Annotated in this window: 55 protein-coding genes (1 of these 55 only partly in view); 24 read left to right on the forward strand and 31 right to left on the reverse strand. The window is 67.1% G+C overall.

Translation table 11 applies throughout. From position 1 onward, the window contains the following. Nucleotides 1-1967: DNA translocase FtsK (locus GY40_RS28115; protein WP_248311048.1), on the reverse strand; the 1967-nt coding region annotated here is incomplete at its 3' end. A 167-nt stretch (nt 1968-2134) separates the two neighbouring features. Then, nucleotides 2135-3043, reverse strand: coding sequence for a LysR substrate-binding domain-containing protein (locus GY40_RS00010; protein ID WP_038357619.1), 909 nt, complete (start codon nt 3041-3043; stop codon nt 2135-2137). 106 nt (nt 3044-3149) lie between these two features. On the opposite strand from GY40_RS00010, the gene GY40_RS00015 reads away from it, so the two are divergent. Both GY40_RS00015 and GY40_RS00020 read left to right on the forward strand, forming a co-directional pair. After that, nucleotides 3150-4430, forward strand: a complete 1281-nt coding sequence (locus tag GY40_RS00015) for an MFS transporter (RefSeq protein WP_081925026.1) — start codon at nt 3150-3152, stop codon at nt 4428-4430. Between the two features lie 119 nt (nt 4431-4549). Continuing rightward, nucleotides 4550-4738, forward strand: coding sequence for a DUF3008 family protein (locus GY40_RS00020; protein WP_038357776.1), 189 nt, complete (start codon nt 4550-4552; stop codon nt 4736-4738). A gap of 55 nt (nt 4739-4793) precedes the next feature. On the opposite strand, the gene GY40_RS00025 is transcribed toward GY40_RS00020, so the two are convergent. Next, nucleotides 4794-5372 carry a cupin domain-containing protein gene (locus tag GY40_RS00025; RefSeq protein ID WP_038357621.1) on the reverse strand — a complete coding sequence of 193 codons (579 nt, stop codon included), beginning with the start codon at nt 5370-5372 and terminating at the stop codon, nt 4794-4796. Between the two features lie 322 nt (nt 5373-5694). Here GY40_RS00025 and GY40_RS00030 point away from each other — a divergent pair, with 322 nt between their 5' ends. The 5 genes from GY40_RS00030 to GY40_RS00050 all read left to right on the forward strand — a co-directional run bounded on the left by GY40_RS00030 (nt 5695) and on the right by GY40_RS00050 (nt 12458). Further along, nucleotides 5695-7341, forward strand: a complete 1647-nt coding sequence (locus tag GY40_RS00030; protein ID WP_038357623.1) for an amidohydrolase — start codon at nt 5695-5697, stop codon at nt 7339-7341. A gap of 16 nt (nt 7342-7357) precedes the next feature. Then, nucleotides 7358-8299, forward strand: a complete 942-nt coding sequence (locus GY40_RS00035) for an ABC transporter permease (RefSeq protein WP_038357624.1) — start codon at nt 7358-7360, stop codon at nt 8297-8299. Further along, a complete protein-coding gene (locus tag GY40_RS00040; RefSeq protein ID WP_038357626.1) occupies nt 8299-9210 on the forward strand; it encodes an ABC transporter permease in 912 nt (303 codons plus the stop codon). Before GY40_RS00035 ends, GY40_RS00040 begins: the two co-directional genes overlap by 1 nt. Before the next feature lie 34 nt (nt 9211-9244). Further along, nucleotides 9245-10834, forward strand: coding sequence for an ABC transporter substrate-binding protein (locus GY40_RS00045; protein WP_038357628.1), 1590 nt, complete (start codon nt 9245-9247; stop codon nt 10832-10834). Between the two features lie 190 nt (nt 10835-11024). Continuing rightward, nucleotides 11025-12458: an amidohydrolase family protein gene (locus GY40_RS00050; RefSeq protein WP_038357630.1), complete on the forward strand. Its 1434-nt coding sequence runs from the start codon at nt 11025-11027 to the stop codon at nt 12456-12458. A gap of 181 nt (nt 12459-12639) precedes the next feature. On the opposite strand, the gene ppk2 is transcribed toward GY40_RS00050, so the two are convergent. Further along, complete coding sequence (gene ppk2 / locus GY40_RS00055) at nt 12640-13545, reverse strand: polyphosphate kinase 2 (RefSeq protein WP_038357632.1); 906 nt, start codon at nt 13543-13545, stop codon at nt 12640-12642. Between the two features lie 305 nt (nt 13546-13850). On the opposite strand from ppk2, the gene GY40_RS00060 reads away from it, so the two are divergent. Further along, the gene (locus tag GY40_RS00060; RefSeq protein ID WP_038357634.1) at nt 13851-15098 is read left to right on the forward strand and encodes a flavin-dependent oxidoreductase; all 1248 of its coding nucleotides are present in this window, start codon (nt 13851-13853) and stop codon (nt 15096-15098) included. Here GY40_RS00060 and GY40_RS00065 read toward each other — a convergent pair whose 3' ends face one another. The 8 genes from GY40_RS00065 to katG all read right to left on the reverse strand — a co-directional run bounded on the left by GY40_RS00065 (nt 15099) and on the right by katG (nt 23378). Beyond that, entirely contained in the window at nt 15099-15452 is a 354-nt protein-coding gene (locus GY40_RS00065; protein WP_038357636.1) for a PilZ domain-containing protein, read from the reverse strand. 163 nt (nt 15453-15615) lie between these two features. Continuing rightward, nucleotides 15616-16074 carry a cupin domain-containing protein gene (locus tag GY40_RS00070; RefSeq protein WP_038357638.1) on the reverse strand — a complete coding sequence of 153 codons (459 nt, stop codon included), beginning with the start codon at nt 16072-16074 and terminating at the stop codon, nt 15616-15618. A gap of 60 nt (nt 16075-16134) precedes the next feature. After that, nucleotides 16135-16833 carry an ABC transporter ATP-binding protein gene (locus GY40_RS00075; protein ID WP_038357640.1) on the reverse strand — a complete coding sequence of 233 codons (699 nt, stop codon included), beginning with the start codon at nt 16831-16833 and terminating at the stop codon, nt 16135-16137. A 2-nt stretch (nt 16834-16835) separates the two neighbouring features. After that, nucleotides 16836-17585: an ABC transporter ATP-binding protein gene (locus tag GY40_RS00080; RefSeq protein ID WP_038357642.1), complete on the reverse strand. Its 750-nt coding sequence runs from the start codon at nt 17583-17585 to the stop codon at nt 16836-16838. Continuing rightward, a complete protein-coding gene (locus GY40_RS00085; protein WP_038357644.1) occupies nt 17578-18567 on the reverse strand; it encodes a branched-chain amino acid ABC transporter permease in 990 nt (329 codons plus the stop codon). The genes GY40_RS00080 and GY40_RS00085 overlap by 8 nt, the downstream gene beginning before the upstream one ends. Further along, complete coding sequence (locus GY40_RS00090) at nt 18564-19490, reverse strand: branched-chain amino acid ABC transporter permease (protein WP_038357778.1); 927 nt, start codon at nt 19488-19490, stop codon at nt 18564-18566. Before GY40_RS00090 ends, GY40_RS00085 begins: the two co-directional genes overlap by 4 nt. Before the next feature lie 185 nt (nt 19491-19675). After that, nucleotides 19676-20848 carry an ABC transporter substrate-binding protein gene (locus GY40_RS00095; protein ID WP_038357646.1) on the reverse strand — a complete coding sequence of 391 codons (1173 nt, stop codon included), beginning with the start codon at nt 20846-20848 and terminating at the stop codon, nt 19676-19678. 352 nt (nt 20849-21200) lie between these two features. After that, on the reverse strand, nt 21201-23378 hold the full coding sequence (katG, locus tag GY40_RS00100; protein WP_038357648.1) for a catalase/peroxidase HPI: 2178 nt from the start codon (nt 23376-23378) through the stop codon (nt 21201-21203). 323 nt (nt 23379-23701) lie between these two features. Here katG and GY40_RS00105 point away from each other — a divergent pair, with 323 nt between their 5' ends. Continuing rightward, nucleotides 23702-24610, forward strand: a complete 909-nt coding sequence (locus tag GY40_RS00105) for a hydrogen peroxide-inducible genes activator (RefSeq protein ID WP_038357650.1) — start codon at nt 23702-23704, stop codon at nt 24608-24610. Here the strand turns inward: GY40_RS00105 and GY40_RS00110 are convergent. From GY40_RS00110 to GY40_RS00135, 6 genes are read right to left on the reverse strand one after another with little or no spacing between them, the layout of a single operon-like run. Continuing rightward, a complete protein-coding gene (locus GY40_RS00110; RefSeq protein ID WP_038357651.1) occupies nt 24602-25471 on the reverse strand; it encodes an ABC transporter permease in 870 nt (289 codons plus the stop codon). The two genes, GY40_RS00105 and GY40_RS00110, sit on opposite strands and share 9 nt — an antisense overlap. Continuing rightward, entirely contained in the window at nt 25468-26412 is a 945-nt protein-coding gene (locus GY40_RS00115) for an ABC transporter permease (protein WP_038357652.1), read from the reverse strand. Before GY40_RS00115 ends, GY40_RS00110 begins: the two co-directional genes overlap by 4 nt. After that, nucleotides 26409-27539 carry an NAD(P)/FAD-dependent oxidoreductase gene (locus GY40_RS00120; protein WP_038357654.1) on the reverse strand — a complete coding sequence of 377 codons (1131 nt, stop codon included), beginning with the start codon at nt 27537-27539 and terminating at the stop codon, nt 26409-26411. The genes GY40_RS00115 and GY40_RS00120 overlap by 4 nt, the downstream gene beginning before the upstream one ends. Beyond that, nucleotides 27536-28939 carry an FAD/NAD(P)-dependent oxidoreductase gene (locus GY40_RS00125; protein WP_038357656.1) on the reverse strand — a complete coding sequence of 468 codons (1404 nt, stop codon included), beginning with the start codon at nt 28937-28939 and terminating at the stop codon, nt 27536-27538. Before GY40_RS00125 ends, GY40_RS00120 begins: the two co-directional genes overlap by 4 nt. Continuing rightward, complete coding sequence (locus tag GY40_RS00130; RefSeq protein ID WP_038357658.1) at nt 28936-29232, reverse strand: (2Fe-2S)-binding protein; 297 nt, start codon at nt 29230-29232, stop codon at nt 28936-28938. The genes GY40_RS00125 and GY40_RS00130 overlap by 4 nt, the downstream gene beginning before the upstream one ends. Beyond that, nucleotides 29213-30331 (reverse strand): NAD(P)/FAD-dependent oxidoreductase, encoded by a 1119-nt coding sequence (locus GY40_RS00135; RefSeq protein ID WP_038357660.1) that lies wholly within the window; start codon nt 30329-30331, stop codon nt 29213-29215. The genes GY40_RS00130 and GY40_RS00135 overlap by 20 nt, the downstream gene beginning before the upstream one ends. 92 nt (nt 30332-30423) lie before the next feature. Here GY40_RS00135 and GY40_RS00140 point away from each other — a divergent pair, with 92 nt between their 5' ends. Continuing rightward, a complete protein-coding gene (locus tag GY40_RS00140) occupies nt 30424-31341 on the forward strand; it encodes a LysR substrate-binding domain-containing protein (RefSeq protein ID WP_038357662.1) in 918 nt (305 codons plus the stop codon). Here GY40_RS00140 and GY40_RS00145 read toward each other — a convergent pair. The 11 genes from GY40_RS00145 to GY40_RS00195 all read right to left on the reverse strand — a co-directional run bounded on the left by GY40_RS00145 (nt 31328) and on the right by GY40_RS00195 (nt 41777). Beyond that, the gene (locus tag GY40_RS00145) at nt 31328-32671 is read right to left on the reverse strand and encodes an MmgE/PrpD family protein (protein WP_038357664.1); all 1344 of its coding nucleotides are present in this window, start codon (nt 32669-32671) and stop codon (nt 31328-31330) included. The two genes, GY40_RS00140 and GY40_RS00145, sit on opposite strands and share 14 nt — an antisense overlap. 24 nt (nt 32672-32695) lie before the next feature. Continuing rightward, complete coding sequence (locus GY40_RS00150) at nt 32696-34246, reverse strand: ABC transporter substrate-binding protein (protein WP_038357665.1); 1551 nt, start codon at nt 34244-34246, stop codon at nt 32696-32698. Nucleotides 34247-34451: 205 nt separating this feature from the next. Further along, entirely contained in the window at nt 34452-35396 is a 945-nt protein-coding gene (gene hemC, locus GY40_RS00155) for a hydroxymethylbilane synthase (protein ID WP_038357667.1), read from the reverse strand. Between the two features lie 139 nt (nt 35397-35535). Beyond that, entirely contained in the window at nt 35536-36267 is a 732-nt protein-coding gene (locus GY40_RS00160) for an amino acid ABC transporter ATP-binding protein (RefSeq protein WP_038357780.1), read from the reverse strand. A 65-nt stretch (nt 36268-36332) separates the two neighbouring features. Then, nucleotides 36333-36977, reverse strand: a complete 645-nt coding sequence (locus tag GY40_RS00165) for an amino acid ABC transporter permease (RefSeq protein WP_038357668.1) — start codon at nt 36975-36977, stop codon at nt 36333-36335. An 11-nt stretch (nt 36978-36988) separates the two neighbouring features. Further along, nucleotides 36989-37651 carry an amino acid ABC transporter permease gene (locus GY40_RS00170; protein WP_038357669.1) on the reverse strand — a complete coding sequence of 221 codons (663 nt, stop codon included), beginning with the start codon at nt 37649-37651 and terminating at the stop codon, nt 36989-36991. Between the two features lie 27 nt (nt 37652-37678). Then, nucleotides 37679-38518: an aldo/keto reductase gene (locus GY40_RS00175; RefSeq protein WP_051987366.1), complete on the reverse strand. Its 840-nt coding sequence runs from the start codon at nt 38516-38518 to the stop codon at nt 37679-37681. Then, nucleotides 38515-39573, reverse strand: coding sequence for a Gfo/Idh/MocA family protein (locus tag GY40_RS00180; protein WP_038357671.1), 1059 nt, complete (start codon nt 39571-39573; stop codon nt 38515-38517). The genes GY40_RS00175 and GY40_RS00180 overlap by 4 nt, the downstream gene beginning before the upstream one ends. Continuing rightward, nucleotides 39570-40004: a type II 3-dehydroquinate dehydratase gene (gene aroQ / locus GY40_RS00185; protein WP_038357673.1), complete on the reverse strand. Its 435-nt coding sequence runs from the start codon at nt 40002-40004 to the stop codon at nt 39570-39572. Before aroQ ends, GY40_RS00180 begins: the two co-directional genes overlap by 4 nt. 93 nt (nt 40005-40097) lie before the next feature. Further along, complete coding sequence (locus tag GY40_RS00190; RefSeq protein ID WP_038357674.1) at nt 40098-40928, reverse strand: transporter substrate-binding domain-containing protein; 831 nt, start codon at nt 40926-40928, stop codon at nt 40098-40100. A gap of 153 nt (nt 40929-41081) precedes the next feature. Continuing rightward, nucleotides 41082-41777, reverse strand: a complete 696-nt coding sequence (locus GY40_RS00195) for a hypothetical protein (protein ID WP_051987367.1) — start codon at nt 41775-41777, stop codon at nt 41082-41084. A gap of 153 nt (nt 41778-41930) precedes the next feature. On the opposite strand from GY40_RS00195, the gene GY40_RS00200 reads away from it, so the two are divergent. The 7 genes from GY40_RS00200 to GY40_RS00230 all read left to right on the forward strand — a co-directional run bounded on the left by GY40_RS00200 (nt 41931) and on the right by GY40_RS00230 (nt 48295). After that, nucleotides 41931-42671, forward strand: a complete 741-nt coding sequence (locus GY40_RS00200) for an SDR family NAD(P)-dependent oxidoreductase (RefSeq protein ID WP_038357675.1) — start codon at nt 41931-41933, stop codon at nt 42669-42671. 7 nt (nt 42672-42678) lie between these two features. Beyond that, on the forward strand, nt 42679-43488 hold the full coding sequence (locus GY40_RS00205; protein WP_051987368.1) for a sugar phosphate isomerase/epimerase family protein: 810 nt from the start codon (nt 42679-42681) through the stop codon (nt 43486-43488). 254 nt (nt 43489-43742) lie between these two features. Continuing rightward, a complete protein-coding gene (locus GY40_RS00210) occupies nt 43743-44420 on the forward strand; it encodes a GntR family transcriptional regulator (RefSeq protein WP_248311052.1) in 678 nt (225 codons plus the stop codon). An 88-nt stretch (nt 44421-44508) separates the two neighbouring features. Further along, nucleotides 44509-45171, forward strand: coding sequence for a PAQR family membrane homeostasis protein TrhA (locus GY40_RS00215; RefSeq protein ID WP_038357677.1), 663 nt, complete (start codon nt 44509-44511; stop codon nt 45169-45171). A 159-nt stretch (nt 45172-45330) separates the two neighbouring features. Continuing rightward, a complete protein-coding gene (locus GY40_RS00220; RefSeq protein ID WP_038357679.1) occupies nt 45331-46719 on the forward strand; it encodes an ethanolamine ammonia-lyase subunit EutB in 1389 nt (462 codons plus the stop codon). After that, a complete protein-coding gene (eutC, locus tag GY40_RS00225) occupies nt 46716-47534 on the forward strand; it encodes an ethanolamine ammonia-lyase subunit EutC (protein ID WP_081925029.1) in 819 nt (272 codons plus the stop codon). Before GY40_RS00220 ends, eutC begins: the two co-directional genes overlap by 4 nt. Nucleotides 47535-47662: 128 nt before the next feature. Continuing rightward, the gene (locus GY40_RS00230) at nt 47663-48295 is read left to right on the forward strand and encodes an HAD-IA family hydrolase (protein ID WP_038357681.1); all 633 of its coding nucleotides are present in this window, start codon (nt 47663-47665) and stop codon (nt 48293-48295) included. Between the two features lie 85 nt (nt 48296-48380). On the opposite strand, the gene GY40_RS00235 is transcribed toward GY40_RS00230, so the two are convergent. Continuing rightward, nucleotides 48381-49319 (reverse strand): LysR substrate-binding domain-containing protein, encoded by a 939-nt coding sequence (locus GY40_RS00235; RefSeq protein ID WP_038357683.1) that lies wholly within the window; start codon nt 49317-49319, stop codon nt 48381-48383. 159 nt (nt 49320-49478) lie between these two features. On the opposite strand from GY40_RS00235, the gene GY40_RS27365 reads away from it, so the two are divergent. From GY40_RS27365 to GY40_RS00270, 7 genes are all read left to right on the forward strand, one after another. Next, entirely contained in the window at nt 49479-50060 is a 582-nt protein-coding gene (locus GY40_RS27365; protein WP_038357685.1) for a VOC family protein, read from the forward strand. A 23-nt stretch (nt 50061-50083) separates the two neighbouring features. Continuing rightward, nucleotides 50084-50506: a nuclear transport factor 2 family protein gene (locus tag GY40_RS26325; RefSeq protein WP_051987371.1), complete on the forward strand. Its 423-nt coding sequence runs from the start codon at nt 50084-50086 to the stop codon at nt 50504-50506. A gap of 68 nt (nt 50507-50574) precedes the next feature. Then, complete coding sequence (locus GY40_RS00250; protein WP_038357687.1) at nt 50575-51459, forward strand: fumarylacetoacetate hydrolase family protein; 885 nt, start codon at nt 50575-50577, stop codon at nt 51457-51459. A gap of 39 nt (nt 51460-51498) precedes the next feature. Beyond that, nucleotides 51499-53160 (forward strand): FAD-dependent monooxygenase, encoded by a 1662-nt coding sequence (locus GY40_RS00255; protein WP_038357689.1) that lies wholly within the window; start codon nt 51499-51501, stop codon nt 53158-53160. Nucleotides 53161-53193: 33 nt separating this feature from the next. Continuing rightward, complete coding sequence (locus tag GY40_RS00260) at nt 53194-54231, forward strand: TRAP transporter substrate-binding protein (protein WP_081925031.1); 1038 nt, start codon at nt 53194-53196, stop codon at nt 54229-54231. After that, nucleotides 54228-54770 (forward strand): TRAP transporter small permease, encoded by a 543-nt coding sequence (locus GY40_RS00265; RefSeq protein ID WP_038357691.1) that lies wholly within the window; start codon nt 54228-54230, stop codon nt 54768-54770. Before GY40_RS00260 ends, GY40_RS00265 begins: the two co-directional genes overlap by 4 nt. Then, nucleotides 54767-56074: a TRAP transporter large permease gene (locus GY40_RS00270; RefSeq protein WP_038357693.1), complete on the forward strand. Its 1308-nt coding sequence runs from the start codon at nt 54767-54769 to the stop codon at nt 56072-56074. Before GY40_RS00265 ends, GY40_RS00270 begins: the two co-directional genes overlap by 4 nt. 10 nt (nt 56075-56084) lie before the next feature. On the opposite strand, the gene GY40_RS00275 is transcribed toward GY40_RS00270, so the two are convergent. Further along, nucleotides 56085-56448 carry the end of a M24 family metallopeptidase gene (locus GY40_RS00275; protein WP_038357695.1) on the reverse strand. The gene runs 773 nt beyond the window's last position, so the window shows 364 of its 1137 coding nt (coding positions 774-1137); the start codon falls outside the window, past its right edge — the gene reads right to left on this strand; it ends in the stop codon at nt 56085-56087.

Here is a 56448-nt window from a genome sequence, read left to right on the forward strand (position 1 = left end):
GCCTTGATCGTGCCGGTGATGACGTCGACCGAGGGGCGCTGGGTGGCGAGCACGACATGGATGCCGGCGGCACGCGCCATCTGGGCGAGGCGCTGGATCGTGCCCTCGATCTCCTTGCCGGCGACCATCATCAGGTCGGCCATCTCGTCGACGATGACGACGATATAGGGCAGAGGCTCGAGGTCCATGACCTCCTCCTCATAGATCGCCTCGCCACTGTGCTTGTCGAAGCCGGTCTGGACGGTCCGGGTGATGACCTCGCCGGCCGCCTTGGCCTCGCCGACCCGGGCATTGAAGCCGTCGATGTTGCGCACCGAGAGCTTCGACATCTTCTTGTAGCGCTCCTCCATCTCGCGCACCGCCCATTTGAGGGCGACGACCGCCTTCTTGGGGTCGGTGACGACGGGGGTGAGCAGATGCGGGATGCCGTCATAGACGGAGAGCTCGAGCATCTTGGGATCGACCATGATCAGCCGGCACTCCTCCGGCTTCAGCCGGTAGAGGATCGACAGGATCATGGTGTTGATCGCGACGGACTTGCCCGAGCCGGTGGTGCCGGCGACGAGCAGATGCGGCATGCGGGCGAGATCGGCGATCACCGGCTCGCCGCCGATGGTCTTGCCGAGGCAGAGCGCCAGCTTGTGCTTGGTCGCCTCGAAATCCTGGCTGGCGAGGAGCTCGCGCAGGAAGACGGTCTCGCGCTTGGCGTTGGGCAGCTCGATGCCGATGGCGTTCTTGCCCTGCACCACCGCGACGCGCGCCGAGACCGCGCTCATCGAACGCGCGATGTCGTCCGCCAGCGAAATCACCCGCGACGACTTCGTGCCAGGCGCAGGCTCAAGCTCGTAAAGCGTCACCACAGGGCCGGGGCAGGCCTGGACGATCTCGCCCCTGACGTTGAAGTCTTCGAGCACGCCTTCGAGGAGGCCGGCATTCTGCTGCAGCACCTCGACCGGCATGGTTTCTTCCGGCGTCTGCGGGGGCTCGGCCAGGAATTCGATCGGCGGAAGCTGGAAGCCGATCGGCTGCTCCGCTTGGCGGGCGGGCGCCTTCCGCACCCGAGCGGCCGGGGCGACGGGCCGAACGGGGGCTTCGACGGCTTCGGTCGTCATGGGGTCGGTCGCGGCTTTCGCAGGCGCCTCGGGCGCTTTCGCGACGACCGGTGGCGAGAATGGCAGCACGGCCGGTTGAGGCGCCATCGAGATGCGCAGATTCACCGAATAGCCCGACCAGAGCGAGCGGACGCCCGGATTGGCCATCGCTTGAACCGGTGCAGCGGCTTCGACCACCGGCAAGATCGGTTCCTCCGCCTCCCACGGTTCATCGGCGATGGAATCGTCTTCCCACGCCATCGTCTCCATGGTCCTGGGAACGGGAGCGGTCACCTCGCTCTCGTCGCGGCCGATCTCGGGCACGAGATCCCAGAAGGCGTGGTCCGAGAGGAAGGCGAAGGGCGTCGAGCGCGGCTCCGCCGGGATCTCCGTCGACTGGCGCGCGTTCGCGAAGGCGGCCTCGCCGCGTTCCGGGGCATCATCCTCGGGCCAGATTTCGGGCGCGATATCCTCGATCGATGCGAGATCGGGCTCGGGCATTGTCTCGACCGGCGCTGCGGCCTGCAGATAGGTCTCGCTGTCGGGCGTGCCCCAGATCTCTCGCATCAGATGCTTGGGCGTGCGCCAGAAGCGGACACGCGTCGAATCGGCCAGGGTCACGGCGTGGGGGTGGCCGCCGCTGAACATCAGCGGAGGGCTCTGCCTCTCGGTCGCCTGCTCCGTCGGCGCCTGCCGCGCCTTGCGCGTCGAGCGGACATAGACCGGTGCGGACGGCTCGGCGGCGGGGCCGCGATTCGTCGCGACGCCGGGCGTGTGAGGCGCGCCTGAACTTCGCAGGGATTCGTCTGCAGGATCAGCCTGATAATCGCCGGGTGCGAAGCTGTTGGTTCGCTGATGACGGTCGCGTTTATACATCGGAGACAGCGAACACTACTACTGGCCAACTCGGTCTTCTGGCCTAACCGGGCAGGGTTAACGGCGCATAAACGGGTGCAGGGCGAGGCCGGATAAATCGGCAGCAAACCTGCCTGGACATTCGCGCGGGCCTCCTCGGGATGAGGGCTCGGCTTTCCAAACGGATTTCACGCCGGCCGCGTCGCCGCGCCGAGCGCGAGGAACGCCTCGATGGCGGGAGAGGCTTGGTCGGGGCGATGCGCGAGCCAGGTGGCGAGCGAGGGCGCCGGCTCCGTCAGCCGCCGCGTCACGACATTGTCGAAGCGGATATTGGCGAAGGAGGAGGCCATCACCGTCAGCCCGACGCCGGCCGCGACGAGGCCGATGATGGTGGCCGGCTCCCGTGCCTCCTGCACGATACGCGGCCGGAAGCCGGCCTGGCGGCACAGCTCGATGAACTGGTCGTAGGTGCTGGTCGCCGCTTCCCGCGAGAAATGCACGAAGGCATCGCGCTCGAGCTCGGCAAGCGCGACGCGCTGCCGGGCAGGGGAACGGCCGAGGCGGTGGCTGCGTGGCAGGAAGAGCAGGAGTTCCTCGCGCTGCATCTCCAGCGTCGCAAGCCGCGGATCGGCGAGCGCCGGATCGTCCGGCATGCGCAGGAAGGCGAGGTCGAGCCCGCCGTCCAGAAGCTCCTGCATCTGCACATGGCTGTTCATTTCCCGCAGCGTCAGATGCACGTCCGGCCGCTGCTCGCGGAAGCTGTGGATCAGCGTCGGCATGATCGTCGCGAGCGGCGCGGACGCAGTGAAGCCGATGCGCAATTCCCCGATCTCGCCGCGCCCGGCCCGGCGGCCGATGGTCAATGCCAGTTCCGCCCGCGCCAGCACGGCGCGCGCCTCGGGCAGGAAGATCCGGCCGGCCGCGGTGAGCTCGACCCGGCGGCTGGTGCGGGCGAAGAGCTCGGCGTCGAGCTCCCGTTCGAGCGCGTGAATCTGCTGGCTCAGCGGTGGCTGCGAGATGCCGAGACGCTGCGCGGCACGGCCGAAATGCAGCTCTTCCGCGAGCACGGCGAAATAGCGGAGATGGCGGAGATCCATTCGCAAAACCTATCGATCGGAACCAAATCGATATTGGACAATATCGGGCCCAACTTCCATCTCAACCAACGCGCGCAGCGTGACCTGCGCTGCGGAACTGACAATCATGACCGAAATGACCTCCCCTCAGTCGCTGCGCATCGAGACGCCTGTCGCGCTCGACATCGCGGAGCCCGAGGCCGACAGCCGGATTCGCCGGGGCACACGCGGTTTCCGCCTGACCAACCTTGCCTTGTTCTCCGCCGGCTTCTCCACCTTCGCCCTGGTCTATTGCGTGCAGCCGCTGATGCCGGTGTTCTCGCAGGAATTCGGCATCACCCCGGCCCAGAGCAGCCTGGCGCTGTCGGCGACCACCGGCACGCTCGCTTTTGCGATGCTGGTCGCGAGCTCGCTCTCGGAGATCGTCGGGCGCAAGCCCGTGATGGTGGCCTCGCTCCTGGCCTCGGCCGTGCTGATGATGCTGAGCGCCTTCGCGCGCAACTGGCACGACCTCGTGCTGCTGCGCGCGCTGGCGGGCATCACCTTCAGCGGCTTGCCGGCGGTGGCCATGGCCTATGTCAGCGAGGAGATGCATGCCGAGTCGGCCGGCCTCGCCATGGGGCTCTATATCGGCGGCAGCGGCCTCGGCGGGCTTGGCGGCCGCGCCATCACCGGCGTCATCGCGGATTTTTCGTCCTGGCGCATCGGGCTTTTCGCCGTCGGCCTCGTCGGCGTCGTCTGCGGGCTCGTGCTCTGGCGCACCTTGCCGGCCTCGCGGCATTTCCGGCGCGTTGCGCCCTCCGTCAGGGCACTCGCCGGCTCCTTCGCGGTGCATCTGCGCGACGGGCGCCTGCGCCTTCTGTTCCTGGAAGGCTTCCTCCTGCTCGGCAGCTTCGTCTGCGTCTACAACTACACCGGCTACCGGCTGATGCAGCCGCCCTTCTCGCTGAGCCAGGTGGCCGTCAGCTTCATCTTCGCGGTCTATCTCGTCGGCATCCTGTCTTCGGCCTGGATCGGCGATCTGGCGGGGCGGCTCGGCCGGGGACCGATGTTGTGCCTGTCGCTCGGCCTGATGCTGCTCGGCGTGCTGGCCACGTTGTCTTCCTCCCTCCCGGTGATCGTGCTCGGCATGGCCGTGCTGACCGGCGGCTTCTTCGGGGCGCACGCCACCGCATCGGGCTGGGTCGGCGCGAAGGCTCAGCACGCCAGGGCCCAGGCCTCCTCGCTCTATCTCTTCGCCTACTATCTCGGTTCGAGTGCGGTCGGCACGCTCGGCGGTGTCTTCTGGGCGCAGGCGGGCTGGGGCGGCGTGGTCGGGTTGATCAGCGCGCTCCTTCTCGTGGGCTTTGTCTGCGCCGCCTGGCTGACGATGCGGCCCGGGCCGGCGGGAACGGGCGCTCGCGCCTGAGTTTGCGAGGCTGCGTCGACCAAGTCTTGCCCTCTGGAGAGCGGCTCGAAGCGAGTCCTTCGCGGAACTCCTGGCCGGATCAGCGGGTTCATCCGCTGTTCCCGATGGAGGAGGACGAGATGCCGGCCAAATCCGCTGCCCAGCAGAAGGCCGCCGGAGCCGCGCTTGCGGCCAAGCGCGGCGACATGAGGAAGAGCAAGCTCCAGGGCGCCTCGAAGTCGATGGAGAAATCGATGAGCGAGAGCGAGCTGGAGAAGATGGCTTCCACCAAGCGCAAGGGCAAGCCCGAGCACGTCTCCAAGCACTGACGGTGGCCGAGGCGTCGGCCGCGTACCGGCACGGCGTCGGCCGGCGCCGGGGCGCCTACAGATAGGGCGGCGTGCAGGCGCTGACCACGACGCAGCGTTCCGTGCCGATATTGCGGAAGCGATGGGGGACGCGGCTGTCGAAGAGGTAGGCTTCGCCCGGGCTCAGCACCTTGATCTGGTCGCCGACGGTGATCTCGAGTTCGCCCGAGAGGATGACGCCGCCCTCATGCGAGTTGTGCTTGAGCATGGCGACGCCGGTATCGGCGCCGGGCTCGTAATATTCGTGCAGGATCTGGAGATTGTGGGCCTTGGCGTCTCCGACCTGGCGGAACGACATCCTGCCCCGGCTCTCCCCGCCATTGACCTGATGCAGGCGCGAGGTCAGGTCGATGAGGTCGTCGGCCTCGAAGAAGACCTTGTCGCGCGGCGTGCGCGCTTCGTCGAAAAAATTGACCATGCTCATCGGGATGCCGTCGAGGATCTTCCGCAGCGATGCGACCGACGGGCTGTTCCGATTCTGCTCGATCAGCGAGATCAGGCTATGCGTCACGCCGGAGCGGCCGGCCAGTTCCCGCTGGGAAAGCCCGGCAGCCAGTCGGATTTCGCGCAGTCTGCCCCCGACATCGAAGCTCATTTCTGCCTTTCCTCCCCATGCCGCCCGTATTCGTTAAACCCGCGCGCCATGCAGTGGGCGTCTGCCCGGCGCCTCTTGCGTTGCTCAATATTCTGAGCAATGCTGACGGAAAGCCAACAAGAAAATCATGTCGCGGGGAACAGGCGTAGCGGAATAGTTTTTTCGATCGAAGCGACCGTTTAGATCAGGATGCCCAATTTTGTCCAATAGGGCCGCGCGGAGGCGAATACTCTCTTCGCGTATCGGTTGTTGTTTTTCGAATGCTATCGTCCCGTTCTGTGCCCTGCGGGAAACCGGGTTGAAAGCAGGGTGAGCGCGCATCATGACTAAGGCCGATACCGTATTATTGAACGGCCGCATCTTTTGCGGCCTGGCGGACGGCTTCGCCGAGGCGCTGGCAATCGCGGATGGAAAGGTTCTGGCGGCGGGGTCTGCCACCGAGATTGCCGCGCTGCAAGGCCCAGGCACGAAGGTCGTCGACCTTGCCGGGCGGGTCGCCATCCCCGGCCTCAACGACGCGCATATGCATCTGCTGCCGCTCGGCCTCGGCATGAGCGAGGTCAATCTGCGGCCCGAGGAAGGGGTCAATAGCATTGACGAGGCGCTGCGCCGCATCGCGGTGGCCGCCAGGGGCAAGAAGCCGGGCGAATGGGTGCTGGGCCGCGGCTATGATCACAATGAGTTCGCAGAGCTGCGTCATCCGACCGCCGAGGAACTCGATCGCATCGCGCCCGACAACCCCGTCTACATCAAGCGCACCTGCGGCCATGTCGGCGTCGTCAACAGCCGGGCCATGGCCGCGGCCGGCATCGGCCACAACACGCCGAGCCCGGCCGGCGGCTTGATCGAGCGACGCGACAACAAGCTCACCGGTTTGCTGGCCGAAAGCGCGATGCGCCTGATCGTCGAGGCGATGCCGCAGCCGAGCGTCGCCGAACTCAAGGCCGCGATCGAGAAGGCCGGGCATTATATGCTGTCGCAGGGCTTCACCAGCGTGATGGATGCCGGTGTCGGCATGACTGCCGGCATGGCCGAGATCGCGGCCTATGAGGAGGTCGCCCGCACTGGGACGCTACCGGTCCGTACATGGGTCTGCATCTACGGCAATGCCGACGGCATCGGCGACGAGGCCCATCGTGCCGGCTACCGTTTCGGCCGCGAGGTCGGGCTGCTGCGCTACGGCGCGATGAAGGTCTTCGGCGACGGCAGCGCCGGCGGGCTGACCGCCGCGATGAGCGAGCCCTACCTTGTCGGCGATCCCGATAATCGCGGAATCTTCATCTATTCCGATGCCGACATGCACCGCTATCTCCGGCATTATCACGAGCTCGGCTACCAGCTCGCGATCCACGCGATCGGCGATGCGGCGATCGAGCAGGTGCTGTCGGGCATGGAGAAGGCCGACAGTCCCGAGCATCCGATCAAGGGCCGCCGCCACCGCATCGAGCATTGCGGCTTCCTGACCGACGGCCAGCTCGCCCGCATGGCCGCTGCCGGCATCGACCCCTTGCCGCAGCCGATCTTCATCTACGAGTTCGGCGATCTCTACGTCACCAATCTCGGCCAGGAACGGGCAGACGCCTCCTATCCGATGCGCAAATGGCTGGATGCCGGCCTGCACGCCGCCGCGAGTTCCGATGCGCCGGTCTGCGCCACCGATCCGTTCAAGAACCTCTTCAGCATGGTGACGCGCCAGACCAAGCGCGGCACCGTGATCGGCGGGGCCGAGCGCTTGACGATGGAGGAGGCCGTGCACGCCTATACCGCGCTCGGCGCCTACACTCAGTTTGCCGAGGATCGGATGGGCCGGCTCGTTGCGGGCCAGTTCGCCGATATCGCCGTGCTCTCCCAGGACATCTTCTCGATCCCGGTGGAAGCGCTCGAGAACGAGGTGCGCTGCGATCTGACCCTGCTGGGCGGTGAGGTCGTCTTCGATCGTCACGGTCAGCTCGCCGCCGCCGCGCAATAGGGCGGGATAGGTCTTCATGCTGCGCCATACGCTGCAACGGCTTCTGCTGGTTCTGCCCGTCCTGCTCGGTGTGCTGCTCGTTGGCTTCCTGCTGATGCAGGTCGTGCCGACCGATCCCGCCCAGGTGCGCGCCGGGCCGACCGCGACGCAGGACGTGGTCGAGGCCATCCGTCAGGAGCTCGGCCTCAATCAGCCGCTCTGGAAGCAGTTTGCGATCTATATCGGCCGTCTCGCGCAGGGCGATCTCGGCGTCTCGATCATCAACAATGTCCCGGTTTCACAGGAACTCGGCAACACCATCGGCCCGACGCTGGAGCTGATGTTCGCCTCGCTCGTCTGGGCGATCCCGCTCGGGATGCTGCTCGGCACGGTCGGCGCCTATTTCCGCGGTTCCCTGCTCGACCGCGCCATCATGGCGGTCTCGGTCGCCGGCGTCTCGCTGCCGGTCTTCTTCCTTGGACTGGGGCTGATCTGGCTCTTCGGCTTCAAATATCCGATCCTGCCCTTCACCGGCCGCACCGGCCCGCTCTGGACCTGGGAAGGGTTGCAGGGGATCATCCTGCCGGCCATCACGCTCGGCGGCGTCTTCGTCGGCCCGGTCGCGCGGATGACGCGAACCTCTGTGCTCGATGAGCTCGGCGCCGACCATGTCCGCACCGCCCGCGCCAAGGGGCTCGGCGAGCGCACGGTCCTGCTGCGTCACACGCTGCGTAACGCGCTGGTGCCGGTGGTCACGCTGATCGGCCTGCAGATCGGCTTCCTCCTCGGCGGCGCGGTCGTCACCGAGACGGTGTTTTCCTGGCCCGGCATCGGCCGGCTCGCGGTCGGCGCCATCCTGTCGAGCGATTTGCCGATGGCGCAGGGCACGATCATCGTGCTCTCGCTCGGCTTCATCCTGGTCAATCTTGCCGTGGACGTCCTCTATGCCGTGCTCGACCCGCGTGTGAGGGGCGCCTGATGAGTTCCTCGACCAGTCCGCTCCAGCCGGGCACCAAGGCGGTGGAAGCCGCCATCGGCGTAGCCGCCGCCGCGCCCGTCCGCCGGAAGACGGTGCTCAGGATGCTGCTGTCGGATGTCGGAGCCTGCATCGCGCTGGCTCTGGTCGTGCTGTCGATCCTCGGTGCCGTCTTCGCGCCCTGGCTCGCCCCCACCGATCCCTATGGCAATGATCTCGCCAACACGCTGAAGGCCCCGGGCGAGCTCGGCCTCCTCGGGACCGACGGGCAGGGGCGCGACATGATCACGCGTTTGCTCTTCGGCCTCAGGACGACGCTGGTGATGGGGCTCGCCTCCGTCATCATCGGCGGCTCCATTGGCGGCGTCATCGGCTTTGCGGCCGCCTATTACCCGAAGATTTCCGGCGTGCTGATGCGGCTGATGGATGTGCTCCTGTCCTTCCCGGCCATCCTGTTCGGCCTCGCCATCGCCGCGATCTTCGGGCCGGGCCTGCCCTCGGTCATCATCGCGCTCGCCATCGCCACGGTGCCGCTGATGGCGCGCGTCGTGCGCGGCTCGGCGCTGGTCGTGCTGCAGCAGGGCTATATCGAGGCCGCGCGCTCGCTCGGCTTGCGGGATCTGCACATCATCCTGCGCTACGTGCTGCCCAACTGCCTCTCGGCGATCTTCGTCTTCGTCACGCTGCGCTTCGGGCAGGTGATCCTGCTCGGCGCGGCGCTCTCCTTCCTCGGGCTCGGCGCCCAGCCGCCGACGGCGGAGCTCGGCGCAATGGCCGCCGACGGGCGCAACTTCCTGTTCTTCGCGCCGCATGTCTCGGTGCTGCCGAGCCTGGCGATCTTCGTGGTCGTGCTCGCCTTCAACGTGCTCGGCGATGCGCTGCGCGACGCCCTCGACCCGAAGCTGCGCAAATAGAATCCGACACCATCAAAAAAAGGGGACCTGCTCGATGATCAAGTTTTCCGCTCTGTTTCTCGCCGGCGCCGCCGGCGCGATTCTGGCCGCCGCGCCCGCCATCGCCCAGCAGAAGGCGCCGCTCTCGATCCTGCGCGTGATCGACGCCGACAATTACGACCCGATCCGCACCACGGCGACGGCGGCGGCCGAGGTCATCTACATGATGGCCGACACGCTGGTGACGGTCGATTTCGACATGAAGACGATCAAGCCCGGCCTCGCCGAGAGCTGGACGGTGTCGCCGGACGGCAAGACCTACACCTTTAAGATCCGCAAGGACGTCAAGTTCTGCGACGGCCGGCCGATGACCATCGACGACGTGGTCTATTCGCTGAAGCGCTGGGTCGATCCGGCCAACAAGTCGCCGGTCTCCTTCCGCGGCGGCCCGGTTCAGGACATCCGTGCCGAGGGCGATTCCACGCTGATCTATGAGCTCAAGGAGCCCTATAGCGACCTGCTCTTCCAGATGGCGCTGTCCTTCGCCTCGGTCGTCGACAAGAACGCGGTCGAGAAGCTCGGGGCGAATTTCGGCGTGCAGGGCTTCAACGCCACCGGCCCCTATTGCTGGGTGAAGTGGACGCCGCGCCAGGAAATCGTGCTGAAGAAGAACCCCTATTACAATTGGGGTCCGTCGATCTACAAGGACCCGAAGCCACAGATCGAGGACATCGTCTGGAAGGTCATTCCCGAGCCGAATACGCTGATGGCCGCGATCCAGGCCAAGCAGGCCGACGTGACCTACTACATGCCCTATATCGCGCTCGACACGATGCAGCGCATCCCCGGCATGACCGTGCAACGCCAGGAAAACTACATCTACGACGTCTTCATGGGCTTCAAGGTCGACAAGCCCGTCTCGAAGGACAAGGCGATCCGCGAGGCCGTCAACATGGCCACCGACAAGCAGGCCATCGCCAAGGCGATCTTCTTCGGCAAGGGCACCGCGCTGCCATCGCTGCTGAATCCGGCCGTGCTTGACTACGACAAGGACACGGCCGCGAAGATGCCGAAGCACGATCCGGCGGCGGCGGCGAAGCTTCTCGACGAAGCCGGCTGGAAGCCGGGCGCCGATGGCATCCGCGAGAAGGACGGCCAGAAGGCCACCTTCATCGTCTACGGCATCCGCAACGACGTGAACCCGCGCATCTCCGAGGCGATGCAGGCCGATCTGCGCAAGATCGGCATCGACCTCAAGATCCAGCTCTGGGACGCCACCGTCGCCTGGGGCAAGCTGGCGACGCAGGAGTTTGACGCCTTCTACATGTCCTACCCCTATGTCACGGCGACGGAGGCGCTGAACCTCTACTTCGCCAGCCGGCAGGTGCCGACGCCGAACCGCATGAACTGGAAGGACCCGAAGACGGACGAGCTGCTCAAGGCAGCCGCGACCGCCGTCGATCCGGCCAAGCGCAAGGAGGCGATCGGCGCCGTCCAGATGCAGCTCACCGACGCCAATGTCTGGGTGCCGCTGGCCTCGCAGCCGCTCTGGGTCGTGGCGGGTGATCGCGTCGAGGGCGTGCGCGCCCACGGCATCTACGGTGCCGGGCTCTACAAGGGCCTCGACATCAAGCTGAAGCGCTGAGTTTTTTCGAGCGCAGGCTGATTCTCCGCGGAAACGAGCCGTCATTCCGGGCTTGACCCGGAATCCATCGAAGGGCGCTGCGCTCGACGATGGATTCCGGATCGGCGCCGCTGTCGCGGCTTGTCCGGAATGACGGCGCCGTCCCGTAAAATCAGCCTTCGCCATGCCTTTGGGAGCGGAGGAGAACACCATGACGATCACGGTCATCAAGAACGCCGACATCGTTGTCGCCTGGGATGCGGAAGCGTCCCGCCACGTCTATCTGCACGATGCCGACGTCGCCTTCGCGGATGGCGCGATCAGCTTCGTCGGCAAGCGCTATGAGGGGCAGGCCGACGAGACGGTCGATGGGCGCGGGCGTATGGTCATGCCGGGCCTCGTCAACATCCATTCGCATCCGTCGAGCGAGCCGCTCAACAAGGGCTTCCTCGACGAGCTCGGCTCGCCCGCCCTCTACAACTCCTCGCTCTACGAGTTCATGCCGATCCTGCGGCCGGATGCCGAGGCGGTGCCGGCCTGCGTCGAGGTCGCCTATTCGGAATTGCTGCTGTCGGGCGTCACCACGGTCGCGGACCTGTCGGTCGCCCATCCCGGCTGGCTCGACCTCGCGGCCAATAGCGGCCTGCGCGTCTGCCTCTCGCCGATGTTCCGCTCGGCCCGCTGGTTCACCAGGAACGGCCATGTCGTCGAATACGAATGGGACGAGAAGGCCGGGCAGGCGGCCATGGCCCAGGCCCTCGACGTGATCGAGCAGGCGCAGAACCACCCCTCCGGCCGGCTCTTTGGCATGGTCTGCCCCGCCCAGATCGACACCTGCAGCGAGGGGCTGATCAAGGAAAGCCATGCCGAAGCCGGGCGCCGCGGGCTGCGCTGGCAGATCCATGCCGCGCAATCGACGGTGGAGTTCCACGAGATCACCCGCCGCCACGGCGTCTCGCCGATCCAGTGGCTGGAGAAGCTCGGCGTGCTCGGCGAGACCAGCATCGTCGGCCACGCCATCTTCCTCGACGACTATCCGCGCGTCGCCTGGCACAGCCGGCGCGATCTCGCACTGCTCGCCGAGACCGGCACGACCGTCGCCCATTGCCCCACGGTCTTCATGCGCCGCGGCATCGCGCTCGACGATTTCGGGCGCTACCGCCGGGCCGGCGTCCGCATCGGGCTCGGCACCGACACCTATCCGCACAACATGCTCGAGGAGATGCGCCATGCCGGCTATGTCGCCCGGCTGATGGCGGAGAGCCCGCGCACGCTCACCACAACCGATATCTTCGAGGCTGCGACCACGGCCGGCGCCGCCGCGCTCGGCCGCGACGACATCGGGCGGTTGGAAGCCGGCTGCAAGGCGGACCTCGTGATGGTCGATCTCGCCCATCCGATGATGCAGCCGCGCCGCGACCCCGTGCGCAGCATGGTCTATGCGGCCGCTGAGCGTGCCGTGGATCGCGTCTATGTCGATGGTCGGCTGGTCGTGGCCGACGGCATGGTGCTGACGATGGACTATCCCGATGCCGCCCGCCGCCTGCACGAGGCGCAGAAGCGCACCGAGGCCGCCGCGCCGGAATATGATTGGGCCAAGCGCCCCGTCACCGACTATTCGCCGCTGACCTTCCCGAAGGGCTGAGGCGGCTCTCAGCGAGTAGAGGCGTCGCGAGCTTACACGCCCGTCATTGCGAGCGGAGCGAAGCAATCCAGCAGGACTGGGTGAGAGGTTTCACCTGGCTGCCCTGGATTGCTTCGTCGCTTTGCTCCTCGCCATGACGGTTCGCGTACTGGGCTAGTCGGTGCGCAGCCGGCGCGCTTCCTCAAAAAACCTCGGGCACATACATTTCCGGCGGTACCGGATGACGCAGATAATCCGGATTGCGCACGCGCGCGGGCAGCACGATCTCCGGCTTCGGCACGTTCTCATAGGGAATCTGGCCGAGCAGATGCGAGATCATGTTGAGGCGGGCGCGCTTCTTGTCTACCGCCTGCACGACCGACCACGGCGCATGCTCCGTATGGGTCCGCTCCAGCATCTCTTCCTTGGCGCGGGTGTAGTCCTCCCAGTGGACGCGGCTCTCCAGATCCATCGGCGAGAGCTTCCACTGCTTCAGCGGATCCTCGATGCGCATGCGGAAGCGGAATTCCTGCTCCTCGTCGGTGATCGAGAACCAGTACTTGATCAGGATGATGCCGGAGCGCACGAGCATGTGCTCGAAATCCGGAACCGAGCGGAAGAACTCCTCCAGCTCCTCGGGGGTGCAGAAGCCCATCACCCGCTCGACGCCGGCGCGGTTGTACCAGGAGCGGTCGAACAGCACCATTTCGCCGGCGCTCGGCAGATGCGGAACATAGCGCTGGAAATACCACTGGTTGCGCTCGCGCTCGGTCGGAGCGGGCAGGGCGACGACGCGGCAGATGCGCGGGTTGAGACGCTGCGTCACGCGCTTGATCGCGCCGCCCTTACCGGCGGAGTCGCGCCCTTCGAACAGCACGACGACCTTGAGCTTCTTGTACTGGATCCAGTCCTGCAGGCGCACGAGTTCGTGCTGCAGGCGGAAGAGCTCACGGAAATAGACCTTGCGGTCGAGGGTATCGCCGCCCGCGCCTTCCAGCCCTTCCGCAACGAGCTCGTCGAGGCGGTCATCTTCGAGCTGCAATTCCAGCTCCTCGTCGAAGCTGTCGAGAATCTCGTCCTTGATGCGGTCCAGATTGTCGGGAGACATGCTGTCAACTCTATGCGTGACGGGTTGAAAGAAGACGGCGCGCGGTTCGACCGACAGCCGCCGGGACACAGTCCGAGCCATCGTCCAGCCAACATCGGCTTTATCTGTGGCCGACGTGACAGTTCGATGAAAAACAACGTCGGAGGGCCGGGGCGTTGTTCCGTCTTCGCTGTCCGATTTCGGTCGATGCCGATTGCGGCTGTGGATCGGAACCGCCGCGCCCGGCGGCAATTGACAAATCGAAAAGAGATATTTCAAACTTAAAATATCAGACCCAGGACAATGGGCACATCAGGGAACGGTGCATGCGGGTTATCATCGTTGGCGGCGGCATCGGCGGGTTGACCTTGGCGCTGATGCTGCACGCACGGGGCATCGGCGCGACCGTCTACGAACAGGCGGGGGAAATCCGCGAGGTCGGTGTCGGGATCAACACGCTGCCGCACGCGATCCGCGAGCTCGCCGAGCTCGGCCTGCTGCCGGCGCTCGACGAGGCCGGGATTCGCACGCGCGAACTCATCTATATGAACCGCTTCGGACAGGCGGTCTGGCGCGAGCCGCGCGGCCTGCACGCCGGCGCGCCGGTGCCGCAATTCTCGATCCATCGCGGGAGGCTTCAGCGCCTCATCCGCGACGCGGTCGCCGAGCGGCTTGGCGAGGATGCGATCCGCACCGGCCGGCGCCTGCTTGGCTTCCTGCAGGATGAGGGTGGCGTCACCGCGCATTTCAGCGATGCCCGCTTCGGCGAGGCTGGCGAGACGGCGCGCGGCGACATCCTGGTGGGCGCCGACGGCATCCATTCGGCGGTCAGGGCTTTCTACTTCCCGAACCAGGGGACGCCGCGCTGGCAGGGTGTGCAGATGTGGCGCGGCGCCTGCGACTGGCCGGTCTTCCTCGACGGCGAGAGCATGATCATCGCCGGCGGCATGGCCGGCAAGCTTGTGCTGTACCCGATCGGCAAGGGGGCGACACCACAGACGCGATTGACCAACTGGGTCGTCAACATCCGCAATGGCGATGCCGAGCGGCCGCCGCCGAAGGAGGCCTGGTCGAAGTCGGGCCGCCTCGAGGATGTGCTGCCCTTCGCGCGCCGTTTCAGCGTGCCGGGCTTCGACATCCTCGGCCTGATCCGGGCGACTGCGACCTTCTGGGAGTACCCGATGTGCGACCGCGACCCGCTGCCGCGCTGGACCCATGGCCGCGTCACGCTGCTCGGCGATGCCGCCCATCCGATGTATCCGGTCGGCTCGAACGGCGCTTCGCAGGCGATCCTCGATGCGCGCTGCCTTGCCGACCGGCTGGCCAAAGCCGAGCATCCGCGCCAGGCGCTGGCAGCCTATGAGGCTGAGCGTCTGCCGGCGACGGCGGAGGTGGTGGCAATGAACCGGGTCGGCGGGCCGGAGCGGGTGATCGACGCGGTCGAGGCGCTGGCGCCGAACGGTTTCGACGATGTCGAGCGTGTGCTGAGCTACGCAAGGCGCGAGCAGATCGTGAAGTCCTATGCCGGCAAGGCCGGCTTCTCGGCGGAGCAACTGGCAACCCGCAAGGGTTGATCAACCGGCCTCGGTCAGCTGGCGGATGCGGGTCTTCAGACCGGCATTCGCCGTCTCGCAAGCCTTGAGCCGGCGCATCAGGTCGAGCGGCACGGCCTCGGCCGGATCGGTGAAGACGATGCCGATCCGCTCTCCGCTGCGCCAGACCGTGCGTGCCGAATACTGACGCTGCCGCGAAGGGATTTCGAGCTCGAAGGACGGCGGCAGCGCAACGGCATCCGGCACGGCCATCAGCGCGCCGCTGCCGGACAGGTTCCGGATCGTGCAATCGAGTGTCGAGCGCCGGCCGTTGAAGGCCACGATCCCGCCGAGCAGCGTGCGCTGGCGCGGCGCGCGACGACGTTCGGTATCCATCGCTGTTGCGTTCCCCGAAAGACAACGACCCAAGGTTGCAGGGGGCAGTTAAGCAGATCAGATCCGCGCGCTCACGCTTAACGATTGATTATCCTTAACGGGCCATCGCCGGCCAGGGGGCGATCGGCCGGCGAGGCGATGCTTTTCACGGGAATGTGCCGGCTCAGGCGCCTTCGGGCGGCGGCGGCAGGAAATCGACCTCGTGCTTGGCCGAGAGCGCGACGACATCCGCCGGCTTCTGCTCCGCCATGGAATGGATGCCCCAGAACAGATCGTAGAGCCGGCCGGTCGGCGAAACCCAGAACAGGCACTTCACCGTCGCGTCGCTCTTGTTGAACAGGCCATGCGGCACATTGCGCGGCAGGCGGATCAGGTCTCCGGCGGTGGCGAAGCTCTCCTGCCCGTCGAGCACGAGATCGAGCCTTCCCTCCAGCATGTAGATGAACTCGTCCTGCGTCGTGTGGATATGCGGCGGCACGAAGGTGCCCGGCGGGAAGGTCGCGTGCCAGGAGAAGCTGTCCTGCGACAGCGTCTTCGGCACATAGGTCTGGCCGAGGATGTTCCAGGAAATCGCGTCCAGGCCTTCATTGGCGCGCGTCACGCCGGCAGTCAGCGGCTTCATGATCTTGCTCTCCTCATCAAGCCGGCCAGCGGACCGGGCGGCGGTTGGCGGTCGCTGCTGCTAGAAGTGCAGGAAGCGGTCCTTCACGGCGCTGTCGCTGCGCAAGTCGGCGCTGGTGCCGCGCCAGACGACGCGCCCTTTCTCCAGCACGACATGGCGGTCGGCGATCCGGACCAGCGCATCGACGTTCTTGTCGATGACGAGAATGGATTCGCCTTCCGCCTTCAAGGCCGTCAGGCAGTTCCAGATCTCCTCGCGGATCAGGGGCGCGAGCCCCTCCGTCGCCTCGTCGAGGATGATCAGCTTGGGATTGGTCATCAGCGCCCGTCCGATCGCCAGCATCTGCTGCTCGCCGCCGGAGAGCTGGTTGCCGCGATTCTCTCGCCTTTCCCTGAGACGCGGGAAGAAGGCATAGATCCGCTCCAAGTCCCAGCGCTTCTTGCCGGAACGATCTGCTGCGGTCGCAATCAGATTCTCCTCGACCGAAAGCGTCGGGAAGATCTGCCGGCCCTCCGGCACGAGGCCGATGCCGGCTTGCGCGACGCGGAAGGGCGGGGCGCCGGTCAGGTCGCGGCCGCCGAAGGCGATGCGTCCGGCCTTGGCCGGCAAGAGCCCCATGATCGAGCGCACCGTCGTGGTCTTGCCCATGCCGTTGCGGCCGAGCAGAGTCACCACCTCGCCCTCGCCGACGGAAACATCGACCCCGAACAGGATCTGCGCCTCGCCATAGCCGGCATCGAGCCCTTCGACGTGGAGCATCGCTAGACCTCCTCGCCGAGATAGGCCTGCCGCACGGCCGGATCGGCCCGCACGGCCGCCGGCTCGCCCGAGGCGATGACGCCACCATAGACCAGCACCGTGACGCGGTCGGCGAGCGCGAAGACGGCGCTCATATCGTGCTCGACCAGCAGCATGGCGAAGCGGCCCTTGAGGCTCTTCAAAAGCGCGATCAATCGCTCGCCCTCCTCATGGCCGACGCCGGCGAGGGGCTCGTCGAGCAGGATGAGCTTTGGCTTGAGGGTCAGCGCCATCGCGATCTCCAGCGCGCGCTTCTCGCCATGCGAGAGGCTGCCGGCGGGAGCATGGGCGCGCTCGGTCAGGCCGACCGCCTCCAGCGCCTCCCAGGCGGGCGCATTGAGTGCCTCGTCGCGCGCCGCGTCGCGGAAGAACGAGAGCGGGTGAGCGCTATGCGCCTGCACGCCGAGCGCGACATTCTCCAGCGCCGAGAGCGAGGCGATGGTCGAGGTGATCTGGAAGGTGCGGGCGAGTCCCGCTCGCGCCCGCTTCTGCGGCGGCAGATGGGTGATGTCCGTGCCTCCGAACAGGATCGCACCGGAATCCGGCCGCAGCGTCCCGGAGATCTGGTGAACCAGCGTCGTCTTGCCCGCGCCATTAGGGCCGATCAGAGCGTGAAGCTCGCCCGGCGCGATCGAAAGGTCGACCCCGTCGGTGACCTTGAGCGCGCCGAAGGATTTGGCGAGCCCCTTCAGTGCGAGCGCCGGCTCAGCCATCGCGGCGCCCTCTGAGCTTGGTCATGAGGCCGGCGATGCCGCCTTGGGTGAACAGCACGAAGAGCACGATCAGCGGCCCGAAGATCGCCTTCCAGTTCTGGGTCCACGCCGAAAGCACATCCTCGGCGATCAGGAAGGCGAGCGCCCCGACGATGGCTCCGTGGAGAGAGCCGACGCCGCCGAGCACGACCATGAAGATCAATTCGCCCGAGCGCTGCCAGGACATGAAGGCGGGGCTGACGAAATCGGTCTGGTTGGCGAGCAGGAAACCGGACAGCCCAGCCATCATGCCGCTGATCACATAGGCGCCGAGCCGGACATGGTCGACATCGTAGCCGGTGACGGTGACGCGTACGGCGTTCTCGCGCGCGGCCCGCAGCACGCGGCCGAAGCGCGAGGCCACCAGCCGCCGCGCCAGCCAGTAGCAGAAGGCCAGCGTGCCGAGCGCGATGTAGTAGAAGCCGGTACGGTTGGCGAAGATTTCCCGGCCCAGCAGCGTGCTCTTCTCGTAGAGCGTCAGCCCGTCATCGCCGCCATAGGCGGAGAGCGCCTGCGCGAAATAGAAGGCCATCTGCCCGAAGGCGAGCGTGATCATGATGAAGGCGACGCCGCGCGTGCGCAGCGAGACATAGCCGGTCACCGCCGCGAAGGCGGCACAGACGAGCAGGATGGCCGGCAGCGCGACCAGCAGCTCGGTTTGGCCCTCGGTGATCAAGATGCCGGCGCCATAGGCTCCGATCCCGATGAAGGCGGCATGGCCGAAGGAGACGAGGCCGCCGACGCCGAGGATGAGATCGAGCGAGAGCGCCGCGACGGCGAAGATCATCGCCCGCGTCACCAATGTCAGCCAATGCGCGGGCAGGCCGAGCGCAGTCGCCAGCGGCAGCAGCGCCAGCAGACCGAGGATGACGAGCGGCGCGAGCCGGCGGGCAGCGGGCAGCGCCGGGCGCGCGATGGCCGCGGATGTCGTGACCGCGCTCACGAGCGCCCCTTGGCCGGCAGCAGCCCCTCGGGCCGCACGAACAGCACCGCCGCCATGACGAGGTAGATCAGCATGGAGGAGAGGGCGGCTCCCGTTGCGCGGGCCGAGGCGGGCGCCATGAACAGCCGCAGCAGATCGTTCATGAAGGAGCGGCCGAGCGTATCGACAAGCCCGACGATCAGCGCGCCGACAAAGGCGCCGCGGATCGAGCCGATGCCGCCAACGACGATGACGACGAAGGCCAGGATCAGCACCGTGTCGCCCATGCCGGGCTCGACCGAGAGGATCGGCGCCGCCATCGCCCCGGCGAAGCCCGCGAGCATGGTGCCGAAGGCGAAGACGATCATGAACAGCTTGCGGATATCGATGCCGAGCGCCGAGACCATCGGCGCATTCGAGGCGCCGGCTCGCAGCAGCATGCCGGTGCGGGTCTTCTCGACGACGAACCAGAGAAGCGCGCCGACGCCCAGGCCTGCCCCGATCAGCGCGAAGCGGTAGACGGGATAGAGGATGCCGTCCATCAGCCGGACATTGCCCGACAGGAATTCGGGCACCGGCACGGAAAGCGGCGCCGCGCCCCATATCATCTTCACCGCCTGGTTGAACAGCAGGATCAGGCCGAAGGTCGCCAGCACCTGGTCGAGATGCTCGCGTTCGTAGAGATGGCGGAAGACGAGGAATTCCAGCACCAGACCCAGCAGCAGCGCGGCGGCGAGCGCCAGCGCGAGTCCGAGCATGAAGGAGCCGGTCAGGCCGACGAAGGTCACGGCGAGATAGGCGCCGAGCATGTACTGGACGCCATGGGCGAGGTTGATGAAGTCCATCACGCCGAAGACCAGCGTCAGCCCGGCCGCGACCAGGAACAGCAGGATGCCGAACTGGAGCCCGTTGAGGAGCTGGACGATCAGGAGGCTTGTGGTCATGGGATCGGTGGCTCGCTCTGCCGTCGCGATCAACCTCGACCGTCATTCCGGGCGTAGCGAAGCGAAGGCCCGGAATCCATCGTAGAGCGCATTCCTTGCAGGACTCTGCCCTTCGATGGATCCCGGATCGGCGCCGCTTCGCGGCTTGTCCGGGATGACGGTGGCGGATGTGGCGCCGAGGCGCCTTATTTCAACCCGCAATCCTTGGCGTGCGGATCGGCGTAGTCGGTGAACACCTTCTCGGCGATCTCGGTCTGGAACTTGCCGTCCGCGCGCTTCGCGACCTTGACGAGATAGAAGTCCTGGATCGGGAAGCCGTTGGTGTTGAACTTGAACTTGCCGCGCAGCGAGGTGAAGTCGGCTTTCTTGATGGCGTCGCGCAGCTTGTCGGCATTGCCGGTGCCGCCGGCTGCCTTCACGGCGGAATCGATCAGCATCGCCGCATCATAGGCCTGCTGGGCGTAGGAGCCCGGCACGATCTTGTAGGCGGCTTCATAGGCCTTCACGAAGTCCTTCGTCTGGGGGTTGTCCATGTTGGGCGCCCAGGTCATCCCGCCATAGAGCCCGACCGCCGCATCCTGCTGCGCCGGCAGGGTCGATTCATCGACCGTGAAGGCGGAGAGGAAGGGAATCTTGCCTTGCAGGCCGGCCTGCGACCACTGCTTGACGAAGTTGACGCCGAGCCCCCCGGGCAGGAAGGCGAAGACGACGTCGGGCTTGGTGGAGGCGATCTTGGCGAGGTCGGCCGAGAAGTCGAGCGCGTTCAGCGGGGCGTAGACCTCATCGACGATCTCGCCCTTGAAGTAGCGCTTGAAGCCGGCGAGCGAGTCCTTACCCGCCTGATAGTTCGGCGCGATGATATAGGCCCGCTTGTAGTTCTGGTCCTGCGCGTATTTGCCGAGGACCTCGTGCACCTGGTCGTTCTGGTAGGAGGTGACGAAGAAGTTCTTGTTGCAGGCCTTGCCCGCCATGGTGGACGGGCCGGCATTCGGGCTGATCAGGAAGGCGCCGGAATCGAGCACGGGCTTGGCGATCGCGCCGAGGATGTTCGAGAAGACCGGGCCGACGACGAAGGTCGGCTTCTCGCTCTCGACGAAGCTGCGCACCCGGTCGACTGCGACGTCGGGCTTCAATTCGTCGTCGATCACGGTGATCTTGACCGGCACGCCGCCGAGCTTGCCGCCATTCTTGTCGACCGCGAGCTGGAAACCGTCGCGGACCTGCTGGCCGAGAGCGGCGCCGGGGCCGGTCAGGACGCTGACCACGCCGATCTTCATCGGTTCCTGCGCCTGGGCCGAGGCCATGGAGAGGGCCAGCGCGCCACAACCGAGCGCGAGTGCGAATTTGAGAGTCGTCATCGATGCCCTCCCGGGACGAACGAGCGAAAAAGGAGGCGCGGCCGGGTTCCCTCGGACTTCTTTGGCTCGCGCCGGAGCATAATGTTTCAAGCTTAAAATATCTGCAAGGGCTGCATGCTGAAATTTCGCGCAGACGGTGCCCGCCGTCCATCCCCGGCCGCGCAAAATCTTTGCCGGCGGGCTGCATCCCCGGGGCGCGTTTGGAAGGCCGGGGCGTTTTCAGGAAAACGCCGTCGTACCGGGGCAAGCCCGGGACGACGGCGCGATCCTGCGAGAGGCCGGTCCGTTCAGCGAATGACGGACCGGTTCGCGTGAGCGCCCGCCCGCAGGATGGCGGCCGGGCGTCGTTGCATCAGGCGATGTCGAAACGGTCGAGATTCATCACCTTCGTCCAGGCCGCCACGAAGTCCTTCACGAACTTCTCCCTGGCGTCCGTGCTGGCATAGACCTCCGCCAGCGCACGCAGGATCGAGTTCGAGCCGAAGACGAGGTCGGCGCGGGTGCCGGTCCATTTCGCGGCGCCGGTCTTGCGATCGGTGCCCTCGAACACGTCCTTGGCCTCGGAGGCGGCCTTCCACTGCGTGCCCATGTCGAGCAGGTTGACGAAGAAGTCGTTCGTCAGCGCGCCCGGCCGGTTGGTCAGCACACCATGCGTCCCGCCATCGGCGTTGATGTTGATCGCGCGCAGGCCACCGATCAGCACCGTCAGCTCCGGCGCGGTCAGCGTCAGCAGCTGTGCCCGGTCGATCAGCGCCACCTCGGCCGGCACCTTCGCCCCGGCCTTCTGGTAGTTGCGGAAGCCGTCCAGGACAGGCTCCATCACCGCGAAGGAATGGATGTCCGTCTGCTCCTGCTTGGCGTCGGTGCGGCCCGGCGTGAACGGCACGCTGACGTCATGGCCGGCGGCCTTCGCCGCCTGCTCGACGCCGACATTCCCGGCCAGCACGATGAGGTCGGCCAGCGAGATTTTCTGGTCGCCGTCGGCCTCCTTGTTGAACTGGCGCCGGATGCCGTCGAGCACCTCGATCACCTTGGCGAGCTGGGCGGGGCGGTTGACCTCCCAGTCTTTCTGGGGGCTGAGGCGGACGCGCGCACCGTTGGCGCCGCCGCGCTTGTCGCCGCCACGGAAGGTCGCGGCCGAGGCCCAGGCCGTGCCGACCAGCTCGGAGACGGTGAGGCCGGAGGCCCGGATCTTCTCCTTGAGGGCGGCGATATCGGCTTCGCCGACCAGCGGATGATCGACGGCCGGCACCACATCCTGCCAGATCAGCTCTTCCTTCGGCACTTCCGGGCCGAGATAGCGCGAGCGCGGGCCGAGATCGCGATGGGTCAGCTTGAACCAGGCGCGGGCGAAGGCTTCCGCGAAGGCCTGCGGGTTCTCCAGGAACCGGCGCGAGATCTTCTCGTAGACCGGGTCGAAGCGCAGCGACAGGTCGGTCGTCAGCATCGTCGGCTTGTGCTTCTTCGCCGGATCATGGGCGTCGGGGATGACCGCCTCGGCATCCTTCGCCTCCCACTGGATGGCGCCGCCGGGGCTGCGGGTCTGAACCCATTCGTATTTGAACAGGTTCTCGAAGAAGTGGTTGCTCCACTGCGCCGGGGTCTGCGTCCAGGTGACCTCGAGGCCGCTGCCGACCGCATCGCCGCCATGGCCGGTGCCGTAATTGCTGGCCCAGCCGAGACCCTGCGCCTCCAGCTCGGCGGCTTCGGGATCAGGACCCTTGTGGGATTCCGGCGCGGCGCCATGCGTCTTGCCGAAGGTGTGGCCGCCGCCGATGAGGGCGACGGTCTCCTCGTCGTTCATCGCCATTCGGGCGAAGGTCTCGCGGATGAAATGCGCGGCCGAGACCGGATCGCCACTGGCGCCCGGACCTTCCGGATTGACGTAGATCAGGCCCATCTCGGTGGCGCTGAGCGGCGCGTCGAACTTGTCGAGCGGGCGATGGGTCAGCCAGGCGGTCTCGGCGCCCCAGTTCACGTCATTGTCGGGCTCCCAGGTGTCCTCGCGACCGCCGGCGAAGCCGAAGGTGCGGAAGCCCATGGTCTCCAGCGCGACATTGCCGGTCAGGATCATCAGGTCGGCCCAGGAGATGGCCTGGCCGTATTTCTGCTTGATCGGCCAGAGCAGGCGGCGCGACTTGTCGATGTTGACGTTGTCCGGCCAGCTGTTGAGCGGGGCGAAGCGCTGCTGACCGCGACCGCCGCCGCCGCGACCGTCGGCGAGGCGGTAGGTGCCGGCGGAATGCCAGGACATGCGGATGAACTGCGGGCCGTAATGGCCGAAATCGGCCGGCCACCAATCCTGCGATTCGGTCATCAGCTTGCGCAGGTCGTTCTTCAGCGCCTCATAGTCGAGCTTCTCGAACGCCTTGCGGTAGCTGAAGGTCTGATCCAGTGGATCGGACTTGGCCGAGTGCTGGTTCAGCAGGTCGACGGGCAGCTGGCTCGGCCACCAGTCGCGATTCTGCCGGGCGCCGCCGCCATGGGCGACGGGGCATTTGCCCGTGCTGTCCTCAGTCTTCGCGTTCATGTTTCTCTCCGGGCTTGGCTGGGCTGAAGGCATGGTTCCATGACGATCGGAGCCTTGCCCTTGGGGAGCGGCTCCTCCTGTCAGGATCAGTGGGGCGAAAGGGCGTCGGGCGATCGGGGCATCCGAACCGGACGGGCTTGCCGAGCGAAGGCGGGGCACGGCACGCGAGCGGGCCGGCGGAAGCCGGGGGCCGAAACAGCGCTGGCCTTCGCGGTGCGTGGCGGTCGTGACATCTGCTGCACCCCTCTTCGCTGCTAGCCTCTTAGCAAAGCGGTTTCATTATTTTAATTCCGATTTTCTGATTGCATCGATAAGTTGAAATTATGACGAACCTGACACTCAAGCAGCTTCGCTATTTCGAGGCGCTGGCGCGGCACGGTCATTTCGGACGCGCGGCCGAGGCGTGCTCGATCTCGCAGCCGGCCCTGTCGATGCAGATCAAGGTTCTCGAGGGCGAGCTCGGCTCCGATCTCTTCGAGAGAGGCGGGCGCCAGGTTCGCCTGACGCGTTTCGGCGAGGGAATCGCGGAGCGGGCGAGGGAGATCCTGCGCTCGTTCGACGAGCTGGAAGGCTATGCCCGCGCCTCCCGCGGCGGGCAGGTCGCGCGGTTGCGCATCGGCGTGATCCCGACGGTCGCGCCCTATCTGCTGCCGAACCTCATCGGCGATCTCACCCGTCTGCATGGCGGCCTCGACCTCCATGTGCGCGAGACGCTGACGCCGAAGCTGGTCGAGGAATTGAACGAGGGGCGCCTCGACATGGCGATCGTCGCCTTGCCGGTATCGGAGCCGTCCCTGACCGAGGTCGCGCTTTTCACCGAGAGCTTCGTCCTTCTCCGCCCGCGCGCGGATGACGGGAAGCCGGCCCCGAGCCGCGAGGCGCTGCGCGAGATGAGGCTGCTGCTGCTCGAGGAGGGGCATTGCTTCCGTGATCAGGCCCTCTCTTTCTGCAATACCAGACCGCGTGCCGCGCAGCCGCGTGACCTTTTGGATGCGAGTTCGCTGTCGACGCTGGTCCAGATGGTCGATGCCGGGCTGGGCGTCACCCTGATCCCGGAAATGGCCGTGGCGGTCGAGACGCGCTCGGCTTCCGTCTCCATCGTCCGCTTCGAGGCGCCGCAGCCCTCCCGCACGATCGGCATGGTCTGGCGCAGGACGAGCCCGCTGGCCCCCCAGCTCCGCGAGATATCGGAGGTGGTTCGCCAGTCGGCGAGACCGTTGCCCTCACCGTGAGCGGGAGCGCGGGTCCGAGGCGTCGCGCAGGGCATCGCCGAGCAGGTTGAGCGCGAGCACCGTTGCCAGGATCGCGAGGCTCGGAAAGACCGCGAGCCACCAGGCGTCCAGGATGTTCTCGAAGCCTTCGCGGATCATGCCGCCCCAGGTCGCGGCCGGTGGCGGCACGCCGAGCCCGATGAAGCTCAGCGAGGCTTCCGTGCGGATCGCCGATGCCAGCCAGAGCGAGCTCATCACCACCACATCCGACAGCATGTTGGGCAGGATGTGCCGGGTCATGATCCGGAACGGCCCGCAGCCATAGGAGCGGCTCGCCTCGACGAAGTCGCGCTGGCGCAGCGTGATCGTCGGGGCGCGGGCCACGCGGGCGAAGGGCGCGATCTCGGTGACGGCGATGGCGATGATCAGGTTTTCCAGGCTCGCCCCCAGCATCGCGGCGATCATCAGGCCGAGCAGCAGGGTCGGGAACGCCAGCAGCACGTCGAGCACGCCCATGACGAGCTGGTCGAAGAGGCCGCCGATATAGCCGGCGATGACGCCGATCGCCGTGCCGATCAGCATGGCGATGAGGATCGCGACGAAGCCGACGAAGAGAGAGATGCGCGCCCCGTAGATCAGGCGCGAGAGCACGTCGCGGCCATAGGAATCGGTGCCGAGCCAGAACTCGGCCGAAGGTGGTTCGAGCCGGGCGACGATGTTCTGCTCGAGCGGATCGTGCGGCGCGAGCCAGGGCGCGAACACCGCGACGAAGACGATCAGGCCGAGCAGGACGAGGCCGATCCAGGCGAGCTTGTTCTGGCTGAAGGCGAGCCAGAGGCCGCCCGGCCGCAATTCGACGGTCGTGGAGGCGACGGCGCTCATGTGTATTTCACCCTTGGATCGACGAGGCCATAGGCCATGTCCGTCACGGTGTTCACGATGATCACGCAGATGGCGAAGATGATCATCAGCCCCTGCAGCAGCGTGTAGTCGCGGGCGTTGAGCGCGCCGATGATCAGCTTGCCCAGGCCCGGCCGGTTGAAGATGATCTCGGTCAGCACCGAATTGCCGATCAGCGTGCCGAAATAGAGCCCGACCACCGTGATGATCGGGATCAGGCTGTTGCGCAGCGCATGGGTGACGACGAGCCGGGTCGGGCTCACCCCCTTGGCGCGGGCGGTGCGGATATAGTCCTCGGTGAGGACGCCGAGCATCGCCGCACGCGTCACCCGCATCACATAGGCCGTCATGATGATGCCGAGATTGAGCGCCGGCAGCGCCAGCGCACGCAGGCGCTCCGTCAGGTCGCCCGAGCCGCTGGTATTGCCCAGCACCGGGAACCAGCCGAGCTGGATGGCGAAGACGATCAGCATCAGGATGCCGGAGACGAAGGCTGGGAAGGAGAGCCCGACCAGCGAGACGACGCGCGCGACATAGTCGATCCAGCCATTGCGGCTGAGCGCGGCGGCGACGCCGAGCGGCAGGCCGAAGACGAGGCCGATGGCGACGGCGGCGACCGTCAGTTCGATGGTCGAGGGCAGGACGAGCAGCACCTCCTGGATGACGCTGCGGCCGCTGCTCAGGGACTGGCCGAGATCGCCGGTGAGCACCTTGCCGATGAAGGCGAGGTACTGGACATGGACCGGCTGGTCGAGGCCGAGCTTCTCCCGCAGCGCCGCGAGCGAGGCGGCGCTCGCCTGATCGCCGAGGATGACGGAAGCGGCATCGCCCGGCACGAGCCTGACCAGCACGAAGATCGCCGTCAGCATCACGAACAGCGTGGGAATGGCGAGCAGGAGGCGCCTGACAACGAAGCTCGTCATGCCGCGGCCCTTTCCTGCATCAGGCGTTGCGGCGCGAAGGCCGCGATCTCGCGCCGGGTGTGGCCTTCGACGACGAGCTCGGCCAGGATCGAGCCGACGACCGGGACGAGCTGGAAGCCGTGCCCGGAGAAGCCGAAGGCATGGAAGAGGCCGGGCGCATTCGGCGAGGCGCCGATCACCGGCAGGCGGTCGCGCGTCTGCGCCTCGATTCCGGTCCAGCAACGGGCGATGCGGACCCCGTGCACGGCCGGGAAGAGGTCGCTCGACGCGCGCGCGCCCTTGGCCAGCTCGCTGAAGTTCACCGTGCTGCTTTCCCGGTCGAGATCGGCCGCGCCTTGCAGACCGCCGCCGATCACCAGCGTGCCCTGGTCCGACTGCTTGAAGGAGAGCGCCCGGCCGACCACGCTGACCACGGGGTCGAGCAGCGGCGCGAGGCGCTCGGTCACGATCATCATCGAGGCGCGCACGCCGAGCGCGATGTCGTCGCCGAACAAGGCCGCCAGCCGAGCCGCCCAGGCGCCGGCGGCATTGACCACGACCGGCGCGCGGAAGCGGCGATCGCCGCAGGCGAGCAGCCAGTCCGGGCCCTGCCGGTCGACCGCCTCGACGCCGCAGCCCTCGGCGATGACGACGCCCTCGGCCTCGCAGGCACGGCGGAAGGCGAGGATGGTCCGGTGCGGATCGGCCGCGCCGTCGCGTCGCGCGACCAGCGCGCCGACGCAATGCGGGCTCAGCGCCGGCACGAGGCGGCGCAGTTCCTTCGCATCGACCAGCTCCTCATGACTGTGCCCGAGCGCGCGCATCTTCGCCTCGCGCTGGAGCAGGGCCGGCATATGCTCGTCGCGTTCCGCGACATTGACCTGGCCACGGGCGTGAAAGCCGCAATCGTCGCCGACGATCTCCGCGATGCGATGCCACATCGCCATGGCCTCGAGCGAGATCGGCACCTCCGCGATGTCGCGGTTGAGGGTGCGCACCCCGGCAGCCGTGGCGCCCGAGGCGTGCCGGCCCGTCCAGCGCCGCTCGATCACCACGACGCGGCGGCCGGCGCGGGCCAGATGCAGCGCGGCGGACAGGCCGTGCAGCCCGCCCCCCACCACCGCGACATCGAAGGCCTCGATGCTCATGCCGCCGGCTCCTGCTCGTCGAGGCTGGCGAGTTCGCCGAGCGTCACGGGCTTCAAGGGCGGCCGGATGCGGTAGAAGCCGACCTCCTCGACAGGCCGGTTCTGAACCGCCGCGACGATATGGGCCATGGTGTAGCCGCATTGCCGCCCCTGACAGGGGCCCATGCCGGCGCGGGTGAAGGCCTTGAGCTGGTTCGGCCCAGGCCGCCCCTGCGCAGCGCGGGTGCGCAATTCGCCGGCCGTGACCTCCTCGCAGCGGCACACCAGCGTCTCGTCGGCGGGCGCGAAGACCTGCGGCCGCGGCGCGTAGAGAGCATCGAGGAAAGGCCGAAGCGCGAGCGCGCGTGACAGCGTGGCTCGCTCCGGACGCGCGGCGGCCTCGGCCGCATCGTCCCGCAGCTTTCCGAGCTTGGTGGCGACACGCAGCGCCGCGAGCCGCCCACGCGGCTCGGCCGCCTCGGCCCCGCCGATGCCGGCGCCGTCGCCGGCGACGAAGACGTTCGCCTGCGAGGTCTCGCCCCATCTGTCGAGCGCGGGGACCTGGCAATGCTGGCCGGCATCCCACTTGACCGCGCAGCCCAGCGCGAGCGGGGCATGGATGTTCGGCACAACGCCCTCATGGACGAGCAGCACCTCGGCGGCGACATCGCCTTCCCGGCCGTCCTGCGTGCGGTAATGCAGGCTTTCGAGACGCCCGTCGCCTTCGGCACGCAGCTCCGCGACATGGCGGATGATCGGGAAGCCGGCCCGTTTCAGCGCCAGCGACCAGGACAGGCCCTTGACGAGGTCGCCGAAGCGTCCGAGCCCCTGCGGCAGATGGCGCAGCGCCGCGCCGACCCGTCCGCGCGGCGTGGTGTCGAGGAAACCGGCGATCCGCCCGCCGGCCGCCAGAAGCTGCGTCATGTAGAGCAATGGCAGCGGCCCGCAGCCGGCGATCCAGACCGGCTTGTCCGGGACGGAATCGGCGGTCTTCAGCAGGATCTGCGCCGCGCCGACCGTCAGCACGCCCGGCAGCGTCCAGCCCGGGAAGGGCACCGGGCGCTCCTGCGCACCGGTGGCGAGGATGATCGCCTCGGCGGTCACGCTGCGGGCCCGGCCGTCGCGGGTCAGGAAGGCGCGAAACCCCGGCTCGATCTGCCAGAGCTGACTCTGAGGCTCGTAGAGGGCGCCGCAGGCGCGGAAGGCGGCGGCGCGGTCGACGCCGGCGCGATAGGCTTCTCCCAGCCGCGCCAGGCGCGGCGTCGCAGCGACGGTCTCGATGGCGCGCCAGATCTGGCCGCCGGGCGCCGACTGATCGTCGACCACCCGCACGGACAAGCCATGGCGGCGGGCTGTCACAGCAGCGGCCATGCCGGCCGGCCCCGCGCCGACGATCAGGAGATCGGTATGATGATCGCTCATGCGGAGAGGCTCCGGCGTCCCTGCTGGCGGGTCACGGACATGCCGTCCCGCACTGGCGTCAGGCAGCTCTGCACGGAGCCCTGGCCATCGACCTCGACGAGGCATTCGAAGCAGACGCCCATCATGCAATAGGGCGCGCGGCGGCTTTCCGAGACCGGCGTGGTCCGGTTCCAGCCTTCGGGCTGGCGCAGCAGCACGGCGGCGACGCTCTCTCCGGCTTCGGCCCGGACCGGGCGTCCGTCGATATGGACCGTGACGGTAGCCGGCCCTGGATCATGCAGCTTGCGGAACATCGAAGCGTCTCTGGTGGAAGGGAGAAAAGGTTTCGGAGAGCGAGCCGGCCGTGATCGCCTCGGCGAGGGGATCGGCATGGAAGGCCGCGAGCGTCACGCCGGAATGACAGAGCGCGACGAAGGCGCCGGGATGGCTCTCCGATTGCGCGTAGATCGGGTAGCCGTCGGGCGTCATGATCCGCAGGCCCGCCCATTGCCGGACGAGCCCGGCATGCGCGAGCGCGGGAATGGTCCGGACCGTCTTGCGGCTCAGCGAGGCGGCGGCTTCGGTGGTGGTCGAGGCATCGAAGCCGACCTCGTCCTTGGTCGCACCGATCATCACCGTGCCTTCCGCGGTCTGGCGCAGGCCGCTGGCGGGCAGGGGCAGGAAGGGGGCGAGCCGCTCGGTGACGAGCACCTGGCCCCGTTCCGGATGCACCGGCACGTCGAGCCCGACCTGCCGGCCGAGAGCCACCGAGCCGAGCCCGGCGGCGATGACGATGCGCGGCGCCGTCAATGTCTCGCCGTCGAGCACGAGACGGAAATCCGCACCGGCCCGCTCGATCCGCTCGACGCGGGCGCGATGGCGGATGCTGCCGCCGAGGCGGACCAGCCCGCCATGCAGCGCCGCCAGAAGCCGCAGCGGATTGGCGTAGCCGTCATGCCGGCCGAAGCTCGCGCCCGTCACGTCGGGACCGAGCCCGGCCTTGGGCAGCAGGCGCTCCAGCGCCGGCCGGTCGAGCATCTCCCAGTCCGGCTCGCCGTCGCCGCGCTGGTTGTGCAGGCGCATCAGGTCGAGGCGGCGCTTCTCGAAGGCCTCCTCCCCGAGGCAGAAGGCGAGGCCGCCATTCTGCTCGTAAGCGAGATCGCTTCCCGTCTCGGCTTCGAGCGCATCGGAAAAGCCGCGCCATAGCGCGATGCTCCGGCGCGTCAGGGCCTGATAGGCCGGCATGCCGAGCCCCTTGCCCTGCAGCCAGACCAGGCCGAAATTGGCGCGGGCCGCGCGGAAGTCGCCATCGTCGCCGTCGAGCAGCAGCACGTTCTGGCGTCGCTTCGCCAGGCCGTAGGCGATGGCTGCCCCGACCGTTCCCCCTCCGATGACGACGATGTCAGGCCGCATGTGAATTTCCCTTGCCGGCTGAGACGTTAGGGAGCCATCTTGTATTTCGTCAAAGTCGTTTTTTGCTGGTTCCTATTCTTCAGGGTTATGCGATGGTTCGGCGGCTCAACCTGCGTCAGGTCGAAGCCTTCAAGGCGGTCATCGAATACGGCACGGTGAGCCGCGCCGCCGAGATGATGAACATCTCGCAGCCCGCGATGAGCAAGCTGATCGCCCATCTCGAGGCCGATACGGGCTTGCAGCTCTTCGACAGGGTGAAGGGGCGGCTGGCGCCGTCGCGGCGCGGCATGCGGCTCTATGAGGAGATCGACCGCATCTTCGCGGGCGTGCGCCAGGTCGAGAATGCGGTGGAGGCCATCCGCCGCGACGAGCAGAGCCGGCTCCTGATCGGCGTCATGCCGGCGCTGTCGGGCTCCTTCATCCAGGAAGCGACCTCGCGCTTCCTGAAGGCGCAGCCCGGGGTGTTCTGTTCGGTGCAGTCGCGCAGCTCGCAATGGATCGCGGACGGGCTCGTCACCCGCAAGCTCGATGTCGGGCTGATCGTCGCGCCGATCGACAATCCCTATATCGTGGCGGAGCCGCTCATGGCGCATCCGGTCGTCTGCATCCTGCCGCTCGACCATCCGCTCGCGGCGCGGGAGGTGATCACGCCCCGCGACCTCGAAGGCGTTCCCTTCGTTTCCTTCGATCCCGAAAGCCATACCAGCCGGAGCATCGGCCGGGTCCTGGATGCCCATGGCGTCGTGCCGAACATCGTCATGGTGGCGAACGTCTCGCCCACGCTCTGCGAATTCGTCGCCGCGGGAACGGGCGTCTCGCTGGTGCATCCGCTGATCGTCGGCGGATTGCGCGACAAGCTTGCCATCCGGCGCTTCGAGCCGGGCGTTCAGCTCCATTTCCAGCTCTGCCGCATCCGCGACAGCCGCAACGCCCGGCTGGTCGATGCCTTTCTGCGGGGCGCACGCGAGGTGGCGGCCGAGATTTCGCAGAGGATCCTTACGCCGGGCTGAGCCTCAGGGTCGCGAAGGCTTGCAGCAGCGGAGCGTGATCGCCGTCGCGCAGGCGGCGAAGCGCGGCAAGCAAGGACTGCCGTTGCGCCGATGTGGCGACGAGCCGGCAGGCCCGTTCCAGCTTGGCCTCGAGATCGGCCCAGGACGGCGGATCCGAGGCTTCGCCGCGCGGCGCCGTGACGGGCGAGGCGAAGGAGCGTCCCTCGATGTGGATGGTGACGCGGGACAGGGTCTGCGCCGGAAAGCGGGCGTCGAGCGCGGGGTCGAGACTCAGCGAGACCTTTTCCGCGAGGGCGACGATCTCGGGCCGGTCGACGGCCGTTTCCGTCAGCGGCAGCAGCGCCTCCGGCCCGTCGATCGCGAGCAGGGCGAGGCAATAGGGGATCGAGAACTGGATATCGGTGAAGCTCTGTGGCCGTGGCCGGTTCGCCAGGCGCAGGGCGCCGCTATAGGTCGCGACCTCGATGGCGTCGATGCGGTGCGGCTCGATGCGGTTTTCGGCGATGAGGCTCACAAGCGCCTCGGCCGGCGCATGGACATGCCGGCAGCAGGCATGGAACTTCATGTAGTTGCGCGCAATGTAATGCTGTCGGCCGAGACCCTCCGCCAGCCCTTCGAGCAAAAAATGCTCGTCATTATCGAGGAGCGCCAGAGGGCCGGTATGTCCCGCCTCGGCCAGCAGCAGCGCGTTCGCGGCCGTCACGCTCGACCAGGGAATGCCTTCCTTGACGTCGCTGCCTTCCTGCGCGCGGAAGGCGGGCCCCGCCCCGGCATAGAGCTGGTTGGGCGCGCTGATGCCGGCGATGGCAAAACCATGCGCCAGTTGCTCCGCCGGCGTGCGCCTCAGAAAGCCGAGGGCCGCGACGACGCCGTAGCCTGACCACATCCCGGTATTGGCATAGAAGCGTCGGGCCGCGCCGACCGCGACGCCGACCTCGTAGCCGACGACGATCGCCTGCAGCAGCTCGTCCGTCGTGGCCCCTGCCTCCTGTGCCGCTGCGAAGGCGGCCGGGATGATCGCGGCTCCGGGATGGCCGCGCGCGATCCGGTGCCCGTCGTCGAGATCGAGTGCGGCGGAAGCCGAGGCATTGCACCAGATCGCGCCGGCAAGGCCCGAGCTCTGCCCCGTGAACCAGACGGACAGGGCACCGCCGGCCATGGTCACCCGCGCGACCTGCCGAACCGCGCGCGGGCCTGGCGCCGCGATGCCGGCGGCCGCGGCCGCCACGAGATCGAGCACGCTGCGGCAGGCCGCCTCCCGCAGTTCCGCCGTCAGGGGCTCGCGGCGGGCGGCGCCGATAGAGGCCGCGAGGTGTCGCACGATCTCCACGGCGGAGCTCCCGGCTCGGGCGCCTCAGCGCGGCTTCAGCGTGGTGGCTTCGGTGATCGGCGGGGCGAGGTTCATCGCGCCCTTGAGCTCGTAGCCGAGATCGAGCCGGTCGCTGCGCGCCCAGACCTGCCGCAGCTCGAACAGCGGGATGGCGCAGACATCCTCCATGATCTTGCGCTGCGCCTCCTTCCACAGGGCCTTCTGCGTGTCGGCATCCGGCGCGGTGCGTGCTTCCTCGATCTCCTTGTCGGCGACCTTGCAGTGCGAGAAATTGGTCGCGGCGGTCGGCGTGCCCACCGTCGCCCGCGAATGGAAGAACTCGCTGAGATAGGTGTCGGCGATGGGGAAGCGCGCCGCCCCGTAAAAGACCAGGCCGCTCAGGTCCTTGCGCGTCTGGCTCTGATAGGTGGCGTGGTCGACGACCTGCATCTCGAGCTTGATCCCGGCCTTGGCGAGCTGCGCCTGGATGATCTCCATGATCGGCTGCTGCGCCGAGATGTTCGAGACGATGGCCTTGATCGTCACGCCGTCCTTGTGGCCAGCCTCGGCGAGCAGTTCCTTGGCCTTGGCGAGATTGAAGTCGTAGCGGACCGAGCAGTCCTCGCCGAGATAGCCGGGCGGCACGATCGAGCAGCCCTTGGGGCCAACATCCTTGCCGACATAGCGCACGAGATCGTCGACATTGACCGCGGCGGCGATGGCGCGGCGCACGCGGATGTCGTCCAGCGGCGGCTGGCTCTGGTTGAGGTGCAGCAGCCGGTATTCGCCGGGCCGGAAGATCTCGACATTGAAGCCCGCACGCTTGCGGGCGGAATCGACCCAGCGCTGCTCGCGCTTGGCATAGATCAGATCGACCTCGCCTGAGGTGAAGGCGAGCTCGCGGGCGCTGTCGGAGGGGATGGCGCGGATCACGATGCTGTCGATCTTCGGCTTGCCGCGGAAATAGTTCGGGTTGGCGGCGAGCTTGACGTATTGCTGGGTCACCTGCTCGACATAGGTGAAGGGGCCGGTGCCGACGGGATTCGTGCCGAATTTGTCGCCCAGCTCCTCGGCCGCCTTGCGGCTGACGATGTTGCCGCCATGGTAGTTCGTGACGCGGCCGAGGAAATTGACGTCCGTATATTTCAGCGTGACCCGAACCGTGAGGTCGTCGAGCTTCTCGATCTTTTCGATCGCCGCGAAATCCGAGGAGAAGGTCGAGCGCTTGGGGTCGGCCGAGCGCTGCAGCGAATAGACGACATCGTCCGCCGAGAGCGTGCCCCAGTCGCCATGGAACTTGACCCCCTGGCGGAGATGGAACGTCCAGACCTTGCCGTCCGGCGACTGCTCCCAGCGCTCGGCCAGATCCGGCTCGATATCCTTCGGATCGGCGCTCCCGGGCTTGAAGCGGACGAGGCCGTTATACATCCAGCCGATCACGGTCTTGTCGCTGGTGGAGCTGGCGCGGTGCGCATCGAGCGTCGAGACATTGCCGTCCCCGGCGACGCGCAGCACGGTCTCCTGGGCCATGCCTGCGACCGGCAGGCAGGCGGCGAGCACCAGGCCGGCGAGCCCGACGACAGAGTTCCTGATCATGCAATCCCCTCGACTTTGTTTCTTGGCTCCAGTCTGGGCGCTGCGATCCCAGGCTGTCCAAGTCGAAATCGGGTGGGGCGTATTCTGATTGGTTATAGAAGAGGGGCTCGCGGCAGCCGCCATCGACGGCATCACGCGGATGGCGCGATATCGCGACGTTCGAAAAGGCTGCGATGCCGATGGCCGGACGGGTCTGCGGGTGGCGTCAGGACTTGAACAGCTTGAAGTGGCTGTTGAATTCCCGGTAGCTGGTTTCCAGGATCCTGGTGCCGCCTTGTGTCTTCAGCGTCTCGCCGGTCGCCACGCCGAGATCGGCCGCTGTCTCCGCCGGCCCTTCCTCGGTGGCGATGATGCGCTCCTGCCCATCGAGCGAGGTGACCTGAGCCTGCAGCGTCAGCCGGCCGTCCTTCCAGTTCGCGCAGGCCCCGACCGGCAGGCTGCAGCCTGCTCCCAGCGTATGCATCATGGCGCGCTCGGCATCGACTTCGGCGCGCGTCTGCGGGCACTGGATGGCCTGCAGCACCTTGAGGATGTCGCTGTCCTGCGCACGCGCCTCGATGCCGAGGGCGCCCTGGCCGACGGCATAGGGGAAGGCATGGGGATCGAGCGCCTCGGTCGTCGCATCGGCGAGGCCGAGGCGCCTCAGGCCGGCCTCGGCGAGAATCACGGCATCGAGGGCGTCATCCCCCTCGATCTTGGCCAGCCGGGGGCCGACATTCCCGCGGATCGGCACGACCGTCACGTCCGGCCGCAGGCTCAGGATCTGCGCGCGCCGGCGCAAGGAGCCGGTGCCGACCCGTGCGCCGGGACGCAGGCTTTCCAGCGTCGCGCCGCAGAGAGCGTCGCGCGGATCTTCGCGCTTGGGCACGGCGGCGAGCACGAGCCCGTCGCGCAGGGTCGTCGGCAGATCCTTCAGGGAATGGACGACGAAGTCCACCTCGTTGCGAAGAAGCTGCTCCTCATGCTCGGTCGTGAAGACGCCGACCATGCGAAACTGGTGGAATTCCGACACCCTGTCGCGATCGGCGACGGTCGAAGCCGATCGGATCTCGAATTCGATATCCGGGAATGCCGCCTTGATCAGGCCGATGACGAAGTTGGTCTGAGCCATCGCCAGCGGGCTTCGGCGGGTGCCGACTCGAAGCAACATTTGTTCTTTCCGAATTCAGGTAGCGGACTGCCCAATGTGACCGGGGCTGTAACATCGCTCACCCGGCGCGCCTAGTGCCGCCATGCGGGAACGAGCCGCGACTGAATGCGGGCAGGCCGCCAATGTCCGGCGGATCTGCTCAATGATGCGCGAGGATTTCCCCGAGAAAGGCACGCGAGCGCTCGTGCCGCGGGTTCGAGAAGAACGCGTCCGGCGCGTTCTCCTCGACGATCTCGCCATCGGCCATGAAGATCACGCGGTCGGCCACCTGGCGTGCGAAGCCCATTTCATGGGTGACGCAGATCATGGTCATGCCGTCGCGCGCCAGGGACACCATCGTGTCCAGCACTTCCTTGACCATTTCCGGATCGAGTGCCGAGGTCGGCTCGTCGAACAGCATGGCCTTGGGCTCCATGCACAAGGCGCGCGCGATCGCGACGCGCTGCTGCTGGCCGCCGGAGAGCTGGGCCGGGTATTTCGCCGCCTGGTCGCCGATGCGCACCCGCTCCAGGTACTTCCGGGCCGTCTCTTCCGCCTCGGCGCGCGAGAGCTTGCGCACCCGCATCGGCGCGAGGATGCAGTTTTCCAGCACCGTCTTGTGCGGAAACAGGTTGAATTGCTGGAACACCATGCCGACCTCGCGGCGCACGGCATCGACGGCGTCCTGGCTGTCGCTCAGCCGGTGGCCAGCCACCACGATCTCTCCGCTCGCGATCGGTTCGAGATGGTTGATGCAGCGGATCAGCGTCGATTTGCCCGAGCCGGAGGGGCCGCAAAGCACGATCTTCTCGCCCTTGGTGACGGAGAAGTCGATGCCCTTGAGGGCATGGAACGGGCCGTAGAATTTCTCGACCTGCCGCATCTCGATCATCGGAGCGGCCTCTTTTGGGAAGGCGCGGCTGGCGCTGTCATGGGTCCGGGTCACGTCGATCTCCCTCATTTTGCCGCCCCGGCCGCCATTCGCTGCTCGAGCCTGCGGCCCCAGAGCGACAGTGGCCAGCACATGGCGCAGTACAGCGCGCCCACCACGCCGAAGACGAGCAAGGGCTTGTAGATCTGGTTGGAAACGATGGTGCCGGCCCGGGTCAATTCGATGAAGCCGACGATCGCGGCGAGCGACGTCCCCTTGAGCAATTGCACGAGGAAGCCGACGGTCGCCGGCAGCGAGAGCTTGAAGGCCTGCGGCATGACGACGTCGACCATCCGGCTCCAGCCGGGCAGGCCGAGCGCATTGGCGGCCTCGCTCTGGCCTGATGGCACGGCCTGGATCGCGCCGCGCCAGATCTCGCCGAGGAAGGCCGAGGCATGCGCCGTCAGCGCGACCGAGACGGCGGCCCAGGCCGGGAAGTTGAAGCCGAGCAGCGGCAGGCCGAAATAGGCGACGAAGAGCTGCATCAGCAGCGGCGTGCCCTGGAACACCCCGATCCAGCAGATCATCGGAATCCGCAGCCAGGGCGAAGGCGAGACCCTGAGCACCGCAACGACGATGCCGAACAGGATGCCGCCGACGAAGCCGATGACGGTGAGGAACAAGGTCCAGAGCAGGCCTTGCAGCAGATAGGTCAGTTCCTGGATGCCCATGTCCTGCCTCCTCAGCGCTGCGGATAGCTGAAGGCCCAGCGGCCCAGCGCCGCGAGCAGCCACATCGTGACCAGCGAGATCACCAGATAGATCGAGGTCAGCGTGAAATAGACCTCGAAGCTGCGGAAGGTTTCCGCCTCGATGCGCTGGCCGACCGAGGTCAGTTCATAGGCGGAGATCGAGGTGCAGATCGCCGTGGTCAGCGTCAGCAGGATGAACTGGCTGGCGAGCGAGGGATAGATCGCGCGCAGCGCCGGGATGAGCACGATCAGCCGGAAGACCTCGTGCTTGTGCAGGCCGAGCGCCAGGCCGGCTTCCGTCTGCCCCTTCGGGATGCTCTCGACGCCGCCGCGGATGATCTCGATCGCATAGGCGCCGCCATTGAGGCCGAGCGCCAGGATGGCCGTGACCGTCGGATTCAGGCGGACGCCCGCGAGCGGCAGCGCGAAGAACAGAAAGAAGATCTGCACCAGGAACGGCGTGTTGCGGATGATCTCGACGAAGAGCGTCACCAGCAGCGAGGGGATCCGCATCTGCATCCGCAGGATGACCACGCCCGTGACACCGACGACCATGGCGATGACCATGCCGGAAAAGGCCAGGAACAAGGTTCCCAGCGCTCCGAACAGCAGCGATTTCCAGGCGTCGGCCACGACGCTGAAGTCGAGAGTCATCGTTCTTCCCTTGCGGTGCGCTTTGTCTCAGTCATCCCAGGCGGGCGCCCACTCGAAGCTGGAATAGCGCTGGCCGCGGGCAAGCCCGTGGATCGCAGCCATGTCTTCCGGCGACAGCTCGAAATCGAAGATCTCGAGATTGGCCCGCATGTTCTCGGGCTTGGACGAGCGCGGGATCGCGCCGACGCCATCTTGCTGGACCAGCCAGCGCAGCGTCACCTGTCCCGCCGACTTCCCGTATTTGCGGCCGAGCGCATTGAGCAGGTCGTTGTCGAAGACCTTGCCGCGCGCGATCGGCTGGTAGGCGTTCAGCAGCATGCCGGCGCGCCGCATCCGGGCCAGCAGCTTCTCCTGCGACAGGAAGGGGTGATACTCGACCTGATTGCAGAACAATTCGGCCTTGTGGATCTCCAGCGCCTCGTCGAGCAGCGCGACTGGGAAGTTGCTGACGCCGATCAATCGCGTGCGTCCCTTCCGCTTCTCCTCGGCGAAGGCTGCCAGCGTCTCAGCCAGCGGAACATCCTTCGCCGGCCAGTGGACGAGCAGCAGGTCGACCTGGTCGAGCCCGAGCCGGTCGAGGCTTTCGTCGACGCGGCGATGGACGGTCTCCGGTGCGAGGTCGTTGAACCAGATCTTGGTCGTGACGAAGAGCTCGCCGCGCGGTACGCCGGAGGCGCGGATCGCCCGCCCGACCTCGGCCTCGTTGCCATAGCGGATCGCCGTATCGATCTGCCGGTAGCCGAGATCGATCGCGGTACGGATCGCCGCCTCGCCGGCAGGGCCGGTGATCTCGAAGGTTCCGAACCCCAGAGCCGGAATGACCTCGCCCTGGATCGTCTTGGTCGTGGCTGCGATCGTGCCGGTCATGGGGCTGTTCCTCCTTGTGCGAGCATCTCCGCCAGCGTGACCGTGCGGTCTTCGCGGGCGGCAAGATCGACCGCGAGCGTCGCGGCCAGCGTGGCCATGCCGTCCCGGGCGGTGATCAACGGCTGCTGCTCCCGCCTGACGACGGCGGCGAAATGGGTAAGCTGGGCGACATAGGTCGGCAGGCCGGCAGCGCCGCGGTAATGTCGCGCCAGCGGGTGCTGCCAGTGTTCGTCGTCGCGCTCGTGACGCCACAGATACATGTCCGAGACCGACAGGGCAGCCTTGCGCCCGGCCAGGAACAGGCAAGGCCCCGGCTGCGTGGGATGGTAGAGCGCCTGGCCGGAGCTGTATTCCCAGGCCCAGGGGCTGACGGCGTTGTCGGAGATGATGAAGCTGCCCAGCGCGCCATTGGCGAAGCGGATCGAGAGGCTCGCTCCATCCTCGACCGCGAAGCCGCGCGCATGGGAGGTGAAGGCGCGGATGCTGTCGATCTCGCCGACCAGGTGGCGCAGGATGTCGATGTCGTGGATCAGGTTGATGAGCAGCACGCCCCCGCCGGCGCTTTTCCTCCAGGCGACGTCGAAATAGTTGGCCGGCTTGTCGAACAGCGTCATGCCGTTGACGGCGACGATGTCGCCGAGCTCGCCGGCTGTGATCGCCTGCTTCGCCGCGCGGATGTCGGGGCTGTGGCGGCGTTGATGGCCGACCAGCACCGGCACGCCGGTGCGTTCGGACGCCTCGACGATCCGGGCGGCGGAAGCGATGCTTTCCGCGACGGGCTTCTCGATCAGGCAGGCGATGCCGCGTTCGATGCAGGCCAGCGCTGCCGGGGCGTGGAGCTGGTTCGGCAGCGCGATGATCGCGCCGTCGGGGCGCAACTCGTCGAGCATGGCGACATAGTCGGACCGGTACGGCACCGACAGCCGCTCGGCCAGCTTCGCGGCCTCAGGGGAGGGGTCGCAGATGGCGGCGATGGCGATGTCGGGATGCGACGCCATCAGGTCCGCGTGCTCGCGGCCGATGAGGCCCGCTCCAAGCAGGGCGATGCGGATCATCGGGTCAGCTCTGCCATGGCGCGCAAGGCGAGCCGATAACCATAGGCGCCGAGCCCGGCGATCACGGCGGTGGCCGTCTTCGAGACCAGCGAGTTGTGGTAGATCGCCTCGCGCTGATGGATGTTCGAGATGTGCAGTTCGATCTTCGGGCGATCGAACATCTTGAGCGCGTCGAGTATGGCGATCGAGGTGAAGGTGTATCCCGCCGGATTGATGATGATGCCGGCGGCATCCTTCCGCGCGGCATGGACCGCCTCGATGATCTCGCCCTCGAAATTCGACTGGCGGAAGTCGATGGCGAGGCCGAGCTCGGTCGCGTCGGTCTCGCACCAGCCCCGGATCTCGTCGAGGGTGGTGCGGCCGTAGATCTCAGGCTCGCGCTGGCCGAGCAGATTGAGGTTCGGTCCGTTCAGGATGAAGATCGTTCGCATGGCGGTTCCTGGCGAGATCGGCAGCCGGACGCGGCCGCATGGATGCGGTCGCGCCTCGTCTCAAGAGGGTCGGGTGGCGCTCGGTGCGGCCCGTCACTTCACGGTGAAGGGCACGCCCTCGACGGCGGCCGGGAAGCTCGGCAGGGGCTGGGCCAGCCATTTCTCGCTGATCTTCGCGAGCCGGCCATCGGCCGCGACCTTGTCGATGAACTGGTTGAGCCAGGCATTGATCTCGGCATCGCCGAGCTTGGTGCAGATGCCCTGCCACTGCTCGTTGAAGACCAGCTTCTGCTCGTAGTCGTTGCCGGGCGAGGCCCTGTCGAGATTGATCTTGTAGGTCGTGTTGCCGCCGATCGCATCGACCTGGCCGGAGACCAGGGCCTGCATCGTCGAGCTGTCGTCGTCGAAGCGGCGGATATTGGGGACGTCGCCGAGCAGCGTCGTGATCGACTTGTCCTGCGCGGCGCCGCGCGGCACGCCGATGCGCAGGTTACGGGCATCCTCGATGGTCTCGATCTTGTTCTTCTTGCTGGAGAGCAGGATGATCTTCAGGCCCGAATAGGGCTTCGAGAACTGCACCGCCTTGGCGCGGTCGGGATACATGCCCATCACGGCCATCTGCAGATCGACCTTGTTGGTCAGCAGGTTGGGGATGCGGGCGGCCACGGCGTTCGGCACGAACTCGACCTTGACGCCGAGCTCCTCGCCGATCAGCCGGCCCACATCGACGTCGTAGCCGATGTTCTGGCCGCTCGCGTCGATCGAGCCCCAGGGAGCCTGCTCGCCCATCACGCCGATGCGGATGACGCCCGCCTTCTTGATCTTTTCGAGCGACTGGGCGTCGGCCTGCGCGGTGGCGCCGACGAAGCCGAGCCCTGCCACCAAGGCAAATGCGGCGGCGCGAAGTGAAGAAATGCCCAACATGAATCCTCCTCTGATGTGCTGATACGTCGCCGGCTTCTTGGGCCGGCTGCCTGACCTCGAAGCGTTGCCGCTTCGATCTCTTGCCCCTCGTCGAAAGCCTGGAAGCTGAATCCGGCTTTCGGGGTCGTTCATCCCGCGCGAGGCTGTGCGCGGTTATTGCGCCTGCATATCCTCGCTGGTGAGGCTGAAGGCCGTCTCGTAGACGTCGACACGCGGCGCGACGAGCGTTCCCGTCGTCGTCGCCAATTGCTGTGCAGCGGTCAGTGCTGCCTCGATCCCCGCTCGGGAAGCGCCTTCCAGCAGCAGCACGACGTCGAAGCCTCTCTCCGCCATCGCGCTGCGCAGCTCCGTCTCGCGGGTGCGGACGCCGGAAACCTCGCTGCGGGCGATCCCGAGATGGACGCAGGCGACGCCGGGCAGGGCGAGCACGGCCTCGACGAGGCCCTGCGCCGCCTGTCGCAGGACTGCGCCGCTGCCGGCCTCCGCGAAATCGAAGCGCAGCGTCGCCATGCTGCCGCCGTCGCCGGTCCCGGCCGACGCGACCCTGTCGCAGGCGACGCGCAGGAAATTCTGGAAGCTCGGCGCGATCTCCGCCGTCCAGCGCGTGGGATTGTTCAGCCGTTCGAGATAGGCCGGGGAGCGGAAGACCTCGACATCATCGGCCGCATAGATCGTCCCGAAGACATGGCGGTCTGCCTGCGGCGCATGCAGGCGCTTGCCCGTGCGAAAGCCGGGAATCGACAGCCGTTCCGGCATGTGCTCGCGCGTGTGCCACTCGATATAGGCTTCATGTCCGCCCTCGGCGATATCGTGCCAGATCGCGAGGAAAGCTGATCCCTTCAGTCCCATCGTACCCGTCTCTCAGACGCTCCTGCCTGCGGGCTCTGCAATCGGCCGCTTGACAAGGAGCTCGTTTCCTCTCCAACTAACCTACTAGAATGTTAGTATGTCGAATGAGTCAAGTGCCCGTTGTCAGAAGGGCCCGGCTCCCGGGAGGATGAAATGCAGGGAAGCGAGACACCGCGCGTCGCGATCGTGACGGGAGGGGCAGGCGGGCTGGGCTTTCCGATCGCCGCGCGCCTGGCCGCGAAAGGCCACAAGGTCGCGATCTGGGACATCGACGGCGACCGCGCCGTCGCTGCGGCCGCGAAGCTGCCGGGCGCCAGGGGTTATGCGGTCGACGTGACCGACGAGAAGGCGGTCGCGGATGCGACGACCCGCGTCGTCGGAGAACTCGGCCCGCTCGGCATCCTCGTCACCTGTGCCGGCCATAACGGGCCGCTGGCCCCCTTCGCGGAGTATCCCAGCGAGGGCTGGCGCTTCGTCATGTCGCTCAATCTCGACGCCGTCTTCCATTGCTGCCAGGCGGCGGTGCGCGAGATGCTCAAGACCGGCTATGGCCGCATCGTCAACATGGCGTCGATCGCCGGCAAGGAGGGCAACCCCAACGCGGTCGCCTATTCCGCCTCCAAGGCCGGCGTGATCGGCCTGACCAAGTCGATCGGCAAGGAGCTCGCGACCACGCAGATCCGGGTGAACTGCGTGACGCCGGCGGCGATCGAGACCGAGATGCTCCAGCAGCTCACGCCCGAATTCAGGGCCTATGTCGTCTCCAAGATTCCGGTCGGCCGGCTCGGACAGGCGGAGGAGGTGGCGGCGCTGGCGGGCTGGCTGGCGTCGGAGGAGTGCTCGTTCTCGACCGGCGCCGTCTTCGACGTCTCGGGCGGCCGCGCGACCTATTGAGGACGGCATGTACAAGCAGCACAGCCTGTCGCTGGCTTATCTCACCGTCCAGGGTTGCCCGCCGGTCGAGCATGTCCGCTGCGCCGCGGTGGCCGGCTACGACGCGGCCGGCCTCAGGCTGATCGCGCCGCTCGGGCTCGAGCTTGCGCATCCCATCGTCGGCGACAAGGCGCTGATCCGCGAGATCCGGACGACGGCCGCCGATCTCGGGATCGGCTTTCTCGATGGCGAGGTCTTCACCCTCCGAGCGGACACAGCGATTGAGTCCTGGCTGCCCGTCATCGAGACGGCGGCGGAATTCGGCATGCCACTGATGCAGATCACCTCGGAGGATCCCGATCTGTCGCGGGCCTCCGACAATCTCGGGCGGATCGCGGATGTCGCCGGCGGGCACGGCATCGCGATCGCGATCGAGTTCATGCGCTGGCGCGCCGCGGCGACCATCGAGGATGCGGCGCAGCTCGCCGCCGCGTCAGGACGCGGGAATGTCGGCATCCTGCTCGACGCCTTGCATCTGTCGCGCTCCGGCGGCGGGCCGGCGGCGGTCGCGGCGCTGCGGGACAAGGTGCTCTATCTCCAGCTCTGCGACGCTCCCGCGAGCCAGCCTGCCGACGATGCGGGGCGCATCGCGGAAGCGCGGGGCGCGCGCATGATTCCGGGCGAGGGTGGCCTGTGGCTGGGGGAACTGATGGCGGAGTTGCCGCCGGACATCGCGATCAGCGTCGAGACGCCGCATCGCGGCGACGCGTCGTTGAGCTTTGTGGAAAAGGCGCGCCGGGGCATCGCCGGAACGCGCAATTTCCTCGATTCGCTTTAGGTTCGGAGCAGGATGCGAAAAAGTGGGAACCGGTTTTTCGCGACTATCCTGCTCCAACTTTTAGGTGAGAGACGGATTCAGATTTCAAATGGGATCACCTCGTGATCCCATTTGAAATCATCCGGCTCTAGCGGCGGATACCGCGCGCCGAGGCGTGCCGCCGAGGGGAGAAGCCGGGCATCGTCCGGCCCCGGTGGCCAGGAAGGAGATGTGGCGAGGTGGGTGCAAGACAGCGGGGAGGTCTGACCTTGCGCGTGACCGAACGCCTGCGTCAGGCGATCGTCGACGGCGAGGTGGAGCTCGGCGACGCGCTCTCGGAGGACAAGCTCGCGACCAGGCTCGGCGTCAGCCGCAGCCCGGTGCACGAAGCCTTGACGGCGCTGGAGCAGCAGGGGCTGATCGACATCAAGCCGCAGCGCGGCAGCTTCGTCTTCCTGCCGACAAAGGAGGACATCGAGAATCTCTGCGAGTTCCGGCTGATGATCGAGGCGGAGGCGCTTCGCCTGGCCATGCGGCGCCGGCGTGACGAGACGCTCGCCGCGCTGAAGGCGGCCGCGCAGGGCATGCAGGAGGCCGTCCTCGCCGGCGATCATCTGCGCAGCTCGCACGGGGATACGGCGTTCCATGGCGTGTCGATCGAGAACAGCGGCAACAGCTACCTGATCAATGCCTATCGGCTCGTCTCGGGAAAGGTCGCGGCGCTGCGCTCGCACCGCTCCACGGATTCGATCCGTGGCGAAGCGAGCGCCGAGCATTTCGAGATCATCGCCAGGCTGGAAGAGGATGATCTGCCGGCGGCGCTCGAGGCGCTCTCGAACCACATCCTGAAGATGGCGAAACGCTATAGCGTCGAGCCGTCGCAGGAGCGCGTGGCGACGAGCCGGGCCTCGCGAAGCCCGTCGCTGGAGCATTTCGCTCCGCTTTTGGACTGATCGAAGCCTGCGCCGACACAGGTCAAAGTGACGCTTTGCGCTCTGCCCCGGATTCGCGCAGCATGGCGCGATCGTGAAAGGGCATCATTTGCTGCAACCGAGACATGGGCGCTTCGATGTCAGCCGCGCCGAGCTGTGGGCCGATGGCGTGGTCCATGGGCTCGGGATCGTGCTCGGCCTTGTTGCGGTGGCCGCGCTCATCCTGCGCGTGCTCACGGCGGCGCCCTTGACTGATCTCGTCCCCGTCGCGATCTACGGCACCGCGCTGCTGGCCGTGCTGATCGTTTCGGCAATCTACAATCTATGGCCGGTCTCGCCGATGAAGTGGCTGATCCGGCGCTTCGACCATTCGGCGATCTATGTGCTGATCGCGGGAACCTATACGCCCTTCCTGATGAAGCTCGGCTCGAGCCTCATGGCGCAGATCCTGCTCGCCGTGGTTTGGGCCGCGTCGGTCCTGGGCGTCGTGCTGAAGCTCGCCTTTCCCGGCCGGCTCGATCGGCTTTCGATCGTGCTCTATCTCGTCATCGGCTGGAGCGGCATCCTGCTGTGGCAGAGCATCGCCGAATTGCCCGCGACCAGCCTCTGGCTCATGCTCGCGGGTGGTCTGCTCTACTCGATCGGCGTCATCTTCCACGTCTGGGAAAGCCTGCCGTTCCAGAACGCGATCTGGCACGGCTTCGTGCTCGTGGCCTCCGGCTGCTTCTATGGGGCCGTCTTTCGGGCCTATGCGGTCGTCTCAGTGGCCTGAGCGCGCCTCGCGGGCAAGGTCTCGCACCGGGCGGTCCGGCTGGTCGCTCACCGCCGAAAGCTGGCATTCTTCGTGCTAAGTCTCTTCATGTAGGATGGAGGCCGGCCAGAACGCAGCTCGGCCGCCCGCGTCCGGATGTCTCTGAAGCGAGGTGAGGCCATGGCCTACCGCATGGCGGTCGGAAATCAGAACTGGGCCTTCGCCGATCTCAAGGAGGTGATGGCGAAAGCCACGCCCCTGCGCTCCGGCGACATGCTCGCCGGGATCGCCGCCGGTTCGGCGGAGGAATGCGTGGCGGCGAAGCTCTGCCTCGCCGAGGTGCCGCTCAAGGCTTTCCTCACCGAGACCTTCGTTCCCTATGAGAGCGACGAGGTCACGCGGTTGATCCTGGATCGTCACGATGCCCAGGCCTTCGCGCCGGTCGCGCATATGACGGTCGGCGATTTCCGCGACTTCCTGCTCTCCGAGAGCGCCGATACCCGGATGCTGGCGGCGCTGGCGAAAGGCATCACGCCGGAGATGGCCGCCGCCGTCTCCAAGCTGATGCGCAATCAGGATCTCATCCTGGCGGCGAGCAAGTGCCGGGTGGTCACGCGGTTCCGCAACACGATCGGCTTGCCCCGGAGGCTTTCCGTCCGCCTGCAGCCCAACCACCCGACCGATGACCGGCGCGGCATCGCGGCTTCCGTCGTCGACGGGCTGATGTATGGCTGCGGCGACGCGGTCATCGGCGTCAACCCGGCCTCGGATTCGGTGGAGGTCATGGCCGATCTGGCGCGGCTCTTCGAGGAGATCATCGGGAAGCTGGAGATTCCGACCCAATCCTGCATCCTGACCCATGTGACGACGACGATCGGCCTGATCGAGAAGGGCCTGCCGATCGACCTCGTCTTCCAGTCGATCGCGGGAACCGAAGCGGCCAACCGCTCCTTCGGCGTCGATCTGGCGGTCTTGGCCGAAGGGCGCGAGGCCGCCCTCGCGCTGCAGCGCGGCACGCTCGGCGACAACGTCATGTATTTCGAGACGGGGCAGGGCTCGGCGCTCTCGGCCGGGGCGCATCACGGCGTCGACCAGCAGACGCTGGAAGCGCGGGCCTATGCGGTGGCGCGCGCCTTCTCCCCGCTCCTGGTCAATACCGTCGTCGGCTTCATCGGTCCGGAATATCTCTATGACGGCAAGCAGATCATCCGGGCCGGGCTCGAGGACCATTTCTGCGGCAAGCTGCTCGGCCTGCCGATGGGCTGCGACATCTGCTACACCAACCATGCCGAAGCCGATCAGGACGACATGGACACGCTCCTGACCCTACTGGCGACGTCGGGGATCAACTTCGTCATGGGCGTGCCGGGTGCCGACGACGTGATGTTGAACTACCAGTCGACCTCCTTCCACGACCAGCTTTACGTCCGGGAGCTGCTGGGGCTCGGCCGCGCCCCGGAGTTCGAGGCCTGGCTGCAGCAGGTCGGGATCACCGACGCGACCGGCCGGCTGCGTGCCGAGCCGGGGGCGCTGCCGCTGCTCTCCCGCTCGATCGGTCTGGCGGCATGAGCGAGCGCGACCGTGGCGAGATGGAGCGTGGAAAGAAGGCCGATGCCCTGTGGTCGCGGCTCGCCGAGCTGACCCCGGCGCGGGTCGCGCTCGGCCGCGTCGGCGCGAGCTTGCCGACACGCGAGGTTCTGCGCTTCCAGATGGCTCATGCGGCCGCGCGCGACGCGGTCCATATCGCCCTCGATATCGACGCCCTCGAAGCCGAGGTGAAGGCGCTCGGAAGCTCCTGCCTGCGGGTCAGGTCGGATGCGACGCAGCGCGATCTCTATCTGCGGCGTCCCGATCTCGGCCGGCGGCTGGATCAGGCCAGCGCGACACGGCTCGACGGCGCGGCAGAGCATGGCTGCGATCTGGTCATCGTCATCGGGGACGGCCTGTCCTCACGTGCCGTGGCCGGCAACGCGCCGCCTCTCGTCGCGCATCTTCTGGCTTATTGTACGCATCTGGGGCTGAGCGTCGCGCCGGTCGTGCTGGCGGAAGGCGCCCGTGTCGCACTTGGAGACGAGGTCGGTGAGCGGCTGGCGGCACGCATGAGCCTCGTCCTGATCGGGGAGCGTCCCGGCCTTTCCGCGCCGGACAGCCTGGGCGCCTATCTCACCTTGTCGCCGCGGCGGGGCTTGAGCGACGCCAGCCGGAACTGCGTGTCCAATATCCGTCCGGGCGGCCTCGACAGCGAAGCGGCGGCCTACAGGATCGCCTGGCTGATGAAGCGCGCCTTCGCGCTGAACGTCACCGGCACGCGCCTCAAGGATGAAAGCGACCGGGAACCGGAGCCGGAGATCGTTCGGCTGTCGGTACGACCGACGAGCGCATGATCCAGCGTCTCGCAGGCGTGCGGGAAGGCCGGAGCGCCTCGAGCGACGATGCGATGGCGAGGGGTGCGGCGGGTACCTGCGTCACATCGATTGTTGCTAAGTCGCACTGCAGCATTTAAGCGGCCTGAATGGCCCCAAAGACGTTGGTCATCTTTGATTTCGATGGAACCCTCGCGACCAGCGTGGAGTGGTTCTATGGCGTCCTCAACGAGGTCGCTCAGCGCTATCGCTTTCGGCAAACGACGGAAGAGGAGCGCGAGCAGCTCCGGCGGCAGACCCCGTTGCAGATTCTGGAGACGCTCGGCGTTCCAAAATGGAAACTGCCGATCATCGCGAGGCATATGCGCAGCCTGGCCTCCGAGAATCTGGATCAGATCGAGCTCTATGCCTGGGTCGGTGGCCTCCTGGCCTTGTTGAAGGGGCAGGGGCTGCATCTGGCGATCGTCACCTCCAATAGCGAAGAGAATGTCCGCGCCCTGCTCGGCCGATCGGCCGCATTGATCGATGTCTATGAGAGCGGGGCGTCGCTTTTCGGCAAGTCGGCGAAATTCAAGCGCGTGCTGAAGCAGCTGAAGCTGATGCCGGTGCAGGCGATATCCGTCGGTGACGAGGTTCGCGATGTCGAGGCGGCCCGTCGCGCCGGCATCGACTGCATCGCGGTCGGGTGGGGCCTTTCCCATCCCGACGCGCTCCTGGCCGCGAAGGCGGGCGCGCTCGCGACAACGCCCGAGGAGCTGACGGCACTTCTGCTCGCCCGCTAGAGCATTTTCGAGCGAAGTGGACACCGGTTCGCGTGAAGAAAATGCGATAGAGCATCTCTGCGATTCGGAGAAACGCGGAAATGCTCTAGATCGCCGCGTCTCCTGTCGGGCGCGATAACCTGCCGGGCGGCTCGAGCCGGGACGTCGCCCGCCGCATCAGGTCGAGAAGGTGAAGCGCTGCTGGCGTGAGCGGCAGGTCGGCCCGGCGCACGACCACGAGCGCCGGAGCCGTCAGCGTCTCGGCGATCTTGATCGTGGTCAGGGCCTGTCCGGTCATCTCGAAATCCTGCCATTGGCCCGGCACCATCGCGAGCAGGTCGGTGTTGGCGAGACAGGTCAGCAAGGTCAGGGCGGACTGGCTGCGCACCGCGAGATGCGGCGCCGGCAGATCGTGGCGCGCGAAGAACGCGTTGATCTCGGCGCTGTCGTCTGCCGTGATCGATGTCGTCACCCAATCCTGCCCGACGAGATCGCGCAGCGACGTCGCGCCCGCCAGCGGATGCCCGGTCCGGCAGAGCACGACGCGCCGGTTCTGGAACAGCACTTCGAGGCTGAGCTCGGGGACAGATTGCGCGCCGCCCTCCGGGCCGATGTAGAAATCGACGGAGCCGTCCCGCAGCCTTGTTTCGAGCGTGGGATAGAAGCCCTCGATGATATGCAGCTTGATGTTCGGATAGCGCTGGCGAAAGGGCCGCAGGCTCGACGGCAGCAGCGCCAGATGCGCGGCGATCGAAAGCCCGACCGTCACGGTGCCGGTGCCCGCCCCGCGCAACTGCTCCATCTCCTCGCGCGTGCGTCGGATCTCCGACAGGATCGAACGCGCACGCGTGATGAAGGCCTGGCCGAAAGGGGTGGCGACGACGCCACGCGCGCGGCGTTCGAACAAGGGCGCGCCCAGCTCGCGTTCGAGCAGCGCGAGGCTGCGCGTCAGCGCCGGCTGCGCCACGCGCAGATGGCGCGATGCCGCCCGGACGCTGCCGCGCTCGGCGATCGCGACGACCTCCTCGAAATGATGAAGCTTCATCCTCGCGTCTCCCTCGCGAAGAGCCTCAAGCGATATCAGATGATGATCGCTCCGGCATTCTTGTCATCTGTTCAGGTATATCTCCCTCCGCTAGCTCTGTTCCACCGAAAACGCAGGCGCCGCGCCCTCCGGGGAAGAATGGCACCGCAGGAGGAACGCATGGACATCATCAAGCCCGCCTTCCATCACGTCACCTTCAAGACCAGCCGGCTCGCCGAAATGGTCGCCTGGTATGGCCGAGTCGTCGGCGCCACGCCGAATTTCCAGGATGCGAACAATGCCTGGACCACCAATGACGCGGCCAATCACCGTGTCGCCTTCCTGTCGGCGCCCGGTCTCGGCGACGACCCTGACAAGCGCAGCCATAACGGCATGCACCATAGCGCCTTCGAATATGAGAGCTTCGACGATTTGATGTCGTCCTATGCCCGGCTGCGCGACGAGGGCATCCTGCCGGCCTTCAGCCTCGACCACGGCATGACGATCTCGATCTACTACCGCGATCCCGAGGGCAATTTCGTCGAGCTGCAATGCGATACCTACGGCGACTGGAAGCAGTCCAGCGAGTGGATGCGGACCTCGACGGACTTCAAGGCCAATCCGATCGGCACCTTCTTCGACCCCGAGCGCGTCTACCAGGCCCATAGGGCGGGTTCGGGCTTCGATGCGCTGCATCTCGGCATGCGCAAGGGCGACTACGAGCCGGCCGGCGCGCCGCCCGATCTCGGCCTGCCGGTCTGACGGTGGGCGGAGGTTCGTCCGCGATGACGCTGTCGTTGAACCCAGAGGATCGTGCGGCGATCGAGGATCTGATCCAGCGCCATGCCTGGCTGATCGACCATGGCGAGGCGGATCGCATCGGCGCGCTCTTCACGGAGGATGCCGGGCTCTATGGCGTCGGCCCGGACAAGCTCGGGCGTGCCGCCATCGCGACATGGGGTGCGGAACGTGCCGCAATGCGCGAGCGCCGCTCCCGCCATGTCCAGAGCAACATCCTGATCGAGCCGGTCTCGTCCGATGCGGCGCACGGCTGCGTCGTGCTGACGCTCTATCGCCATGACGGGCCGGGGCCGGGTGCGGCCGCGCCGTTCCTGATCTGCGAATACGCCGACCGCTATCGCAAGGAGCCGGACGGGGCCTGGCGCTTCGCCGAGCGACGCCTCGCCGTGCTTTTCGGCGAAGCCTGACACCGATCGCTTCCGCTCCGGCCGCAGTGGCGACCGATGCCTTTTACCCCATTGGAAGGAGAGCCTTCATGCGTCTCGCCACCATTCTTCGCGACGGCAAGGCCCGGCTCGCGGCTTATCGCGGCCAGGATCTCATTGATCTCTCGGAAGCCGGTTCCGGCCTGCCGGGGTCCATGCTCGCTTTCGTCGAAGGCGGGGAGGTGGCGCGGGCGGCCATCGCCGCCGCGCTCGACAAGGCGCCTTCATCGGCGCTGCTCGACCCGGAGCGGACGACCTTCCTGCCGGTGCTGCCCCGCCCCGGCAAGATCATCTGCGTCGGCCTGAACTATGCCGACCATTCGGCCGAGAGCGGCTTCAAGCAGCCGGATTATCCGACGCTGTTCGGCCGCTTCTCGACGACGCTGATTGGCCACCGCGCACCGATGATCCGCCCGAACCTCTCCGATCAGCTCGATTACGAGGGCGAGATCGCGGCGGTGATCGGCCGGCGCGCCAAGCATGTTCCGAAGGCCCGTGCGCTCGACCATGTCGCCGGCTACGCCGTTTTCAACGAAGGCTCGGTGCGCGAATACCAGTTCAAGGCGCCGCAATGGACCGTCGGCAAGAACTTCGACGGAACCGGCGCCTTCGGACCGGCGCTGGTCACGGCCGATGAATTGCCGCCGGGCGCCAGGGGATTGAAGCTCGAGACCCGGCTCAACGGCCAGACCGTCCAGAGCGCCTCGACCGACAGCATGGTCTTCGACGTGGCGAGCCTGATTGCGATCATCAGCGAGGCGATCACGCTGGAGCCGGGCGACGTCATCGTCACCGGGACGCCGGCCGGCGTCGGCGTGGCGCGCAAGCCGCCGCTCTTCATGAAGCCGGGCGATGTCTGCGAGGTCGAGGTCGAGCGCATTGGCCTGCTGGTCAACCCCATTGCCCAGGAAGAAGCCGTGCGGAGCGCCGCCTGAACGGGCGGACGGTGCGGCGCAGGACGGAAGGAGCGCGCGGTGAAAGACAGCGGTTGGGATGTCGACGTGCTGATTGCTGGCGCCGGCCCGGTGGGGCTGGCCGCCGCCATCGAGCTCGGCCGCCGCGGCATCCGTTGCCTCGTGGTCGAGCGCAACGACCGCGTCGGCTATGCGCCGCGCGCCAAGACGACGAATGTCCGCACGCGCGAGCATCTGCGTCGTTGGGGCATCGCGGACAGGCTGCGCGAGGTCTCGCCGATCCCGCGCGACTATCCCTCGAACGTCGTCTTCGCCACGCGGATGACCGGCCCCGGGCTCGCGCGCTTCGAGAATGCGCTGAACGGCAGCCCGGCGCGCAACGACCTCTATTCGGAATCGGCGCAATGGGTGCCGCAATATGTGCTGGAAGAAGTCCTGCGTGAGCATGCCGCCTCGCTGCCCGGCGTGACGATCCGCTTCAGCACCGAACTGACCGCCTTCGAGCAGGACGGCAGCGGCGTCACGGGTGAGCTGAAGGATCTCGTGACCGGGGCGGTCCGCCGCGTCAGCAGTTCCTACCTGATCGGTGCCGATGGCGCGCGCAGCCTGGTCCGCGACGCGATCGGCGCGGTGATGACCGGCGACCGGGCCTATTCGCGCAACTACAACATCATCTTCCGCGCGCCCGACCTCGCCCGCCGCCACGCGCATGGCGAGGCGATCATGTACTGGATGGTCAATGAGGAATTGCCCTCGCTGCTCGGCCCGATGGACGGCGAGGGCTTGTGGTTCTTCATGGTCACCAAGCTCGCCAATGACGTCGATCCGGCGAGCGTCGACCCGGTCGCGCTGATCAGGCAAGGTACGGGCCTCCATGACCTCGCAATCGAGATCGTCGGCAAGGATCCGTGGGTGGCGCACAAGCTCGTCGCCGATCGCTACGACAAGGGCCGCGTCTTCCTGGCGGGCGATGCCTGCCATCTGCATCCGCCCTTCGGCGGCTTCGGGATGAATATGGGCATCGGCGATGCCGTCGATCTCGGCTGGAAGCTCGCGGCCACGCTCCAGGGCTGGGGCGGGCCGGAACTGCTGGCGAGCTACGAGGCCGAGCGGCGCAAGGTGCATGAGCGCACCATCGCGGAAGCGGTGATCAATTACGGCGTGCTCAGCAACCAGCTCGTCCGGCCGGGGCTGGAGGATCCGGGGCCGCTCGGCGAGGCGACGCGCCGCGAGGTCGGCGAGATCATCGAGGCGACCAAGCTGCGCGAATTCCGGACGCTCGGCATCGTGCTGGGCTCGCGCTACGAGGATTCGCCGATCATCGTTTCCGATGGCAGCGAGCCGCCGCCGGAGCATTTCATGCTCTATGTGCCCTCGGCCCATCCCGGCTGCCTTGCCCCGCACCTCTGGCTGGCCGACGACTCGTCGCTCTATGACCATTTCGGAGATGGGTTCACGCTGCTGGTCACGGCGGGCGAGGCCGGGCAGGCGGCGGATTTCTCTGCCAGGGCCGCGGCTCTGGACATCCCGCTGACGGTTCTCGCTCCGGCCGACCGGCGTCTGCCGGCGCGTTACGGCGCGCGTTTCGCCCTGATCCGGCCCGACCAGTACGTCGCCTGGCGCGGCGACGCCCTGCCTGCCGATGCGGCGGGGCTGCTCGCCCATGTCACCGGCACCATCGCAAAGGGAGCCGTCACGCCGGTATCCGCGACGGCAGCCTGAAGACCCAACGATAAAACAACCGGGGAGGAAACGATGATACGAGGAGTGGTGGGCGCCCTGCTTGGTGCGCTGTTCAGCCTGTCCTTGTCGGTGGCGGCATTCGCGCAAACCATCGAGCTCAAGGTCTCGCATTACCTGCCGCCGAACCATCAGCTTCACAAGAAACTGGAGGAATGGGGCGAGGAACTCGCCAAGCGCTCGAACGGTCGGCTCAAGCTGACCATCTTCCCGGCGGCGCAGATGGGGCCGATGCCGCGGCAATACGACCTCGCCCGCACCGGCGTCGCCGATATCGCCTTCTTCCTGCATGGCGCGCTGCCTGGCCGCTTCCCGCTGACCGAGATCACCCAGCTCCCTTATGTCTTCAATCGGGGTGAGGGCGCTGCCTCGAAGGCGATCAGCACGGCAGAGGCATCCGCGATCGTGACGGGGATGGCCGACGATCTCGCCGCCGAGCACGAGGGCACCAAGCTGCTCTATTTCATCGCGACGCCGACAGTGAGCCTGTTCTTCAACAAGGGCGCGGTGCGCGATCCCGCAGGCGTGCGCGGCCTGCGCATCCGGCACAACGGGCCGATCGCCTCGGCGATCATCGAGGCCTGGGGCGGTAGCCCCGCCGCCGTCGCGCCGGCCGAACTCTCGGACGCGCTCGCCAAGGGCACGATCGCGGGGATGCTGTTCAACTACGAGGCCGCCAAATCCTTCCAGATGGCCGAGAGCATCAAGTCGGTGACGCCGGTCAAGGCTTCCGCCGGCACTTTCGCGCTGGTCATGAACGCCGAACGCTACAAATCGCTGCCGGAGGACCTGCGCAAGCTCATCGACGAGACCACCGGCCCGGAAGCCGCCCGCAAGATCGGCGCGCTCTATGACGCGGCGGAGGATGAGGGCGAGGCTTATTTGCGTGCGGCCAAGGTCGATATCCTCGACCTGACGCCGGCCGAGCGCGCCGCCTTCGAGGAGAAGACCAAGCCGCTGGCCGCGACCTTCCTGGCCAAGGCCGAAGCGAAGAACCCGAAGGCGCGCGGCTTCTACGAGCGGCTGCGCGCCGCCGTGGGGAGGGCGCAGTGAACGGTCGCGCGGGTTCGCGGCTCGATCCCGCCCGCCTTCTCACCCTTTGCGGCGCGATAGCCCTCGCCGTGATGCTGTTCTGGACGATGTTCGACATCGGCGGGCGCCTCGCCTTCAACCGGCCGATCCACGGCACGCTCGATCTCGTCGAGGTCACGCTGGTGCTCGTCGCCTTTCTCGCGCTGCCGGAGTGCTTCCGGCGCGACGAACTGATCAAGGTCGATCTCTTCGACACGATGGTGAGCCCGCGCACGCTCGGGCGCATGACCCTGATCGGGGAGATCGCGACCTTGGCCTTCCTCGGCCTGCTGGCTGCCACGCTGTGGCAGCCGCTCGCGGATGCCTATCGTTTCGGCGATCAGAAGCCCGATCTGCCGGTTCCGATCTGGACCTTGCTGCTGACGATCGAGTTGGCCCTCGTCGTGTCCATGCTCGTCGTCCTGCGCCGGATCGGGGCGCAGATCAGGGCCGCCCTGCAGCCGCCGGGCGCCGAGACGCAGGCCCCAACCCTCCACCGCCACGAGGAGGCTACCCCATGAGCGCGACCTCGATCGGCCTGATCGGCATGGCGACGCTCGTCGGCATGATCCTCGCCCGCATCCCCGTCGCGGTCGCGCTCGGCCTCGTCGGCTTCGTCGGCTATGCCGCGATCGACGGTTTCGCCAAGGCGCGGCTCGTCTTCGGCGCGGTGCCGCTCGAACTCTCCTCGGCCTATGCGCTCTCGGTGCTGCCGCTGTTCACGCTGATGGGCGCGCTCGCGACCATGGCCGGGCTTTCGGGCGATCTCTTCCGCGCCAGCAATGCCGTCTTCGCCGGCATGCGCGGTTCGCTCGCCATGGCGGCGGTCGGTGCCTCGGCGGCGTTCGGCGCGGTCTGCGGCTCTTCGCTGGCGACGGCGGCGACGATGAGCCGGATCTCGATCCCGCAGATGCTGAAAGCGGGCTATTCGCCTGCGCTCGCCGCGGGCGTGGTCGCCGCCGGCGGGACGCTCGGCATCCTGATCCCGCCATCGCTGATCCTGATGATCTACGGCATCATCGCGCAGCTCTCGATCATCAAGCTGTTCGCCGCAGCGCTCATTCCCGGCCTCGTTCTGACCGCGCTGTACCTCGCCACCGTCGCGATCTGGGTCAGGCTCAGGCCCGAGGCGGCACCGCGCCTGCCGACGGACGGGCGGGCCCAGTCCTTACGCCTGGTTCTCTCGATCTGGGACGTCGTGCTGCTGTTCGCGGTCACCTTCGGCGGCATCTATCTGGGCTGGTTCAGCCCGACCGAGGCCGCCGCCGTCGGCGCTTTCGGTGCGCTCCTGCTGGGGCTGCTGCGGCGTGGCTTCAAGCCCGGCGATGTCGGCACGGCCTTCACAGAGACGACGCGGATCACCGCCAATCTCGTCCTGATCGTGCTGGGCTCGACGATCTTTTCCTACTTCGTCGTCCAGACCGGCATGGCCCAATCCGTGGTCCGGGGCATCAATGCCCTCGGCCTGCCGCCGCTGGCGGTCATGCTGCTGCTCGTCGCCTTCTACGTCTTCCTCGGCTGCTTCCTCGAAGGGATCGGCATGGTGCTGGTGACGGTGCCGGTGCTGCTGCCGCTCGTGCTGTCGACGGGCTACGATCCGATCTGGTTCGGCGTCCTTCTGGTTATCGTCGTCGAGATTGGGCTGATCCACCCGCCGGTCGGGATGAACCTCTTCGTCATCCGCACGCAGGCGCCGGAGATCGGCCTGGGCGCGATGTATCGCGGGGTCCTGCCGTTCCTGGTCGCGCCTTTCGTGCTGATCGCGCTGCTGCTCGCCTGGCCCGAGCTTGCGCTCTGGCTGCCGCGCCATCTCGGGGGGCTGTGACGTTCGCGCCTCAGCGCAGGTGGCTTGTCAGCATCGCGCGGGGCGTCGAGGTCAACCGCCTCCCGCCCCCGGCCTCGACGACGACGGACTCGCTGAAACCCAGGCCGGCGGCGGAGACATACATGTGGAAGACCATGCCCTCCTCCAGCCGCCAGCGGGCATTGGGCAGGAAGACGCGCGAAAAGTCGCTGGTGCGCGGCGTGCGGCCGTAGAGGCCCAGCGTGTAGCCGGTGACGTTGTCATAGGCCGGGCGCAGGCCCTCGGCGAGCACGGCCTCGCGCAGGACCGCATCGACCTCGCAGGCGAGGGCGCCGGGCCGCATCGCCGCGAACTGCCTGTCCTGCAAGGCGACGAGGCGCTCGGCGAGGGGCGAG

The organism is Allobosea sp. UNC402CLCol, from assembly GCF_000745475.1.
Taxonomy (GTDB): domain Bacteria; phylum Pseudomonadota; class Alphaproteobacteria; order Rhizobiales; family Beijerinckiaceae; genus Allobosea; species Allobosea spartocytisi.

Bases quoted from the DNA above. Each gene is read 5' to 3' on its own strand.
- GY40_RS00110 (WP_038357651.1), bottom strand. From the start codon at position 25,471: ATGAGCGCCGTCGCCTCCACGACCGTCGAATTGCGGCCGGGCGGCCTC.
- GY40_RS00230 (WP_038357681.1), top strand. From the start codon at position 47,663: ATGGCCCCAAAGACGTTGGTCATCTTTGATTTCGATGGAACCCTCGCG.
- GY40_RS00220 (WP_038357679.1), top strand. From the start codon at position 45,331: ATGGCCTACCGCATGGCGGTCGGAAATCAGAACTGGGCCTTCGCCGAT.
- GY40_RS00065 (WP_038357636.1), bottom strand. From the start codon at position 15,452: ATGGATACCGAACGTCGTCGCGCGCCGCGCCAGCGCACGCTGCTCGGC.
- GY40_RS27365 (WP_038357685.1), top strand. From the start codon at position 49,479: ATGGACATCATCAAGCCCGCCTTCCATCACGTCACCTTCAAGACCAGC.
- GY40_RS00175 (WP_051987366.1), bottom strand. From the start codon at position 38,518: ATGACCGGCACGATCGCAGCCACGACCAAGACGATCCAGGGCGAGGTC.
- GY40_RS00125 (WP_038357656.1), bottom strand. From the start codon at position 28,939: ATGAGCGATCATCATACCGATCTCCTGATCGTCGGCGCGGGGCCGGCC.
- GY40_RS00195 (WP_051987367.1), bottom strand. From the start codon at position 41,777: ATGGGACTGAAGGGATCAGCTTTCCTCGCGATCTGGCACGATATCGCC.
- GY40_RS00180 (WP_038357671.1), bottom strand. From the start codon at position 39,573: ATGATCCGCATCGCCCTGCTTGGAGCGGGCCTCATCGGCCGCGAGCAC.
- eutC (WP_081925029.1), top strand. From the start codon at position 46,716: ATGAGCGAGCGCGACCGTGGCGAGATGGAGCGTGGAAAGAAGGCCGAT.
- aroQ (WP_038357673.1), bottom strand. From the start codon at position 40,004: ATGCGAACGATCTTCATCCTGAACGGACCGAACCTCAATCTGCTCGGC.
- GY40_RS00090 (WP_038357778.1), bottom strand. From the start codon at position 19,490: ATGACCACAAGCCTCCTGATCGTCCAGCTCCTCAACGGGCTCCAGTTC.
- GY40_RS00015 (WP_081925026.1), top strand. From the start codon at position 3,150: ATGACCGAAATGACCTCCCCTCAGTCGCTGCGCATCGAGACGCCTGTC.
- GY40_RS00050 (WP_038357630.1), top strand. From the start codon at position 11,025: ATGACGATCACGGTCATCAAGAACGCCGACATCGTTGTCGCCTGGGAT.
- GY40_RS00190 (WP_038357674.1), bottom strand. From the start codon at position 40,928: ATGTTGGGCATTTCTTCACTTCGCGCCGCCGCATTTGCCTTGGTGGCA.
- GY40_RS00035 (WP_038357624.1), top strand. From the start codon at position 7,358: ATGCTGCGCCATACGCTGCAACGGCTTCTGCTGGTTCTGCCCGTCCTG.
- GY40_RS00205 (WP_051987368.1), top strand. From the start codon at position 42,679: ATGTACAAGCAGCACAGCCTGTCGCTGGCTTATCTCACCGTCCAGGGT.
- GY40_RS00020 (WP_038357776.1), top strand. From the start codon at position 4,550: ATGCCGGCCAAATCCGCTGCCCAGCAGAAGGCCGCCGGAGCCGCGCTT.
- GY40_RS00165 (WP_038357668.1), bottom strand. From the start codon at position 36,977: ATGGGCATCCAGGAACTGACCTATCTGCTGCAAGGCCTGCTCTGGACC.
- GY40_RS00030 (WP_038357623.1), top strand. From the start codon at position 5,695: ATGACTAAGGCCGATACCGTATTATTGAACGGCCGCATCTTTTGCGGC.
- GY40_RS00200 (WP_038357675.1), top strand. From the start codon at position 41,931: ATGCAGGGAAGCGAGACACCGCGCGTCGCGATCGTGACGGGAGGGGCA.
- GY40_RS00105 (WP_038357650.1), top strand. From the start codon at position 23,702: ATGACGAACCTGACACTCAAGCAGCTTCGCTATTTCGAGGCGCTGGCG.
- GY40_RS00120 (WP_038357654.1), bottom strand. From the start codon at position 27,539: ATGAGCATCGAGGCCTTCGATGTCGCGGTGGTGGGGGGCGGGCTGCAC.
- GY40_RS00140 (WP_038357662.1), top strand. From the start codon at position 30,424: ATGGTTCGGCGGCTCAACCTGCGTCAGGTCGAAGCCTTCAAGGCGGTC.
- GY40_RS00075 (WP_038357640.1), bottom strand. From the start codon at position 16,833: ATGCTCCACGTCGAAGGGCTCGATGCCGGCTATGGCGAGGCGCAGATC.
- GY40_RS00130 (WP_038357658.1), bottom strand. From the start codon at position 29,232: ATGTTCCGCAAGCTGCATGATCCAGGGCCGGCTACCGTCACGGTCCAT.
- GY40_RS00080 (WP_038357642.1), bottom strand. From the start codon at position 17,585: ATGGCTGAGCCGGCGCTCGCACTGAAGGGGCTCGCCAAATCCTTCGGC.
- GY40_RS00160 (WP_038357780.1), bottom strand. From the start codon at position 36,267: ATGATCGAGATGCGGCAGGTCGAGAAATTCTACGGCCCGTTCCATGCC.
- hemC (WP_038357667.1), bottom strand. From the start codon at position 35,396: ATGTTGCTTCGAGTCGGCACCCGCCGAAGCCCGCTGGCGATGGCTCAG.
- GY40_RS00025 (WP_038357621.1), bottom strand. From the start codon at position 5,372: ATGAGCTTCGATGTCGGGGGCAGACTGCGCGAAATCCGACTGGCTGCC.
- GY40_RS00040 (WP_038357626.1), top strand. From the start codon at position 8,299: ATGAGTTCCTCGACCAGTCCGCTCCAGCCGGGCACCAAGGCGGTGGAA.
- GY40_RS00070 (WP_038357638.1), bottom strand. From the start codon at position 16,074: ATGAAGCCGCTGACTGCCGGCGTGACGCGCGCCAATGAAGGCCTGGAC.
- GY40_RS00250 (WP_038357687.1), top strand. From the start codon at position 50,575: ATGCGTCTCGCCACCATTCTTCGCGACGGCAAGGCCCGGCTCGCGGCT.
- GY40_RS00045 (WP_038357628.1), top strand. From the start codon at position 9,245: ATGATCAAGTTTTCCGCTCTGTTTCTCGCCGGCGCCGCCGGCGCGATT.
- ppk2 (WP_038357632.1), bottom strand. From the start codon at position 13,545: ATGTCTCCCGACAATCTGGACCGCATCAAGGACGAGATTCTCGACAGC.
- GY40_RS00135 (WP_038357660.1), bottom strand. From the start codon at position 30,331: ATGCGGCCTGACATCGTCGTCATCGGAGGGGGAACGGTCGGGGCAGCC.
- GY40_RS00150 (WP_038357665.1), bottom strand. From the start codon at position 34,246: ATGATCAGGAACTCTGTCGTCGGGCTCGCCGGCCTGGTGCTCGCCGCC.
- GY40_RS00235 (WP_038357683.1), bottom strand. From the start codon at position 49,319: ATGAAGCTTCATCATTTCGAGGAGGTCGTCGCGATCGCCGAGCGCGGC.
- GY40_RS00260 (WP_081925031.1), top strand. From the start codon at position 53,194: ATGATACGAGGAGTGGTGGGCGCCCTGCTTGGTGCGCTGTTCAGCCTG.
- GY40_RS00170 (WP_038357669.1), bottom strand. From the start codon at position 37,651: ATGACTCTCGACTTCAGCGTCGTGGCCGACGCCTGGAAATCGCTGCTG.
- GY40_RS00010 (WP_038357619.1), bottom strand. From the start codon at position 3,043: ATGGATCTCCGCCATCTCCGCTATTTCGCCGTGCTCGCGGAAGAGCTG.
- katG (WP_038357648.1), bottom strand. From the start codon at position 23,378: ATGAACGCGAAGACTGAGGACAGCACGGGCAAATGCCCCGTCGCCCAT.
- GY40_RS00270 (WP_038357693.1), top strand. From the start codon at position 54,767: ATGAGCGCGACCTCGATCGGCCTGATCGGCATGGCGACGCTCGTCGGC.
- GY40_RS00115 (WP_038357652.1), bottom strand. From the start codon at position 26,412: ATGACGAGCTTCGTTGTCAGGCGCCTCCTGCTCGCCATTCCCACGCTG.
- GY40_RS00060 (WP_038357634.1), top strand. From the start codon at position 13,851: ATGCGGGTTATCATCGTTGGCGGCGGCATCGGCGGGTTGACCTTGGCG.
- GY40_RS00095 (WP_038357646.1), bottom strand. From the start codon at position 20,848: ATGACGACTCTCAAATTCGCACTCGCGCTCGGTTGTGGCGCGCTGGCC.
- GY40_RS26325 (WP_051987371.1), top strand. From the start codon at position 50,084: ATGACGCTGTCGTTGAACCCAGAGGATCGTGCGGCGATCGAGGATCTG.